General features: G+C 67.7%; 55 protein-coding genes and 1 other RNA gene (2 of these 56 only partly in view). 24 read left to right on the plus strand and 32 right to left on the minus strand.

The window, feature by feature from the left end; all coding sequences use genetic code 11:
- Together hmgA and G7B69_RS10625 are read right to left on the minus strand one after the other, a co-directional pair.
- A protein-coding gene (gene hmgA, locus G7B69_RS10620; protein WP_166179026.1) for a homogentisate 1,2-dioxygenase crosses the window boundary here: on the minus strand, positions 1 to 181 show its start. It extends 1,100 nt beyond the left edge of the window; 181 of the gene's 1,281 nt are visible here — the first part of the coding sequence; its start codon is at positions 179 to 181; its stop codon lies beyond the left edge, outside the window.
- A gap of 44 nt (positions 182 to 225) precedes the next feature.
- Positions 226 to 1,560, minus strand: coding sequence for an MFS transporter (locus tag G7B69_RS10625; protein WP_166179028.1), 1,335 nt, complete (start codon positions 1,558 to 1,560; stop codon positions 226 to 228).
- Between the two features lie 100 nt (positions 1,561 to 1,660).
- Between G7B69_RS10625 and G7B69_RS10630 the strand changes: the two genes are divergently transcribed.
- Positions 1,661 to 2,506, plus strand: coding sequence for an XdhC family protein (locus G7B69_RS10630; RefSeq protein WP_166179030.1), 846 nt, complete (start codon positions 1,661 to 1,663; stop codon positions 2,504 to 2,506).
- Positions 2,503 to 3,063 (plus strand): NTP transferase domain-containing protein, encoded by a 561-nt coding sequence (locus tag G7B69_RS10635; RefSeq protein ID WP_166179032.1) that lies wholly within the window; start codon positions 2,503 to 2,505, stop codon positions 3,061 to 3,063. The genes G7B69_RS10630 and G7B69_RS10635 overlap by 4 nt, the downstream gene beginning before the upstream one ends.
- On the opposite strand, the gene G7B69_RS10640 is transcribed toward G7B69_RS10635, so the two are convergent.
- From G7B69_RS10640 to G7B69_RS10660, 5 genes are read right to left on the minus strand one after another with little or no spacing between them, the layout of a single operon-like run.
- Positions 3,060 to 5,291, minus strand: a complete 2,232-nt coding sequence (locus G7B69_RS10640) for a xanthine dehydrogenase family protein molybdopterin-binding subunit (RefSeq protein WP_166179034.1) — start codon at positions 5,289 to 5,291, stop codon at positions 3,060 to 3,062. The two genes, G7B69_RS10635 and G7B69_RS10640, sit on opposite strands and share 4 nt — an antisense overlap.
- Positions 5,284 to 5,754, minus strand: coding sequence for a (2Fe-2S)-binding protein (locus G7B69_RS10645; RefSeq protein ID WP_166179036.1), 471 nt, complete (start codon positions 5,752 to 5,754; stop codon positions 5,284 to 5,286). Before G7B69_RS10645 ends, G7B69_RS10640 begins: the two co-directional genes overlap by 8 nt.
- Entirely contained in the window at positions 5,742 to 6,653 is a 912-nt protein-coding gene (locus G7B69_RS10650) for a kinase (protein ID WP_243415120.1), read from the minus strand. Before G7B69_RS10650 ends, G7B69_RS10645 begins: the two co-directional genes overlap by 13 nt.
- Entirely contained in the window at positions 6,650 to 7,618 is a 969-nt protein-coding gene (locus G7B69_RS10655) for a 2-hydroxyacid dehydrogenase (RefSeq protein ID WP_166179038.1), read from the minus strand. The genes G7B69_RS10650 and G7B69_RS10655 overlap by 4 nt, the downstream gene beginning before the upstream one ends.
- A gap of 3 nt (positions 7,619 to 7,621) precedes the next feature.
- On the minus strand, positions 7,622 to 8,461 hold the full coding sequence (locus tag G7B69_RS10660) for a beta-etherase (RefSeq protein WP_166179040.1): 840 nt from the start codon (positions 8,459 to 8,461) through the stop codon (positions 7,622 to 7,624).
- A gap of 113 nt (positions 8,462 to 8,574) precedes the next feature.
- Between G7B69_RS10660 and G7B69_RS10665 the strand changes: the two genes are divergently transcribed.
- Positions 8,575 to 9,492 (plus strand): isopenicillin N synthase family dioxygenase, encoded by a 918-nt coding sequence (locus G7B69_RS10665; RefSeq protein ID WP_166179042.1) that lies wholly within the window; start codon positions 8,575 to 8,577, stop codon positions 9,490 to 9,492.
- Here the strand turns inward: G7B69_RS10665 and G7B69_RS10670 are convergent.
- From G7B69_RS10670 to G7B69_RS10690, 5 genes are read right to left on the minus strand one after another with little or no spacing between them, the layout of a single operon-like run.
- A complete protein-coding gene (locus G7B69_RS10670) occupies positions 9,489 to 10,406 on the minus strand; it encodes a ketopantoate reductase family protein (RefSeq protein WP_166179044.1) in 918 nt (305 codons plus the stop codon). The genes G7B69_RS10665 and G7B69_RS10670 overlap by 4 nt on opposite strands.
- On the minus strand, positions 10,403 to 10,963 hold the full coding sequence (locus G7B69_RS10675) for an NUDIX hydrolase (RefSeq protein ID WP_243415121.1): 561 nt from the start codon (positions 10,961 to 10,963) through the stop codon (positions 10,403 to 10,405). The genes G7B69_RS10670 and G7B69_RS10675 overlap by 4 nt, the downstream gene beginning before the upstream one ends.
- A gap of 9 nt (positions 10,964 to 10,972) precedes the next feature.
- The gene (locus G7B69_RS10680; RefSeq protein ID WP_166179046.1) at positions 10,973 to 11,647 is read right to left on the minus strand and encodes a TPM domain-containing protein; all 675 of its coding nucleotides are present in this window, start codon (positions 11,645 to 11,647) and stop codon (positions 10,973 to 10,975) included.
- 2 nt (positions 11,648 to 11,649) lie between these two features.
- On the minus strand, positions 11,650 to 12,477 hold the full coding sequence (locus tag G7B69_RS10685) for a TPM domain-containing protein (RefSeq protein ID WP_243415122.1): 828 nt from the start codon (positions 12,475 to 12,477) through the stop codon (positions 11,650 to 11,652).
- 23 nt (positions 12,478 to 12,500) lie between these two features.
- A complete protein-coding gene (locus tag G7B69_RS10690; RefSeq protein ID WP_166179200.1) occupies positions 12,501 to 13,178 on the minus strand; it encodes a LemA family protein in 678 nt (225 codons plus the stop codon).
- A gap of 156 nt (positions 13,179 to 13,334) precedes the next feature.
- Here G7B69_RS10690 and mscL point away from each other — a divergent pair, with 156 nt between their 5' ends.
- Positions 13,335 to 13,769 carry a large conductance mechanosensitive channel protein MscL gene (gene mscL / locus G7B69_RS10695; protein ID WP_166179048.1) on the plus strand — a complete coding sequence of 145 codons (435 nt, stop codon included), beginning with the start codon at positions 13,335 to 13,337 and terminating at the stop codon, positions 13,767 to 13,769.
- A gap of 9 nt (positions 13,770 to 13,778) precedes the next feature.
- Positions 13,779 to 14,124, plus strand: a transfer-messenger RNA (tmRNA) gene (gene ssrA, locus G7B69_RS10700).
- 181 nt (positions 14,125 to 14,305) lie between these two features.
- Here ssrA and G7B69_RS10705 read toward each other — a convergent pair.
- From G7B69_RS10705 to G7B69_RS10740, 8 genes are all read right to left on the minus strand, one after another.
- On the minus strand, positions 14,306 to 14,545 hold the full coding sequence (locus G7B69_RS10705) for a hypothetical protein (protein WP_166179050.1): 240 nt from the start codon (positions 14,543 to 14,545) through the stop codon (positions 14,306 to 14,308).
- Positions 14,546 to 14,652: 107 nt separating this feature from the next.
- The gene (locus tag G7B69_RS10710) at positions 14,653 to 15,903 is read right to left on the minus strand and encodes an N-succinylarginine dihydrolase (RefSeq protein WP_166179202.1); all 1,251 of its coding nucleotides are present in this window, start codon (positions 15,901 to 15,903) and stop codon (positions 14,653 to 14,655) included.
- Entirely contained in the window at positions 15,900 to 16,916 is a 1,017-nt protein-coding gene (locus G7B69_RS10715) for an arginine N-succinyltransferase (RefSeq protein ID WP_166179052.1), read from the minus strand. The genes G7B69_RS10710 and G7B69_RS10715 overlap by 4 nt, the downstream gene beginning before the upstream one ends.
- Positions 16,913 to 18,124, minus strand: coding sequence for a hydrolase (locus G7B69_RS10720; RefSeq protein ID WP_166179055.1), 1,212 nt, complete (start codon positions 18,122 to 18,124; stop codon positions 16,913 to 16,915). Before G7B69_RS10720 ends, G7B69_RS10715 begins: the two co-directional genes overlap by 4 nt.
- 45 nt (positions 18,125 to 18,169) lie before the next feature.
- Positions 18,170 to 18,985, minus strand: coding sequence for a 16S rRNA (adenine(1518)-N(6)/adenine(1519)-N(6))-dimethyltransferase RsmA (rsmA, locus tag G7B69_RS10725; protein WP_243415123.1), 816 nt, complete (start codon positions 18,983 to 18,985; stop codon positions 18,170 to 18,172).
- Complete coding sequence (gene pdxA, locus G7B69_RS10730) at positions 18,982 to 19,986, minus strand: 4-hydroxythreonine-4-phosphate dehydrogenase PdxA (protein WP_166179057.1); 1,005 nt, start codon at positions 19,984 to 19,986, stop codon at positions 18,982 to 18,984. Before pdxA ends, rsmA begins: the two co-directional genes overlap by 4 nt.
- 1 nt (position 19,987) lies before the next feature.
- Complete coding sequence (locus tag G7B69_RS10735) at positions 19,988 to 21,334, minus strand: peptidylprolyl isomerase (RefSeq protein ID WP_341479181.1); 1,347 nt, start codon at positions 21,332 to 21,334, stop codon at positions 19,988 to 19,990.
- Between the two features lie 177 nt (positions 21,335 to 21,511).
- Complete coding sequence (locus tag G7B69_RS10740; RefSeq protein ID WP_166179059.1) at positions 21,512 to 23,854, minus strand: LPS-assembly protein LptD; 2,343 nt, start codon at positions 23,852 to 23,854, stop codon at positions 21,512 to 21,514.
- A gap of 97 nt (positions 23,855 to 23,951) precedes the next feature.
- Between G7B69_RS10740 and G7B69_RS10745 the strand changes: the two genes are divergently transcribed.
- From G7B69_RS10745 to ndk, 3 genes are all read left to right on the plus strand, one after another.
- Complete coding sequence (locus tag G7B69_RS10745) at positions 23,952 to 25,415, plus strand: leucyl aminopeptidase (protein ID WP_166179061.1); 1,464 nt, start codon at positions 23,952 to 23,954, stop codon at positions 25,413 to 25,415.
- A gap of 36 nt (positions 25,416 to 25,451) precedes the next feature.
- Positions 25,452 to 25,889, plus strand: coding sequence for a DNA polymerase III subunit chi (locus G7B69_RS10750; protein ID WP_166179063.1), 438 nt, complete (start codon positions 25,452 to 25,454; stop codon positions 25,887 to 25,889).
- A 73-nt stretch (positions 25,890 to 25,962) separates the two neighbouring features.
- On the plus strand, positions 25,963 to 26,385 hold the full coding sequence (gene ndk, locus G7B69_RS10755; protein ID WP_166179065.1) for a nucleoside-diphosphate kinase: 423 nt from the start codon (positions 25,963 to 25,965) through the stop codon (positions 26,383 to 26,385).
- 24 nt (positions 26,386 to 26,409) lie between these two features.
- On the opposite strand, the gene G7B69_RS10760 is transcribed toward ndk, so the two are convergent.
- The gene (locus G7B69_RS10760; RefSeq protein WP_166179067.1) at positions 26,410 to 27,948 is read right to left on the minus strand and encodes an MBL fold metallo-hydrolase; all 1,539 of its coding nucleotides are present in this window, start codon (positions 27,946 to 27,948) and stop codon (positions 26,410 to 26,412) included.
- 54 nt (positions 27,949 to 28,002) lie between these two features.
- The gene (purN, locus tag G7B69_RS10765) at positions 28,003 to 28,956 is read right to left on the minus strand and encodes a phosphoribosylglycinamide formyltransferase (protein WP_166179069.1); all 954 of its coding nucleotides are present in this window, start codon (positions 28,954 to 28,956) and stop codon (positions 28,003 to 28,005) included.
- A 70-nt stretch (positions 28,957 to 29,026) separates the two neighbouring features.
- On the opposite strand from purN, the gene G7B69_RS10770 reads away from it, so the two are divergent.
- Positions 29,027 to 30,070 (plus strand): AI-2E family transporter, encoded by a 1,044-nt coding sequence (locus tag G7B69_RS10770; RefSeq protein ID WP_166179071.1) that lies wholly within the window; start codon positions 29,027 to 29,029, stop codon positions 30,068 to 30,070.
- 1 nt (position 30,071) lies between these two features.
- Here G7B69_RS10770 and purM read toward each other — a convergent pair whose 3' ends face one another.
- Positions 30,072 to 31,166, minus strand: a complete 1,095-nt coding sequence (gene purM / locus G7B69_RS10775) for a phosphoribosylformylglycinamidine cyclo-ligase (RefSeq protein ID WP_166179073.1) — start codon at positions 31,164 to 31,166, stop codon at positions 30,072 to 30,074.
- A 72-nt stretch (positions 31,167 to 31,238) separates the two neighbouring features.
- Here purM and G7B69_RS10780 point away from each other — a divergent pair, with 72 nt between their 5' ends.
- The 4 genes from G7B69_RS10780 to G7B69_RS10795 are packed head-to-tail and all read left to right on the plus strand — an operon-like array spanning position 31,239 to position 34,232.
- Entirely contained in the window at positions 31,239 to 32,480 is a 1,242-nt protein-coding gene (locus G7B69_RS10780; protein WP_166179075.1) for a heavy-metal-associated domain-containing protein, read from the plus strand.
- Between the two features lie 10 nt (positions 32,481 to 32,490).
- Positions 32,491 to 33,099: a P-loop NTPase family protein gene (locus G7B69_RS10785; protein WP_166179077.1), complete on the plus strand. Its 609-nt coding sequence runs from the start codon at positions 32,491 to 32,493 to the stop codon at positions 33,097 to 33,099.
- A 57-nt stretch (positions 33,100 to 33,156) separates the two neighbouring features.
- Positions 33,157 to 33,876 (plus strand): serine O-acetyltransferase EpsC, encoded by a 720-nt coding sequence (epsC, locus tag G7B69_RS10790; protein ID WP_166179079.1) that lies wholly within the window; start codon positions 33,157 to 33,159, stop codon positions 33,874 to 33,876.
- Entirely contained in the window at positions 33,876 to 34,232 is a 357-nt protein-coding gene (locus G7B69_RS10795) for a DUF2794 domain-containing protein (RefSeq protein ID WP_166179081.1), read from the plus strand. Before epsC ends, G7B69_RS10795 begins: the two co-directional genes overlap by 1 nt.
- A 95-nt stretch (positions 34,233 to 34,327) precedes the next feature.
- Here G7B69_RS10795 and G7B69_RS10800 read toward each other — a convergent pair whose 3' ends face one another.
- The gene (locus tag G7B69_RS10800; RefSeq protein WP_166179083.1) at positions 34,328 to 35,383 is read right to left on the minus strand and encodes a hypothetical protein; all 1,056 of its coding nucleotides are present in this window, start codon (positions 35,381 to 35,383) and stop codon (positions 34,328 to 34,330) included.
- Positions 35,384 to 35,549: 166 nt separating this feature from the next.
- Here G7B69_RS10800 and G7B69_RS10805 point away from each other — a divergent pair, with 166 nt between their 5' ends.
- The 3 genes from G7B69_RS10805 to G7B69_RS10815 are packed head-to-tail and all read left to right on the plus strand — an operon-like array spanning position 35,550 to position 36,333.
- Positions 35,550 to 35,723, plus strand: coding sequence for a hypothetical protein (locus tag G7B69_RS10805; RefSeq protein ID WP_166179085.1), 174 nt, complete (start codon positions 35,550 to 35,552; stop codon positions 35,721 to 35,723).
- Between the two features lie 2 nt (positions 35,724 to 35,725).
- Positions 35,726 to 36,142, plus strand: a complete 417-nt coding sequence (locus tag G7B69_RS10810) for a hypothetical protein (RefSeq protein WP_243415124.1) — start codon at positions 35,726 to 35,728, stop codon at positions 36,140 to 36,142.
- Positions 36,142 to 36,333: a helix-turn-helix transcriptional regulator gene (locus G7B69_RS10815; RefSeq protein WP_166179087.1), complete on the plus strand. Its 192-nt coding sequence runs from the start codon at positions 36,142 to 36,144 to the stop codon at positions 36,331 to 36,333. The genes G7B69_RS10810 and G7B69_RS10815 overlap by 1 nt, the downstream gene beginning before the upstream one ends.
- A 298-nt stretch (positions 36,334 to 36,631) precedes the next feature.
- Here G7B69_RS10815 and G7B69_RS10820 read toward each other — a convergent pair whose 3' ends face one another.
- Positions 36,632 to 37,303 carry an HAD-IA family hydrolase gene (locus tag G7B69_RS10820; protein ID WP_166179089.1) on the minus strand — a complete coding sequence of 224 codons (672 nt, stop codon included), beginning with the start codon at positions 37,301 to 37,303 and terminating at the stop codon, positions 36,632 to 36,634.
- Between the two features lie 62 nt (positions 37,304 to 37,365).
- Between G7B69_RS10820 and glmU the strand changes: the two genes are divergently transcribed.
- From glmU to G7B69_RS10850, 6 genes are all read left to right on the plus strand, one after another.
- On the plus strand, positions 37,366 to 38,745 hold the full coding sequence (gene glmU / locus G7B69_RS10825) for a bifunctional UDP-N-acetylglucosamine diphosphorylase/glucosamine-1-phosphate N-acetyltransferase GlmU (protein ID WP_243415125.1): 1,380 nt from the start codon (positions 37,366 to 37,368) through the stop codon (positions 38,743 to 38,745).
- Positions 38,742 to 39,161, plus strand: coding sequence for a hypothetical protein (locus tag G7B69_RS10830; RefSeq protein ID WP_166179093.1), 420 nt, complete (start codon positions 38,742 to 38,744; stop codon positions 39,159 to 39,161). Before glmU ends, G7B69_RS10830 begins: the two co-directional genes overlap by 4 nt.
- A 66-nt stretch (positions 39,162 to 39,227) precedes the next feature.
- The gene (locus G7B69_RS10835; protein ID WP_166179095.1) at positions 39,228 to 39,416 is read left to right on the plus strand and encodes a ribbon-helix-helix protein, CopG family; all 189 of its coding nucleotides are present in this window, start codon (positions 39,228 to 39,230) and stop codon (positions 39,414 to 39,416) included.
- 8 nt (positions 39,417 to 39,424) lie between these two features.
- On the plus strand, positions 39,425 to 39,793 hold the full coding sequence (locus G7B69_RS10840) for a PIN domain-containing protein (protein ID WP_243415126.1): 369 nt from the start codon (positions 39,425 to 39,427) through the stop codon (positions 39,791 to 39,793).
- A gap of 15 nt (positions 39,794 to 39,808) precedes the next feature.
- Positions 39,809 to 41,632 carry a glutamine--fructose-6-phosphate transaminase (isomerizing) gene (gene glmS, locus G7B69_RS10845; protein ID WP_166179099.1) on the plus strand — a complete coding sequence of 608 codons (1,824 nt, stop codon included), beginning with the start codon at positions 39,809 to 39,811 and terminating at the stop codon, positions 41,630 to 41,632.
- Between the two features lie 71 nt (positions 41,633 to 41,703).
- The gene (locus G7B69_RS10850) at positions 41,704 to 44,061 is read left to right on the plus strand and encodes a putative bifunctional diguanylate cyclase/phosphodiesterase (protein WP_243415127.1); all 2,358 of its coding nucleotides are present in this window, start codon (positions 41,704 to 41,706) and stop codon (positions 44,059 to 44,061) included.
- Here G7B69_RS10850 and purQ read toward each other — a convergent pair.
- From purQ to G7B69_RS10865, 3 genes are all read right to left on the minus strand, one after another.
- Entirely contained in the window at positions 44,058 to 44,735 is a 678-nt protein-coding gene (purQ, locus tag G7B69_RS10855) for a phosphoribosylformylglycinamidine synthase subunit PurQ (RefSeq protein WP_166179101.1), read from the minus strand. The genes G7B69_RS10850 and purQ overlap by 4 nt on opposite strands.
- A complete protein-coding gene (purS, locus tag G7B69_RS10860) occupies positions 44,735 to 44,974 on the minus strand; it encodes a phosphoribosylformylglycinamidine synthase subunit PurS (protein ID WP_166179103.1) in 240 nt (79 codons plus the stop codon). Before purS ends, purQ begins: the two co-directional genes overlap by 1 nt.
- A 281-nt stretch (positions 44,975 to 45,255) precedes the next feature.
- On the minus strand, positions 45,256 to 46,740 hold the full coding sequence (locus tag G7B69_RS10865) for a DUF4118 domain-containing protein (RefSeq protein ID WP_341479184.1): 1,485 nt from the start codon (positions 46,738 to 46,740) through the stop codon (positions 45,256 to 45,258).
- Between G7B69_RS10865 and G7B69_RS10870 the strand changes: the two genes are divergently transcribed.
- On the plus strand, positions 46,695 to 48,614 hold the full coding sequence (locus G7B69_RS10870) for a potassium transporter Kup (RefSeq protein ID WP_166179107.1): 1,920 nt from the start codon (positions 46,695 to 46,697) through the stop codon (positions 48,612 to 48,614). The two genes, G7B69_RS10865 and G7B69_RS10870, sit on opposite strands and share 46 nt — an antisense overlap.
- Before the next feature lie 16 nt (positions 48,615 to 48,630).
- Here G7B69_RS10870 and G7B69_RS10875 read toward each other — a convergent pair whose 3' ends face one another.
- The 3 genes from G7B69_RS10875 to purC form a co-directional block, all read right to left on the minus strand.
- The gene (locus G7B69_RS10875) at positions 48,631 to 50,532 is read right to left on the minus strand and encodes a PDZ domain-containing protein (protein ID WP_166179109.1); all 1,902 of its coding nucleotides are present in this window, start codon (positions 50,530 to 50,532) and stop codon (positions 48,631 to 48,633) included.
- 71 nt (positions 50,533 to 50,603) lie between these two features.
- Positions 50,604 to 53,444 (minus strand): M16 family metallopeptidase, encoded by a 2,841-nt coding sequence (locus tag G7B69_RS10880; protein ID WP_166179111.1) that lies wholly within the window; start codon positions 53,442 to 53,444, stop codon positions 50,604 to 50,606.
- A gap of 56 nt (positions 53,445 to 53,500) precedes the next feature.
- A complete protein-coding gene (gene purC / locus G7B69_RS10885; protein ID WP_166179113.1) occupies positions 53,501 to 54,301 on the minus strand; it encodes a phosphoribosylaminoimidazolesuccinocarboxamide synthase in 801 nt (266 codons plus the stop codon).
- Between the two features lie 162 nt (positions 54,302 to 54,463).
- On the opposite strand from purC, the gene G7B69_RS10890 reads away from it, so the two are divergent.
- On the plus strand, positions 54,464 to 54,958 hold the full coding sequence (locus G7B69_RS10890) for a cupin domain-containing protein (protein WP_166179115.1): 495 nt from the start codon (positions 54,464 to 54,466) through the stop codon (positions 54,956 to 54,958).
- 26 nt (positions 54,959 to 54,984) lie between these two features.
- On the opposite strand, the gene G7B69_RS10895 is transcribed toward G7B69_RS10890, so the two are convergent.
- Positions 54,985 to 55,106 carry the end of a cation:proton antiporter gene (locus tag G7B69_RS10895; RefSeq protein ID WP_166179117.1) on the minus strand. Its footprint extends 1,177 nt past the window's final position, so only the last 122 of its 1,299 coding nucleotides appear in the window; the start codon falls outside the window, past its right edge — the gene reads right to left on this strand; it ends in the stop codon at positions 54,985 to 54,987.

A 55,106-nucleotide genomic window follows, 5' to 3' on the forward strand; every position in this document is an offset into this window, starting at 1 on the left:
GCAGGCGGTAGAGCCAGCTGCGCCGGTTGTGCGCGCGCGGCGCGGTAAAGGCGGTGCTTGAGAACTGCTCGGCATAGAGCCCGAACGTCGGCACCTGCGGGCTGTTGCGCCCGACCGGCAACGCGCCCGCGACAGCCTCGCTGGCGAAGTGATTGCCGAACCCGGTATGATAGTTAGACATGAAACTATCTCCTGGGTCCCCGATATGGGGCTTGAGACCTCAAATCAATGCAGGACTGCGGGCTCCGTCTGGCGCAGCGCGGCAACTTTCCCTGCCGAAAGCGCGAACACCCACAGCACCAGGTAGCACGCTGCCGGCACCAGGAACGCGGCGATGTAGCCCGCCCGGTCGGCCACCGCGCCGATCACCAGCGGCAGGAACGCCCCGCCGACGATCGCGGTGCACAACAGGCCTGAGGTTGCCTCCGCGCTGGCCGAGGAGCGGTCGAGAGTGAGGGTGAAGATCACCGGGAACATGATCGAGTTGAACAGCCCGATGGCGAGGGCGACGAAGCCAGCGCTGACCCCGCCGAAAGCGAACACGTAGAGGCACATCGCGCAGGCGACGGCGGTGAAGAAGGCGAGCAGCCGCGGCGCCTCGTAGCGCGCGAGCAGCGCGGAACCGACCGCGCGGCCGACCATCGCCCCGCCCCAGTAGAACGCCACCGCCTTGCCGGCTTCCTGCAAGCTGACGCCGGAGATCCCGTCGCTGCCCATCGCGTGGCTCAGCAGCGGCACTGTGAACGGCAGGTCCGACTGGCCCCAAATGCCGTTGGAATTGAGGAACAGCGCCATCTGGCTGCCGATCGAGACCTCGGCACCGACGTAAAGGAAGATCGCCACCCCGCCGAACAGCGCCCACCTCGAGGAGAAGGCCTCCGCGATGAGGGCGACGAACCCCTTGCCCGACGCCGGCTGCGGCGCGGCGTCCGCGACCGTTTTGCGGCTGAGCCAGAAGAACACCAGCAGCAGGATCAGCAGGCCGCAGATCCAGAAATAGGCACGGTCGATCCCGGCGAGCGCGGCGGCGCGCACCGCGGGGTTAAGCGCCGCGCCTTCCTTGACCTCAACGCCCTTGAGGAACAGCACCGCGCCGAGGAACGGGCCGATGAAGGTGCCGAAGCTGTTGAAAGTCTGCGACAGGGTCAGGCGGAAGTGGCTGCCCCTGGGATCACCGAGCGCCGCGGCGAGGGGGTTGGCGGCGACTTGCAGCACGGTGATTCCGCTCGCCAGCACGAACAATCCGACGAGGACCAGCGTGTAGCTGGCGATGTTGGCCGCGCCGAGCATGATCAGGCAGGCGACCACCATCATCATCAGCGCGACGAGGATCGAAGGTACCGGCTTGAGCCTGGCGATCAGCGCGGCTGCCGGGAAAGAGATCACTCCGTAGGCGATGAAGAACGCGAACGTGGAGAGCTGGGCCTGGACGTTGGTGAGGACGAACACGCCTTTCACCGAGGCCACCAGCGGGTCGATCAGCGAGGTGATAAACCCCCAGGCGAAGAACAGCGTCGTCACCGCAATGAACGCCGCGCGCACCGTTGCCTTGTTTTGCATCGATCCTCCCAGTCCCCGTTTTCACGGGCTTAGCCGTGGCGGCGAGCGAACGCACGGCGGAAATTGCCTTTTCCCCACGGATGCGCAAAGCCCTTCGCGGATGAGCGGACTTCTCCCCACTGGCGACCACGCGGCGCTGATGCGCGCGGCGCGAGGCGAGGCCGCGCTGTGTACGATCGTCGGCATCGACGGCAGCTTTTCGCGCCGGATCGGCACCCAGCTCGCTGTGGCGGCAGACGGGAGCCGCGTGGGCGACATGGCCGACAAGTGCCTTGACGACGAGCTGGCCAGCCAGGCGCTGGCGGCCATGGCCGAGGGCGGGGCGCGGATGCTGCGCTATGGCCAGGGCTCGCCGTTCGTCGACTTTCGCCTGCCGTGCGGCTCGGGGCTCGACATCTGGATCGATCCGGCGCCCGATCTCGCCGAGCTGCGGCGCTGCGTGGCGGAGCTGCAGGCGCGCCGCGAGGCGGTCCTGCCGCTCGGCGGCGGGATGCTGCGCGAGCGGCGTTACATCCCGCGCTTGCGGATCGTGCTGCTCGGAGCGGGTGCCGAAAGCTCTGCGCTCGTGCGACTGGCGACGACGCAGGGTGTCGAGGTCGAGTGGCGCGAGGCGGGGGAGGGGCTCTCGCTCGGACGGCCGCCGCAGAACCTCGCCGCCGACGCGTGGACCGCGGTGTTGCTGTTGTTTCACGACCATGAGTGGGAGCACGCGCTGCTCGACTGGGCGCTCGGTACGCCGGCGTTCTACATCGGCGCACAAGGCGGCGCACCGGCGCGCGAGGAGCGGCGCGCGCGGCTGCGCGCGGCTGGCCATGGCGAGGACGATCTGGCGCGGATCAACAGCCCTGTCGGCCTGATTCCCGCGGCACGCGACCCGGCGGTGCTCGCGCTGTCGGTGCTCGCCGAGGTGGTCGGCGCCTACGAAGCGCTGCACCCGCACCGGTGAGCCTGGCGATCGCCCTGCTCGCCGCGGGCGGCGCGACGCGCTTCGGTGGCGGCAAGCTCGATGCACAGTGCGCGGGCAAGCCGCTCGGGCAATGGGCGCTCGATACCGCGCTGGCGCTGCCGCACGAGCGACTGACGGTGGTGGTCGGCGATCCGGTGCCGGCGTTTGCGCGCGGCTGCGAATTGCTGGTCAATGAGCGCGCAGGCGAGGGGCTCGGCACTTCGGCAGCGCTGGCCGCACGATGGGCGGCGGGTAGCGATGCGCTGCTGATCATGCTCGCCGACATGCCGCTGGTCTCGGCAGAGACGCTGCGACAGCTTGCCGCCGCTGACGAACCGGCGGCCGTGGCCTACCCGGGCAACAAACCCGGCGTGCCCGCATGCTTCCCGGCGGCGTTGTTCCCGGCGCTCGCAGCCCTCAGGGGCGACAGCGGCGCGGCGCAAGTGCTGCGCAGCCTCGCCGGCGTCACCCTGACCGAAACGTCCCCGCAGGAATTGCGCGACGTCGACCGGTCCGAGGACCTGGCCGACGTCGAGGCGCTCCTGCGCGCGCGCTAGGCGGTCGCCAGCAGCTTCTTGTCGATCGGCAGGCTGCGGATGCGCTTTCCGGTGGCGGCGAACACCGCATTGGTCACCGCCGGGATCACCGGGGGCAAGGCCGGTTCGCCGAGCCCGGTCGGGGCGTTGTCGCTCGGCACGAACTCCACGTAGATCTGCGGCGCGACCGGCATCCGCGGGATCGCGTAGTTGTGGAAGTTCGAGTTGGTTACCGCGCCCTTGTCGAGCTCAACCGCCAGCGACAAGGCCTGACCGATGCCGTCGATCGCCGCGCCCTGAACCTGGTTGAGCGCGCCGAAGGGGTTGATGATCGTGCTGCCGACGTCGCCGGCGATCCACACGTTGTGGACGGTAACCAGGCCAGCCTTGCTGACGCTGACCTCGGCGACCTCGGCGAAGTGGCCGAGGTGGCTGTAGTAGTAACCGAAGCCCAGCGCATGGCCTTGCGGCAGGCTGGCATGGCCCCAGTCGGACATTGCCACGGCCTTTTTGATCACGCTCCGCATGCGGCCAGGGTCGAAGCCCGGCTGCTTGCCGAAGAAGCCCTGTTGCGCCGGCTCCGCCTCGGCTCCGTCGACCAGCGCCAGCAGCAGCGTCGGCAAGTCGGTGCCGGCCTCGTGCGCCACTTCGTCGAGGAACGACTGGAACACGAAGCTGAGGGCGTTCGAGGTCGGCGCGCGCAAGGCACCCATCGGCACCGCGGTCTTCATCTTGCTCTGGCCGTAGGAGGCATTGGGGACGAACGCGTAGGGGAAATGGTCCTTCGGCATCGTCGCCGGGTTGAACCCGCCGGCCCCCGGCAAGTCGAAGGTCACGAAATGATCCTCGATCGCCGTCAGCTTTCCCTTGTCGTCGAGCGCCGCGCGCAGGCGGTGCCAGCCAGCCGGGCGATAGTGATCGCCGCGGACGTCGTCCTCGCGGGTCCAGATCAGCTGGACCGGAGTGTCGGGCTTGGCCTTCGCGATCGCCGCCGCCTGGTGCATGAAATCGTTGATCAGCCGCCGGCCGAAGCCGCCGCCCGAACGGGTAATGTGGACGACCACCTTGTCCTCGGGGAGCCCAAGCATCTTGGCGACGGACTGCTGGCCGCCGTTCGGCGTCTGGGTCGGCGCCCACATCTCCATCGTGCCGGTCTTCGAATGCCACTGCGCAGTGCAGTTCATCGGCTCCATCGGCACGTGGGCGAGGAACGGATAGTGATATTCTGCGTCCACCACCTTGGCCGCCGAAGCGAAGGCGGCAGCGGTGTCGCCCTTTTTGTTGAGGCTTTCCGCCGGCTTGCCGCTGGCCATGAAGGCGCGCGCCTGCTCGTCATAGCCCCTGGTCGAATGGCTCGCCCACTCGCCGTTGTCCCACTGGACGCCAAGCTTGCTGCGGGCCTTGTTGGCGAGCCACCAGTTCTTGGCGATCACCGCCACGCCGTCGACGAGCTGCTCGGGGCCTCCGCTGCCCGGGATGGCGATCACGTCGATCACCCCCGGTTCGGCCTTGGCGGCCGCGAGGTTGGCCGAGAGGTACTTCGCGCCGAATACCGGGGCGCGCTCGTAAGCGGCATAGACCATGCCCGGAAGCTGGGTGTCGACGCCGTAGATCGGCTCGCCATGGATGATTTTCGGGCTATCGATGCCGCCGATCTTGCGACCGATGATGTGGAAGTCCTTCGGATCCTTGAGCGCGACCTTGCCCGGGTCCGGCACGGCCGAAGCCGCTGCGTCGGTAGCGAGCTCGCCGTAGGTCAGAGTCTTGCCGTTGGCGGGATTGGTAACCACGCCCTTCGACGTGGTCAGCGAGGAGGCGGTCACGCCCCAACGCTTCGCGGCGGCCTCGAGCAGCATGGCCCGGCCGGCCGCGCCGACCTGGCGCATCGGAATCCAGTTCATCGGCGTGGCGAAGCTGCCGCCGGCGAGCTGGGGCCCGTATTTCCTGGAGTCGGAATCGCCCTGCACGATCGCGACCTTATCCCAGTCGGCGTCGAGTTCCTCGGCGATCAGCATCGGCAGCATCGTCTTGATGCCCTGACCGATTTCCGGGTTCTTGCCGACGATGGTGATCGCGCCGTCGGGCGCGATGGTCACGAAGGCGTTGAGCGGCGCGGCCTGGGCCGAGCCGGTGGCGGCGCGGGCGATGCCGGGGATCGTCGCGGAGAGCATGAGCCCGCCGCCGGCGAGCACGCTCGCCTTGAGCAGCGTGCGGCGCGATACCTGCATGGTTTCAGCGAGCTCAGACATCGGCGGTGGCTCCTTCCTTGGCGGCGATCTGGATCGCCTCGCGGATGCGGCCGTAGCAGGCGCAACGGCAGATGTTGCCCTGCATGGCGCTGTCCACCTCGGCTTGGCTGGGGTTCGGATTCTTTGCCAGCAAGGCGCTCGCGGTCATCAGCTGCCCGGCCTGGCAATAGCCGCACTGCATGACGTCGACGTCGAGCCAGGCTTTCTGCAACGCCCTGCCGAGCGGCGTTTCGCCCAGATGCTCGATGGTCGAGATCTTCTTGCCGGCGAGCGAACCAACCGGCGCCGAGCAGCTGCGCGTCGCCACCCCGTCGACATGCACCGTGCAGGCGCCGCACAGGCCCATGCCGCAACCGAACTTGGTGCCTACCATGCCGAGCTCGTTCCTGAGCGCCCACAGCAGGGGCATGTCGTCGGGCACGTCGAGCGTTCGCGTCTCGCCGTTGATGGTCAGCGTGGCCATGAGAATCCTCCGGAAGTCCGGACAAAGTCTACACGGATCAGGGCTTGGTGGAAACCCCGCGTTGGCCGCTGGTCGCGGTCGATTTCGACGAGGATGTCCGCGCGCCCCGGCATTTCGGCGAACATCCATTCGGTCAGCCGCTGGTAATGGGCCAGAAAGCGCTCGAGCGCGGCGTCATCCATCACCGCCGGCCCTGCACCGAGCTTGTGTTCCTGCAGTCGCCGATGGGCGCGCACGGCCGCGAAATCGGGTACCTTGAGCATGATCAGCAGGTCGATCCGTGCGAACAGCTCGGCGTAGTCGGTGGCGAGGCGGCGATTGACCTCGAGGCGCCAGGTTCCATCGGCATCTTCGGTTCGCTCGAGCTCGTTAACCGGCTCTCGCAAGTCGGCCGCGGGCTGCGGCGCGGCACCGACGCACCAGCCTTCGAACAGGACGACCTGAATCGGCCCTTTGACAGGCCGCCTTTCAGGCGCGCGGTCGTCCGCCGCCTTGTCGAAAATCGGCAGGTCGGCGTCCTTTCCGGCGACCAGCCGGTCGAGGATCGCCATGCCGAGCTCGACGTCGTGCGTGCCGGGCACGCCGCGCGTGGCGAAGAGCGGATGACGATCTGCGGCGGCTTTGTGCCGCTCCGCGCGCGTCAGGTAGAGATCGTCGAGCGAAAGCCTGACGCCGACCTGGTTGTGCTCGACCAGCAGCACTTCGAGGAACTTGCACAGAGTGGACTTGCCCGAGCCCTGGGCGCCGTTGATGCCGACGATCAGCGGCTTGCCCCCGGGACTTTCGGCGTAGCGCTCGGCGATGTCCTCGCTGAGCGGGCGCCAGTACTTGTCGGCGATCTCGCGGTAGTCGGCCGGCAGTCCTTCCGCCTCAATCAAGCGTTCGATCGCGCTGCTCATGCGACGCGATCGGGGAGGGGGCGGCCCTCGGCCCAGGCGACGACGTTGGCCAGCGCGCGTTCGCCCATAGCGATGCGGGTCTCGCGGGTGGCGCTGCCGAGGTGCGGCAGGAGCACGACGTTTTCGAGGTCGAGCAACTCCTCGGGCACCTGCGGCTCGGCGGGGTAAACGTCGAGCCCGGCGCCGGCGAGGTGGCCGCTGCGCAGCGTCTCGGCAAGCGCCGCATGGTCGATCACGCCGCCGCGAGCGGTGTTGATGAGGTAGCTGCCCGGCTTCATCGTCGCGAGCGCCTCGGCGCCGATCAGGCCCTGGGTCTCGGCACCGCCGGGCACGTGCAGGGAGACGAAGTCCGACTCCGCGAGCAGGTCGTTCAGCTCGGGATAGAACTGCGCATCGAGCTCGCGCGTCACGTCCGGCAGCGCCTCGCGCCGGCCGTAGTAGGCGATCTTCATCCCGAAACCGTGATGGGCCCGCCGGGCGGTGGCGATGCCGATGCGGCCGAAGCCGACGAGGCCGAGGACCTTGTCCTTGAGCGAGGAGCCGATGAGATGCGTCGGCCGCCAGCCTCGCCAGCGGCCCGCGCGCAGCTCGCGCTCGCCTTGTCCGGCGCGGCGGGCGGCCATCAGCAGTAGCGTCATCGCCAGGTCCGCGGTCGCGTCGGTCAGCACGCCGGGAGTATTGGTGACCGCAATCCTCTTCGCCTTCGCCGCGGCGATGTCGATGTGATCGAAACCGACGCCGTAGTTCGCGATGAGTTTCACGCGGTCACCGGCGGCAATCACGTCGGCGTCGATCCGGTCGGACACCGTCGGACACAACACGTCGTACTCGCCCATCGCCGCCGAGAGGCCGGCCTGCCCGAGCGGGGCATCACCTTCCCTGAAGGTGACCTCGAACCGCTCGGCCAGCTGCCGCTCGACTTCCTCCGGCCAGCGCCGAGTGACGAGAACGCGCGCTTTCGCCAAGCCTCAGGCCTTCATGCCTTCGGTGATCCGCTGGGTCTCGGCGCGGGTCGATTCCGGCCCGGTGTTGCGCTTGTGGATGCCGCCCTGGCCTTGCGGCATGAACAGCGGTGGGTCGCCTTCGCGCTGCTTGAGGCCGAACAGGTTGAACAGCCCCGGATGCCGGCCCAGCCCGCCGAACATGTCGAGCAGGCTGTCGATCCACGGACGCAGCGGGTCGTCGTCGGCCAGCACGGGACTGTTCTTGCACACCGATGCGGTGAACAAGATCGAGCCGAGGATGCGGTAGTCGGCGTAGTTAGGCGTGTCGCCGCCGAGGTACTTGCCCTCGCGCAGCGCGATCCGCAGCGGCTCGAGCGCGGCGGAGATCTGCGGCAGGCGGTCCTCGTAGCCTTCCTGCATTTCCTCGAGCGTCTTGCCGAGCATCTTCTCGCGCGAATAGGTGATGTACTCGTGGTCCTCGGGAACGGCGAGGTCGCGGTAGCTGACGCAGTTGCAGCGCATCCACGGGCCGGTCGCGACTTGCCAGAACCAGGCGTCGAGCGCGCGGGTGACGATGGCGACGCTCGGGTGCGGAATCAGCATCGGCCGGTCGGGGTACTTCTCGTCGAGGTATTCGACGATGCCCCACGAATCGAGCACCCATTGGCCGTCGTCGACAATCGCTGGAAGGCGTTCGGTCTTGCCGCCTGTGCGTTCGGGAATTCCCGTGAAACCTCCGGGGACGACGTCGAGATCGAAGCCCTTGTGCTTGAGCGCGTATTTGGTCGCCCACACGAAGGGGCTGATCGTCGCGCCGGTCGACAGCGCGAGATCGTAAAAAGTGATGGTGTTGTCCGTGGCCATGGCGCGGCTCCTCTCGACAAGATTGACTTTGTCCGTTCTGCTACGAGGTGGCGGGACAAAAGGGAAGCGCGGATACTCTGGCGCGGCGCGCGGCTCATGTCTATTGCGAAGGCATGACTGAAATCGCATCCGTTTCCCTGTCCCGTCCGCTCGCCGAATTCTCTCGCGAACTCGGCCAGTCGTTCGAAGAGTTCGGCTTTGCCATCGTCCGCGACCACGGCATCCCCGCCGAGCTGATCGCGCGGGCCGAAGAAGACTCGAAGGCGTTTTTCGCCCTGCCCGAGGCGGTGAAGCTCCAGTACAAGATTCCCGGCCAGGCCGGCGCGCGCGGTTACACGCCGTTCGGCACCGAGCGGGCCAAGGACGCCGCGGTCCACGACCTCAAGGAGTTCTGGCACGTCGGCCGCACGCTCGAGCCGGGCGACCCGCTCGCGGCGTTCATGCCCGCCAACGTCTGGCCGGAAGAGCTGCCCGACTTCCGCCCGACCTTCGAGGCGCTGTTCGCCGCGTTCGAGGCGACCGGGCTGCGCATCCTTCAGGCGATCGCGCTGCACCTCGGGCTCGAGCGCGACTTCTTTGCGGCGACGGTCGAAAAGGGCAACTCGGTGCTGCGGCTGCTGCATTATCCGCCGGTGCCGCCCGAGGCCGAAGGGGCGGTGCGGGCGGCTGCGCATGAGGACATCAACACCATCACACTCTTGCTCGGCGCCGAAGAGGCCGGCCTCGAGCTGCTCGACAAGGGTGGCCGTTGGCGGCCGGTCTCGCCGCCGCCGGGCGCGCTCGCCGTCAACATCGGCGACATGCTCCAGCGCCTCACCGCGCATCGGCTGCGCTCGACCACGCACCGGGTGGTGAACCCCACCGGCGAGGCGGCGCGGCGCGCGCGCTACTCGATGCCCTTCTTTCTCCACTTCCGCTCGGACTTCCTGATCGAGCCGCTCCAGAGCTGCCGCGAGGGCGGGGTGGTCGAGCCGACGGTGACGGCGGACGAGTACCTCCAGCAGCGCCTGCGCGAGATCAACCTGGCCTAGGCGAGCTTCGCGTCCTCGAGCTTGACCAACCGCCAGAGCGTCTCGGTCACCGGCACCGCCACGCCCGCTTTCCGCGCCGCACGCACGATCGCGCCGTTGATCGCGTCGACTTCGGTCGGACGGCCCGCCTTCACGTCCTGCAGCATCGAGGCTTCGTGGTCGGCGTGGTCGGTCACCGAGACGACCGTGAGGTCGAGGATCGGCTGCGCCTGGATGGCGATGCCGCTGGCGTTGGCGGCCGCGACGCCTTCGAGCACCACCGCGCTGATCATCGCCTTGGCCTCGTCATGCGCGCCGAGAAAGCCCGGCGTGCGACGGGTTAGCGCGCAAAGCGTGTTCATCGCCGCGTTGAAGATCGCCTTCGACCAGATCGCGGCCTGGATCTGAGGCTCGAGATGGGTCGGCAGGCCGCCCGCGGCGAGCAGGTCCGCAACCCGTTGCGCGAAGCCGGTATCGCCGCCGAACGCCGGGTAGATTTTCGAGCCGCCTTCTCCGTGGCTGCGCACCCGGCCCGAGCCGACGAGGTCCGAGGGCATGGTGCTGACGCCGGCGATGACCCGTTCGCGGGCGACGTGCCGCGCCACCGCCTCGTCGTTGCCGAGCCCGTTCTGCAGCGTGAGCACATGGGTGTCGGGCCCGATGATCGCCTTCACCCCTTCGAGGGCGACGTCGGTGTGGAAGGTCTTGGTGAACAGCACTAGGAGATCGGCGGCTTCGGTCGCTTGCTCTGGGCGCAGCGCGGGGAGCGGCAAGGTTTCGATTCCGGCACGAGTCTCCAGCTCGAGCCCCCGCGCGTTGATCGCGGCGATGTGCTCGGGGTTGACGTCGACCAGCGTCACTGCCGCGCCCGCGCGGTGGAACGCTGCGGCGTAAAGGCAGCCCATTGCACCCGCGCCGACCACCGCGACCCTCATTGTGCCGCGTCCTCGAGCAAGGCGGGGGCGAGCAGCATGAGCAGCTTCGAATCGATCGCCACATCGCGCTGGCGGAATGCAGCGACCGTTTCCACGATGCGGTCCAGCGGCACGCGATGGACGACGATGTCTTCGTGCTCGGTCCCCCCGCCTTCGCCGACTCGCGTTAACCCGGTCGCCTTGACCAGCGTGAACGTCTCGCCGAGCATTCCGGACGAGGAGGCGAACTCGCCGATCTCTTCCCACTGTGCCGCGCGATAGCCGGTTTCTTCCTCGAGCTCGCGCACGGCGCTTTCCAGCACGGCCTCGCCTTCGGTTTCATCCCCGATCAGCCCGGCGGGAAACTCGAGGCAGTACTTGCCCAGCGGCACACGGTACTGCTCGACCAGGATCACTTCGCCCGCGTCGAGCGCCAGGATGGCCGCCGCGCGAATGCCGCGGGCGCGCCCAGCGTATTCCCAGCGCCCGCGGCGTTTGGCTTCGACAAACTTGCCGGCCCACTCGATGATTTCGGGGGCGTCGGCGTCGGCGTCGGGGGGCAGGGGGCGCTCGCTCACGCCCGCCGCTTAGAGTTCGATAAGCCGGTCTGGCAACTCGTTTACGTCACCGTCGGCGCGTGGGAGATGCTCGGCGAGCACCGTGCCGACCCGCTCGACCGCGGCGACAACGCCCGCGCCGCATTGGCCGCGCTTGAGCTCGATCAGCATCGCCGCCATGGCGTCGCCCCAGACTTCCGGCGCGACCTTGCTGGTGATCGCCTCGTCGGCCACGATCTCGGCGCGGCGCTCGCGCATCGACAGGTAGATGAGGATGCCGGTGCGCCCGGTGGTCCGGCGGTCGGTGCCGACCTTGAACAGCTCGAGCGCGCGGGCGTTCGCCCGGCGGCTCTTGATCGGGCCCGGAATGAGGAAGAACTTGAGCGGCTGCCACAGCTGGATCAGCCACATGCCGGCGAACTTGAGGATGCCGACGAACAGCGCCAGCCCGAAAATCCCGCGCGGAGTCCATTCGGCGTTCCATTTGCCGAGCAGGTGGTCGACCTGGCCGAGGTAGAAGTCGGGGAACCAGGTCAGAGTGGCGATTGCCGTAAAGGCTGCGATGGCTGCCCAGATCAGCGCGACGTCGCTGTACCCGTCGGAGCGGTCGGTGACCACGGTCACGATTTCACCGGCGGTATTCGCCTCGGCCGCGGAGACCGCCGCGCTCACCGCCAGGTGCTCGGCCTCGCTCAGGTGTGCCATGCCTACCAGCCCCCCGACGCGCCGCCGCCGCCCGACATGCCGCCGCCGAAGCCGCCGAAGCCGCCTCCACCGCCGCCGCCGAAGCTGCCGCTTCCAGCGCCACCACCCCAACCGCCGCCGCGATTGCTGTGGCTCGCCGCATTGAGGGCGCTCCACAGCAGGATATTGCCGACAGCGCTGCCCACGCCTCCACCGCCATAGCGCTGGCCGCGCCGGCGACGAAGCATCGGCAGGACCAGGAAGAACACGATGAACAGCGACCAGGCGATGGCGCCGATGGGGATACCGTTGCCCTGCGAACGGTTTTTCTCCGCTGCCGCGGCCGCCTCGGCGATCGCTTTAGCGTCCTCGGGGCTCTTTGAAAGCTGGGTCAACATCGCGCCGACACCGGCTTCGATGCCTGCCGGAAAGTCGCCCTGCTTGAAGCGCGGGGTGATCTCGTCGCGGATGATCCGTCCGGACAGGATGTCGGTAATATATGGGGTGAGACCGTAGCCTACCTCGATCCGCACCTTGTGCTCATTGGGCGCCACGAGCAGCAGCACGCCCGTGTCGCGCTCCGCGCCGCCGATACCCCATGCGGCGTAGAGCTTCTGGGCATAGTCCTCGATCGTATCGCCCTGCAAACTGTCGACGGTGGCGACGATCACCGCGTCTCCGGTGCGCGCGTCGAATTCACGCAGCCGCTGATCGAGCTGTGCTTCCTCCGCCGCCGGCAGCAGGTCCGCCTGGTCGTATATCGGCCCCTGCGGACGCGGCGGAAGGTCTTGCGCCACTGCCGGCGCCGTCAGGAACGCGATCAGCGCGAACCAAAGGCCGAGCCTGGTCACCGTGCGTACTCCAGCGGACTGCCTCACTGTCCGGCGGCGGCAGGTGCTGCGGTACTGGCCTGGCTGTTGTCGTTCGCCGGGGCGGCCGTGGGCGCGCCGGCCATGCCGGTGAAATTCACCGAGGGCGCATTCTGGGCGCCCTCCTCGGCCTTGAAATAAGCCAGCGGCTTGGCGCCATAGATGATCTTTGCGGCCATGATCGAGGGGAAGGTGCGAATGGTGGTGTTATAGTCCTGCGCCTTCTCGTTGTAGCGGTCGCGCTCGACGTTGATGCGGTTCTCCGAGCCTTCGAGCGCGGTCATCAGGTCGGCGAAGCGCGCCTGGCTCTGCAATTGCGGATAGGCTTCGACCACCGTGCGCAGTTGGCCGAGCGCCTGCGTCAGCTGGTTCTGGGCCGCCTGGAACTTGGCGAATTCCTCGGGATTCGAAAGGTCGTCGGTGGTGATGTTGATCCCGGTCGCGCGGGCGCGGGCGTTGGTGACATTGGACAGGATCTGGTTTTCCGATCCGGCTGCCGCCTTGACCGATTCGACGAGGTTGGGGATCAGGTCGGCGCGGCGCTGATACGCGCTCTGTACGGCGCCCCACTGAGACTTGGCCGCCTCTTCCTTGGTCGGAACCGTGTTGATCCCGCAACTGGCGAGACCGAACGCGGCGAGCGCGACGATGGCGAAACGTCCGAGACGCGAAACGAGCGGCATAGTCATTCAACCCTCCCGATGGGACCGTGGTGTATTGCATAGATAGCACGGCTGGACGGGCATTCAAGAATATCCGGAGAGCATCTGCCCTTGTGACCGCACGCGCCCGGTGGCAGGTTGTCGCCGTCGCGCGCTCGCAGGGGAGGAATTGCCGTCATGTGGAAGGACTTCAAGGCGTTCATCGCCAAGGGCAACGTGATGGACCTCGCTGTCGGCGTGATCATCGGCGCTGCTTTCGGAGCGATCGTCACCTCACTCACCGGCGACCTGATCATGCCGCTGATCGGGTGGATCTTCGGCGGGTTCGACTTCACCAGCCATTTCGTCGTGCTGCGCCTGCCGGCCGACTACCACGGCTCGATGGCCGATTACGCCGCGCTCAAGAAAGCCGGCGCGGCGGTGATCGGCTACGGCGCGTTCCTGACCGCCGTGGTCAACTTCGTCATCCTGGCCTTCGTCATCTTCATGATGGTCCGTTTCGTGCGCAAGGTGACCGAAGAATCCGAAGGCAAGGCCGAGGCAGCGCCGCAAGGCCCGTCCGAGGTCGACCTGCTGACCGAAATCCGCGACGAGCTGAAGAAGCGACCCTGAGCCGCCGGTACACTTCACATTAAGCCGCAAAGGCCTATATCGCTTCTCGCCGGCTTCGGCCGGATATGGCGATAAATGGCAGTGTGTAATAGACGCAGCGGACCCGGGGGCAGTACCCGGCGGCTCCACCAAAAGCCCGGCAGTTCCGGGGTTCTGACGGGGCCGAACCAGGATCGACGTGTGTTGAAAGGCGCTGTTTTTGCCCGGGCTGAGTAACCCGTTAAAGGCTCAAAACCCACAAGTGCCAATGATAATGAAGCACTTGCTCTCGCCGCGTAACCTGACGGCCTAACGGCCTGACATTACAAAGCTAAGAGCACGGTTCGGACCGAACCGGGTAACAGAATCGGAAACCGGGGGCCCGGGGGAGCCTAGCAACAGAATCCCCCACCCTTAACATCACGTGTTTGGCTGATTCCGGGCTGCGGACAGCAGCCTTCTGCGCTTCCGGTGCTCACGACCTGATGGTCGCTGCGCGCCGGTTCTCGAATGCCGCTACTCTCGCTCCGGCCTGAGCCAAATCTCGCCCCGTTCGACTATGGAGTCGTGTTGGCTTCCTTCGCCGCCTGCTCGTGCTTGAGGCAGTCGAGGATCTTCGCGCCGGCCATGAACACGGCGCCGGTGCAGGCGAGGAACAGCAGGTAGCCGCCATAACCGGGGAATTGCCGCAGGTAATGGGTGCCGCGCTCGGTCGCGCCCAGGGCAAGCGCGTAAATGATCAGGAACGCTTCCCAGCGCGTCTTTATGACGAACAGCCGCGAGACCTTCTTGAGCATCGGAACTCCTTAACGCACTTGGCAGCAATGTCTGTGCCAAGGGCGGGTTTATGCACGTTTCGGCGGTTAACGCATCAGCGTTTGTAAGGTGCCCCGACAGGGGACAGTCAGGCCAGTTCGCCTAAATCGAGCGCCTCGAGAAGCGCCAGCCGCGCGGCGCGCACCCGGTCGGCGAGCTGCCGGCTGCCAAGTTCTTGAGGATCAATAGTTTCGGGCCATGTGGCCGCGATCGCGCGCTCGATCCGCAGCGCCTTGTCATCGGTCAGCAGGAAGCGCGGATCGATCGTCGCGGGGTCGGCGACCACCCGCAATCTCAGGCACGCGGGTCCCCCGCCATTGGCCATCGACTGGCGCACGTCGACCGGAATCACCCGCCGAATCGGCCCATTGCCGGCGAGCATCGAATCGAGCCAGCGGCGCACCGGCGCGCTCTCCCACGCCTCGGTGGGTACGACGAGCGCTACCTCCCCCGCCGGGAGCGTGACCAGCTGCGCGTTGAACAGGTACGAGCGAATGGCTTCGGCGAGGCTCACGGCGGAGGCGGGCACGGTAACAATCTCGACTTCGGGAAATCGCGCGCCGATGCCCGCGTAAGCCGCCGCGGGATCGGCGAACGCCTGCTCGTGGGCCAACAGCAAGTGTTCGTTGGCGACCGCGACGACGTCGTTGTGGAACGCCCCGGCGGCGATCGCCTCCGGGCTTTGTTCGATAAACAGCGCCCGTTCGGGATCGAGGCCGTGGCGGCGGGCGACGATACGGCTCGCCTGCTCGTGCTGGCGAGCGGGAAAGGGGCCCCCGGCCTTGCCGTACACGAATATCTCGAGCCCCGGTTCGCCGTGCGCCGAAGTCAGCCGCATGTGGTTCGCCGCGCCCTCGTCACCGAAGCAGGGCGGGACCGGCTCGTGGACCGCAAAGTACCTCGCGTGGGCGAAGACGAGGCGAAGCTGGGTGAGCGTGTCGGGCCATTCGTGCGCGCGGTGCGGCATCGTCACCAGGTTGGCGACCGTCAGGTGGCAGCGTCCGTCGGCCGTATCGGGCGCTGGGCTGACCGTGGCCGCGTTGGCGGCCCACATTGCGCTGGCCGACCACGCGCCGGCGAGCAGGACCGGGTCGGTGCCATCGTCCGCGGCGAGCGCTTCGAGCCAGGTGCCGTTCGGACGCGGCAACGGCGCGAAGAATCCTTGCGGGAGGCCGAGCGCCAGGTTGGCGCGCATCTTCTCCAGGCCCTGCAGCGCGGCGGCGCGAGGATAGGACACCTGACCCGCATGGGCGGTCGCCGCGAGATTGCCGAGGCTCAGGCCGGCGAAATTATGCGTCGGGCCGACGATCCCGTCGAAATTGATCTCGACGAGATTCAACGCGCGACGCTCCACACCTCGTCGCCTTCGCCGACACCGAGCGCGCGGGCGGTGTGCTCGTCGATCGCGATAGCCCCGCCATCGCCCAGCTCGCGCATTCCGTAGCAGGCCCGGAAGCTGGCCAGGTGACCGGTGGCGAGGATCGCGCGCTCGCCGATGTCGAGATTGGTCGCGGCTACCCGCCCGGGCCGGGCCTCGGCGATGCTGCGGACTTCGCTGGTGCGCGCGGTCATCGTCGGCCCGCCGTCGAAGATGTCGACATAGCCCTCATGCCGGAAGCCTTCGGCCTCGAGCATCTTCATCGCTGCCCGCCCGCTCGGATGCGGCAAGCCGATCACCTCGCGCGCGTCGTCGTCGAGCATCGCGACGTAGACCGGGTGCTTGGGCATCAGGTCGGCGATGAACTGGTTGCCGTTGATGGCGTTGAAATAGTCGGCGTCCTGGAAGGTCATGCCGAAGAAGCGCCCGGCGACGCCGTCCCAGAACGGCGAGCCGCCGCGCTCGTCGATGATGCCGCGGAGTTCGGCGAGGATGCGCTCGGCGAAGCGCATGCGGTGCATCGCGATGAACAGGTAGCGGCTGCGGGCGAGCAGCATCCCGCGCCCGCCCGACCGTTCGCCGGGATGGAGGAACAGTCCGCCGACTTCGCTCGACCCCTCGAGATCGGTGCACAGGCTGAGCAGCTCGGCCCGCACGGTGCGCTCGAGCTCTTTCGAATGCTGGGTCTGCGCGTTGAGCCGATACGAATAGAACGGCAGTTGCTGGCCGACTTGCGAGAAGATCTGGCACGTGCCGCGGACCTCGCCGGTCGTGTCGTTCTCGAGCACGAAGACGAACAGGTCGTCGCCCAGCTCGTCGTCGGCGCGCGCGAAAGCGGCGGCCGATCGCTCGAGCTTGGCCGCGAGGGCCTGGCGATCCGGTGGAAGGTTGGTGAACCCGCCGCCGGTGCTCTTGGCCATTTCATACAGCGCCTGGAGGTCGCCGCCGGACGCGGCGCGGATGACATAAGTCATGCGAGTGCTCCCGTCGCAAGGCGGTGAAGCACGAGCGCCGACAGCGCCGCGCGCTCCGCCAGGGAGGAGACGATGAGGTATTCGTCGGGCGAATGGATCGCCCCGCCGCGCACGCCCATGGTATCGACCACGGGCACCCCGCAAGCGGCGATGTTGTTGCCGTCGCACACCCCGCCGCTCGATTGCCAGCCGAGCGGCCGGCCGAGCGCGGCGGAAGTCTCGGCGACGAGGTCGAACAGGTTCTGCGTTCGGTTATCGACCGGCTTGGGCGGGCGCGAAATGCCGCCATGGAGTTGAATGGTGACGTCCTGGTCGTCGCTGACGGAACGGAGCAAGGCGCCGAGCGCATGCTCGAAAGCCTGCGCCGCCTCGCTCGTCTTGGGGCGAATATTGAAGCGCAGCACCGCGTGATCGGGCACGACGTTGTTGGCCGAGCCGCCCTCGATCATCGCCGGGTTCACGGTCAGTCCTTTGTGCTCGAGCGCCTTGAGTTCGAGCGCCAGCACCGCCGCGGCGACGATGGCGTTGCGCCCGTCCTGCGGGTTGCGACCGGCGTGGGCCGAGCGGCCGGTGACGACCGCGCTGTAGTTGCCGCTGCCGCCGCGTGCGTGAGCGAGGGTGCCGTCGGGCAGCGCGGAGGGCTCATAGGTCAATGCCGCCGCCTTCCCCCGCGCCAGCTCGGCGATCAGCCCGGCGGAAGACAAGGAGCCGGTCTCTTCGTCGGAATTGATCAGCACGTCGTAGCCGACGCTGCGCGCCGCGTCCGTCGTTTCGAACGCCAGCAGCGCGTGGAGCAACACCGTGAGGCCGCCCTTCATGTCGGCCGCGCCGGGTGCGTTAAGCGTATCCGCGTCGCGCCACGTGGACGACTGGAACGGATGGTCGGCCGGATAGACGGTGTCCATGTGTCCCGTCAGCAGGAACCGTCGGCCTGCCGCAGGGCGGACGCTGAGCACGAGGTGCTGCCCGTGCGCCCTTTCGACCTCGCGCCCGCCGGCATCGACGGCGGTGACCGGCGTCGGTTGGCGCAGCTCAAGCTCACCGGGAAGGGCGGAGAACGCCTCGGCGAGAGCCTCCGCCTGGCGCCCAAGACCAGACAGGTTGCCGGTGCCGCTATTGATGGCGCTCCAGCGCTCGGTCTGAGCCAGCATCGTCGTCTGGTCGCTGCCCTCGGCGAGTGCGCGCTCTTCAGGTGCAAGCTGTTTCATCTGCAACCGGCTTAGCCGGGGTTGCGCTGCGCACCAACCCCGCTGTCAGGACAACGCGCGAGCGACGGCGACGAACTCCTCCACCGACAGCGTTTCGGCGCGGCGGGTCGGATCGATGCCGAGCGCGTCGAGGGCATCGAGCGCGCCGGGCAGCCCCTTCACGCTCTGGCGCAGCATCTTGCGGCGCTGGCCGAAGGCGGCCTCGGTGACGCGCTCGAGCGTTCGGGCCGAAACGCCCTCAGGCATCGCTGCGGGGGTGATGTGGATCACGGCGCTCATCACCTTTGGTGGCGGAGTGAAGGCGCTACGGTGGACCTTCAATGCCATCTTTGCGTGCGAACGCCACTGGGCGAGCACCGCGAGCCGGCCGTAAGCATCTGCCCCAGCGGGCGCGACGATCCGTTGCGCCACTTCCAGCTGGAACATCAACGTCAGCGATGTCCACTTTGGCGGCCACCTTTCGCCCGACAGCCAGCGAACGAGCAGCGCGGTGCCCACATTGTACGGCAGGTTGGCGACCACCGCATAGGGCTCGCCCATCACCTCGTCGTGGTCGAGCGCCAAGGCGTCACCCTCGATCACGCGCAGCCTGCCGGGAAACGCCTGGCCGAGCTCGGCCAAGGCGGGCAGGCAGCGCCGGTCCATCTCGATCGCGGTGACGCGCGCGCCGGCGCGCAGCAGGGCGCGCGTGAGGCCGCCCGGGCCGGGTCCGATTTCGAGCACCGCCTGGCCGGTGAGATCGCCGGGAATGGCGGCAATGCGATCGAGCAATTGCTCGTCCAGGAGGAAGTTCTGCCCGAGCGCCTTCGATGCCTTGAGTCCGTGGCGCGCGATGACCTCGCGCAGCGGCGGGAGACTCACGCGCCCGCTCGCTGCGCCGCGATTTCGCCCGCCATGCGGATCGCCGCGATCATCGCGCCCGGGTCGGCGATGCCCTTGCCGGCAATGTCGAACGCGGTGCCGTGGTCGGGCGAAGTCCGCACGATCGGCAGGCCGAGGGTGACGTTGACGCCGTGATCGAAGTCGAGCGCCTTGAGCGGCACCAGCGCTTGATCGTGGTACATCGCGATGGCGACGTCGTACGTCGCGCGCTTGCGCGGGGCGAACAGCGTATCGGCCGGATGAGGACCCGTCGCATCGATGCCCTCCGTCCGGAGGGCCACGATCGCGGGAGCGATGATATCGATCTCCTCGCGGCCCATCCGACCGCTTTCGCCGGCGTGGGGATTGAGCGCGCAGACGGCCAGCCGGGGCGCGGCCATGCCGAAGTCGTTGCGCAGCGCCTGGGCGACAATTCGCCCCCGGCGGACGATTACCTCGGTCGTGAGCAAACGCGGCACCTCGGCCAGCGCGACATGCACTGTCAGCGGTACCGTCTTCAGGCTCGGACCAGCGAGCATCATCACCGCGTCGCCCGCCTCAATGCCGCAGGCATCGGCGACGAACTCGGTTTGACCTGGAAAGGCGAATCCTACCTCGGCGAGCAAGGCCTTTGAGATCGGCCCGGTGACGATCCCGCCGGCGTCGCCGCCGAGGGTCAGTGCGGCAGCGGACTGAAGGGAGCCGTACGCCAGCCGCGCGCCTTCTGCGTCGGGTTGCCCGGGTCGATACATTCCGTCGGGCTCGCCGAGCACCGGCAGCGCCCGTGCGAAGGCGGTGCGCGCCTCCACGGCGCTAGCGACCGGCTCGACCGGAACACTTATTTGTCGGGATGCGGCAGCCTGCCGCAGCAGCCCCGCGCCGCCGCAGACGAAGAACGGCGGCAGCCGCTCTTCCTCGCGCCGTACCCAGGCTTCGCAGATCAGCTCCGGGCCGACGCCCGCCGGATCGCCGAGCGATACCGCGAGCGGAGCCTGCGCCACCTTACTCTTCGTATTCGATCACCGCGTCTCGGCGCAGGTCGCGCAAGTAGCGCTGCGCGCGCTTGCCGACGCGATCATCCTCGAGTTGCGACTGAAGTTCCGCACGGCTTGGGCCGGCGTCGCTCTTGGGATCGTCACGGCCGCACATGAACAGCATCCGGACCCCTTCGTTCAGCGAGCCGAACGGGGGAGTGGCCTGGCCGACGTTGAGCTGCAGCATCGTCTGCTGCAGCTGGTCCGGCAGGCCTTTGACCGGGACCTGGTCGTTGCTGACGACTTGCGCGCCCAGCTTTGCCGCCGCGGCATCGACTTCGCCGCATCCATGGACATCTTGCAAGGCCGAGGCGAACGCTGCCGCCTTCGCGCGGGCGTCGGCTTCGGCGATCCCCTTGGGGAAGTCGAGCGACACCTGCTTTAGGCTGAGCAGCGCGTCGCGCGGGTCGGGCATGCCGATCTGGCGCTTGTCGATCAGCACCAGGATATCGAAACCCCCCGGAATCTCGATCGGTCCGGCGAGCTGGCCGGGCTGCAGCTGCTGCACCGCTGCTTCGAGGGTCGGATTCTGCAGTTGCTCGAGGCGAATCCAGCCGAGCTCGCCGCCGACTGCCGCAGTGGAAGCTTCGGAGAACTGCCGCGCGTAAGCCAGGAAGCTGCCCCCCTGGCGGATCTGGTCGACAATCTTTGCGGCGTTCTGGGCGACCGCCTGCCGGGTCTCCGGCGTCGACGAAAGATATATCTCGCCGATCCGGTACTCGGCGGTCCCGCGCGATGCCTGCAGCCGCTGGAACAGTTCGTTCGCTTCTTCGTCGGAGACGTTGATGAAGGGAGAGACGTTGCGTTGGATCAGGTTGTTCCACGCGAGTTCGCCCTCGATCTGGCGCTTGTACGAGGCGGGCGACGAGCCGATCGCACGCAATTGCTTGTCGAACTCCGCCGTCGTTTGCTTGAACTTCTCGGTGGCGATGCGTTGATAGGCCTGCTCGACCTCGTCCTTCGTCACCTCGATCTTCTGCGCCTTGGCTTCCTGGATCTCCAGCGTCTCGTCGATCAGGTTGCGCAGCACTCGCAGCCGCAGGTCCTGCAATTCCTCATCGGTGATCTTGGCGCCGTTGTTGGCGAACAGCACCAGCGCCACGCGCTGGTCGACGTCGGTGCCGGTGATGATCTGCCCGTTCACCTTCGCGGTCGCGTGGCGGCTGTTCGGGTCCATCTTGCCGAGGAGCTTGACGTTGGCCGGGATATTGAAGCCGCTGTCTGCCGCATTGTCCGGCGGCGCGTTGTTCTCCTGGGCGACCGCCAGGCCGGCCGAGAGCACGCACACGCCAGCCAGCGCCGTCGCCCGTCCCAATGTCCAAAGTCGCCTCACGGATGCGGTCACGTGGTAATCCCTCCAGCGGCGCAGCACGCGCCGGTCATCTTCAGGCTGCCGGTCGCCCAAAACGGCTGAACCCAAGCTGAGCGCCCGTCGAATCCCCGCGGGGCCGATAGCCTGTTTGCGCGCGACTGCCAAATGCTCGCATGAGCCTCACCGGAACCCGAGGTTCTTGAGCGAGAAGAACAGCTGGAAGTTGTTGCCCAGGCGGGCGTCGGCGATGCGGACATAGTCGCGCCGCCAGGTGACGCCGAACTCGAGACAGTCATCCGAATAGGCGATGCCGAAGCGGGTGCGCAACGGATCGAATCCGTCGGAGGTATTGGTCGGGTCTTCCTTCTTGTCGGTCAGGTTGACCACCGCGGAGCCGAACACCGACCAGTATTTGGCGAACGCCAGCCGCCCCGCCGCACGCAGCTCCTCGCGATCCTGAAGATCCTCGAAGGAGAGGTCGATGTTGCGGTTGAGGCGCAAGTAGCCGACCTCGATGTAACTGCGGTCGCTGCCGACAGTGGCGTCGATTTCGTTGCGGCGGACGGCGAAATTGTCCTTGTCGAGCCGGAAACGGTGGGTGAACTTGATAAAGTCCCTGAACCGCACTTCAGTCCGTCCGACCCAGTCGGAAAAGCGACCCTGTAAACCGGTGCCGTCGGGAAACAGCGCCGGCTTATCGCTGAGGCGATAGGACTGGCCGATCGTCGTGCGTACGCGCCAGCCGGGGCGGTCGAGTTCCCAGTCGGCGCCGTAAGTCACTCGCACACCGTCCTCGATCCGGTCGTAGCCGGGGAAGCGATTGAGCGCGAACAGGTTGCTGTCCTCGAGATCGATCGAGCGCGCATCTTCGTTAGGAACCTCAAGATTGCGGATCGGCGGACTGGCGACGACCTGCACCCGCGGTGTCAGCACCTGCGTGCCGCCGAGCAACCCACCGACCAGCGGCCATTTGGCGTCGATCGCGGCGATCGCGATCCCGCGGGCCTGCCAGCCGGGATCGCCGCGATAGAGCGGAGTCACCGTCGCGGCATTCTCGTCCGAATGGTAGACGTCGCCGCGGACCAGCGCGGTGAGTGTTATTTCCTGGCCCCACGCGGTGACACGGCGAAGGTCCCACTGCGCGCGGGCGAACGCGCGCTGGGTGTCTTGCCCCGCCGTTCGCGTCAAAGCCAGCGAGTTGACCTGCAGTTCGAGCTTGCCGCCGAGCAGCGGATCGTCGAACCGGCGGCGGTAATCGATCTCGGGCAGCGCTATCGGCACCAGCCCTTGCTTCTGGTCGGTCAGCAGGACCTGCGTCGCCCACCCCGCAATCGAGAAGTAGCTGTCGGCGTCGATCCGCTCGACGTCGACCATTGAGCGCAGGCGGTCGTCGCGGCTGACGTCGTATCGGCGCAGGAACGTGCGGTCGCTGGCTATGCGCGCCGAGGCGGTGATGCTCCAATGCGGGTCGAGCTGGAAGCGGCCGTTGGCATCGAAGTAACCGCGCCAGTCCTTCTCGCTGACAGGCAAGGTCGAGCCGAGCGGAATGCGCTTGCCGTACGTGAAGTAACCGGTGATCTGGTAGGCCCCGTTATCGGTCAGCGCGCGGTACTGCGCCGAGGCCATCGGCGCGGTCTTGGAGTAGAGATAGCCCGACAGCACCAGGTCGCGATTGTCGGCGATGCGCCAGTAATAGCTGTCCGACAGCTCGAAACCGTTCGACCTGCTGTAGCCGAGGTCTGGGATTCCGACCCCCGAGTTGGCCTGTCCGCCGACGGCCAGCGAGAGCGCCGGCAACGGCAGCACGCGCGTTCCGAAGAGCTCGAACCAGGCGCTGCGGAAGCGGATCTTCTTGATCGCCTGGTCATATTCGACGCGCTCGGCGGTGATCCGCCAGCTGGGCGTCTTCGGGCAACCCGAAGCGGTTTCGACCTCGCAGCCGGAATAGGCGGCCCGCGTGAGCACGACGTTGCCGGCCTCGTCGCGGGTGCCGATCACGGCGGCGAGACGGCCGCCCTCGCGCAGGACCAGCAGGAGGTTGGTCATCGCCCCAGCCTTGAGCTCGTCGGTCAGTTCGAGCCGGTCGGTGAAGAGCTGGTTGCCGTCCTCGTCGACCAGCCGCACGTTGCCGGTGGCGACGATCTGGCCGCTCACCCGGCTCCAGCTGACGCTGTCGGCGCGGACCGACTGGTCTTCAGAGCGCAGAACCACGTCGCCGCTGGCAGTGACGGTGTCGGCGTCGCTGTCGTAGTCGACCTGGCTTGCCTCGAACGCCACCCGGCGCTCGCCCTGCGCGTTGGTGCCGGGTCCCGGCGGGGGAGCGGGCGCGCCCTCCTGGGGCCGCTTGGCCAGCGGCTCGCCGGCCCGCGTCTCGCGGGTGTCGACGCCCGGGGCCGTGCCATCCTGCGCGGCCGCCATGGCGGACCAGGCCAGCGCCAGGACGGCGGCGATAGCGGCGCCTCGGCGCAGGGCGAACAAGCGACGAGCGGGGGCTTGCAGCTCGGGCTGCCGGGCGGGGGGCATGGCTTGCCTATCGCACCGGTCGCAACTAAGCGCAACGCCAGCCAGAAGCCCGAGCCGCCGACCGGCCGCGCCGGGCCACCGACCTACCGGAGAGACCATGCAGATCACCTTCCGCGACGCCGCCGATTCCTCCACCCCACGCCTCCTTGCGCGCATCGTCGACCAGGACGGCCTGCCCGCGGATTTGTCGCGGAGCGACGCCGAAGGCGCCGCCGCGGCGCGGTTCACCGGCAAAACCGGGCAAGTCTTCGAAAGTTTCGCGGAAGCGGATGGAAGGATCGTCCGCCGAGTGCTGGTCGGGGCCGGCAAGGCCGACGCCGACGATCGCCCGGCCGCGCTCGAGAAGGCCGGCGCGGCGCTTTCGGCCCGTTACCTGACTTCAGGCGAAAAGGCCCTCGCAATCGACGCGTCGGACGGCAAGCTGGACGCCCGCTCGGTCGCTTCGGTTCTGCTCGGCGCCCGCCTGCGCGCCTGGCGGCACGACGCCTATCGCACCAAGCTGAAGGACGAGCAGAAGCGCACGCTGGGCGAGATCGTCGTGCTCGGCGCACCTCACGGCGCCGAAGCCGCTTGGCGCGTCGAGGAAGCGCTCGCCGAAGGGGTCGAGCTGACCCGCGAGCTGGTCGCCGAGCCGGCCAACGTGATCTACCCCGAAAGCTTCGTCGAACGGGTCAAGGCGCGCTTCGAAGGGACCGGAGTCGAGATCACCATTCTGGACGAAGACGAGATGCGCGCGCTCGGCATGGGCGCGCTGCTCGGGGTCTCGCAAGGGTCGGCGCGGCCTGCGCGACTGCTTGCGCTCAAGTGGCTTGGCGGGGCCAAGGCCGGAAAGCCGACGGTGTTCGTCGGCAAAGGCGTCACTTTCGACACGGGCGGCATCTCGCTGAAACAGCCGGCCGGCATGGAAGACATGAAGTGGGACATGGGGGGCGCCGGCGCGGTCGCGGGTGCCATGTTGTCGATCGCCCGGCGCAAGGCCAAGGCCAATGTCATCGGCGTGTGCGGCCTGGTCGAGAACATGCCCGACGGCAACGCCCAGCGACCGGGCGATATCGTCACCACCATGAGCGGCCAGACGGTCGAGGTCATCAACACCGACGCGGAAGGGCGGCTGGTGTTGTGCGACGCGATCACCTGGGTGCAGAAGGAATTCGATCCGGCGGCGATCGTCGACCTCGCCACGCTCACCGGCGCGATGATCATCTCGCTCGGCCACGAGCACGGCGGCGTGTTCTCGAACAACGACCGCCTGGCGGAAAACCTGCTCGCCGCTGGCAAGGCGAGCGGCGACAAGCTGTGGCGCTTCCCGCTCTCGCCCGAATACGACAAGCTGCTGGACTCGCCCATCGCCGACATCAAGAACGTCGGCCCGCGCTACGCCGGCTCGATCACCGCGGCGCAATTCATCCAGCGCTTCGTCGAGAACGGCACCCCGTGGGCACACTGCGACATCGCCGGGATGGTCTGGGCCGACAAGGCCGGCGCCACCTGGGACAAGGGAGCGACCGGCTTCGGCGTGCGGCTGATCGACCGGTTCGTGCGCGACACCGTCGAAGAGTAAGTGCCCTCAAGCAGCCAAGCGATGGGGCGATAAGGAATGCAGCTCGACTTCTGGCAGTTGTCGCGCGATCCGGTGGAACGCGTCGTGGCGCTCATCGGCGAACGGACGCGCGGGGCGGGCGAGAGGCTGCTGGTTGTCGCCGAGGGCGAAGAGCAACGGGCGGCAATGAGCCGGGCCTTGTGGGAAGCGAAGGCAGAAGCCTTCCTCGCCAACGGAGAAGTCGCCGCACCCCATGCCGAGCGCCAGCCGATTCTTCTCTCCGCCGAATGCCAGCCGGTGAACGGCGCGCGCTATGCGGTTCTGGCCGACGGCGTCTGGCGCGATGAAGCCGAACAGTTCGAGCGGGTATTCCTGCTGTTCGGAGAAGCTGGAACCGAGGCCGCGCGTGGCGTGTGGCGCCAGTTCGACGGCCGCGAAGACGTCCAGCGCAGCTATTTCGCGCAGGAAGACGGCAAGTGGGTCAAGAAGGCTTGAGCCTTGCCTCGCAAACCGCCGCCCGCTAGGGGCGCGCGCAAATCCCAAATCCCCCGTTTGCAAGGAAATACCGATGGCGGTCACCCGCACCTTCTCGATCATCAAGCCCGACGCCACTCGCCGCAACCTGACCGGCGCAGTCACCAAGATGCTCGAAGACGCCGGCCTGCGCGTCGTCGCCAGCAAGCGCATCTGGATGAGCCGCGAGCAGGCCGAGGGCTTCTACGGCGTGCACCGCGAGCGGCCCTTCTTCGGCGAGCTGGTCGATTTCATGACCAGCGGCCCGGTCGTGGTCCAGGTGCTCGAGGGCGAGGATGCCGTGAAGCGCAATCGCGACGTGATGGGCGCGACCAACCCGCAAAATGCCGAACCCGGCACTATCCGCAAGGAACTGGCCGAGAGCATCGAGGCGAACACCGTCCACGGTTCCGACAGCGACGAGAACGCCGCGATCGAGATCGACTTCTTCTTCAAGCCCGAAGAAATCGTCGGCTGACGGAGCCGGGCTCGCTGCCGGGCCTCAGCGGGGTGTCAGTGGAAGCGGGCCTTGTGTGCCGTACTGAACGGGGCAACCGAACGCGAACCGGCCGCCCTGTTCGGTCTTGCGGCAGAACTCCACGGCAGCGTCGATCTGGCGCTGGTTGTTGGCCAGCGTCTGGGCGATCGACAGCGGGCCGGAGCCGTGCACCGCGATGTTGGTCAGCGGAGCGAGCTTGTAGTGCGCGATGTTCGCGGCCAGCGCGCTGCCCCAGAAGTGCAGCTGCCAGGACTCGTCTCCGAAGTCCCCTTCCAGCGTGATCCGCTCCTTGGGTAGGTAGGCGAAGACGGCGTTCGGCATGTGGCTGTGCTCGACGACGCGGTAGATTTCCAGGCGCCGGGTCCGGTCTTCGAGCACCAGCTTGTCGTCGACCGGCGTGAACACCAGTTCGTGGGGATTCCTCGCCAGGGCGTCGGGATAATGGACCGCGGGGCGCGTGACCATCTCGCGGATGATCCCCTCGTTGCCGCGCTGCGAAATGACTTCCAGGCCGCGTGAAACCGCCGCCCGCAGACCGCCGGTGTGGTCGAAGTGATGATGAGTGACGATCACCGCCGTGACCTGCTTGCCGGGAACCAGCTTGTTGGCCGCATCGATGCGCGCCAGTGCCTGTGTCTCGTCGCCATAAGCTTCGAACATCACCAGCCGGTCGGCAAACTCGACGATCGGGCTGCCCGCGCTTCCGACGCGCACATCCCACACGCCGTTGGCGACCTTCTTCACCTGTACGGCAGGCGGGGTGCTGGGCGCTGCGGCGGGAGGCGCCTTGGGAAATTGCGGCAGCTGGCTTTCGGGGACGTCGATCCGGTAGGAATCGACTTGGAACATCAGGCTGACCTGGTGGCGCCAGTCCATCTCATCCATCAGCCCCATCGGCAGCTGCACGCCGTTGAACGGCATGTAGCCGGTAAAGTGCGCGGTGTAGGTGACGTCGCCCAAGTTGTTGCTGCCGGTGGTCCAGCGCGTGAACGAGGGCAGATGCGTTCGCGGATCGATACCGATCCAGGCGGGGCTCTTCGACCCTTCGGGCGTGAATTCAACGACGATCGTTCCGTCCTCCGTCGACACCCCGCCAAGCTCGGTTTGCTTGTCGAGCGCTTCGAGGAGCGCGGGCAAGGGATGGTCGAGCAGCAGGTCGCCGGTCTGCACCGCGGTGTTGCGGGCGAAATCCAGCCCGAACAGGCCCGCGAAGGGAAATTCGTATGACCGGCGCTCTTGGTTCAACGCTCGCTTGTGCTGCAGGTCGAAGGTGCGCTGCGCGTCGGTTACCGCTTGCCACTTGGGCGGCGCGTACGCCTCGCCGGTGATGAAGCCGCCGCCCTGGAAATAGACCCGCTGGCCGAACCCGGTGAGCACGACGTTGTGCAGGCCTTGCAGCTTCTCCAGCCCGCCCATGGCGTCCGCCGCCTGCTCCAGCACCGCGCGCGCCGGACCTTCGCCTTTGGCCCAAGCCGCGCTTTCGACGCTCGTGAGGGCCAAGACCAGCAGCACCACGCGCACCAGCGCACCCGCAATCTTCATGGAAATCCTCCCCCGGTCGGCAAAAATGGCCTCAATGCGCCGCCTGGCGCGGTGCTAAAACTCCTCCGCCGCGTCGAGCAGCGCCGTAAGCCGCTTCGGCGCCACGCTGCGCCAGCTGCGCCGGAGCCAGTCGGCAATCGCGTCCCAGTCGGTGTCGCCGAGGTCGAGGCGGATGCTGACCCAGCCGTCGCCGAAGTAGGCCGGGCGATAGTAACGCTCGGGGTCCATGTCCATGAGCTGCGCCTGCTCGTCGGGGCCGCTGATCTTGACCAGCAACGCGATCATGCCGTCGCCATGGTGATCGAGGCTGACGTAGGCGAACTTCTTGCCCTTCACGATGCCGAACGAAGGCATCCCGTGCGACAGGACCTCGTCGGTCTCTTCCAGCGCCAGTGCGCGCTCGCGCACTTGCGCCACGAGGAATTCGGGCGAGCGCTCGCGGCTGACATAGTCGGCGAGCATGCGCGGGTAGAGCTGGTATTCGGCCATCAGCACGCGGCGTTCGAGCGTTTCGGGCGTGTCGTCGGGCAGGATGTGGACCGCGATCTGGCCGAGCAGCGGCCCGGCATCGAGCTCGGGCACGACCACGTGGACCGAGCAGCCGCCGTGCGTCTCGCCCGCCTCGATCGCGCGCTCATGCGTGTGCAGCCCCTTGAACTTGGGCAGCAGCGACGGGTGGGTGTTGAGCATCCGCCCGGTCCACTTGTCGACGAAGCTCTCGGTGAGCACCCGCATGTAGCCGGCCAGCGCGATATATTCGGCGCCGGCCTCGCGCAGGGCCGCGTCCATGATAGCCTCGTGCGCTTCGCGCTCGAGCCCCTTGTGGCGTTGGGCAAACGTCGGAATGCCTTCCGCCTCGGCGATCTTCAGGCCGCGTGCGTCGGGATCGTTGCTGGCGACCAGCACGATCTCGTACGGGCAGTCGGGCAGCCGCGAATGGAACAGCAGCGAGGACATCGTCGTCCCGTTGCCGGAGAGCATTACCGCCACTCGCGCCTTTGCGGCCATTCGCGTCCGACTCCCCCGCAGCGCCGCCCGGGGAACGGGCGCGCGGCTCAACCGTCCTTCTCCTGCCCGCATGCGTCCGGTTTTCCAACCCTCTCCCGAAGATTGGCCCTATCTGCGGCGGCTGGGGTGGACGATTCTCGCCGCGGCGGCCGTCGTGGTGATCTGGCGCGCGTCCAACATGCTCTTGCTGGCGTTCGGCTCGGTGCTCGGCGCGGTCATGTTCCGCAGCGCCGCGCGGATGATCCAGCGACTGGGGTTGCGCAATCACAAGGCGGCACTGGTGCTCGGCACCCTGCTGGTGCTCACCTTCTTCGGTCTGATCGCCTACCTGCTGGTGGTCCAGTTCGGCAGCGAGATAAGCGGAATGCTTGGCAACCTGCCGGCGACCATCGCGTCGGTCGAACGCGGACTCGCCACCACCAAGGTCGGCGCGGCCATCGTGCAGGCGACTCACGCCGCGGCGGGCGGGGCGACGATTGCCAAGCGTCTGGGCGACGTTCTCGTCGGCGGGGGCGAGATTCTGGTCAATTTCGTCATCGTGATGGTCGGGGCGATGTTCATTGCCGCCGACCCTCGGCCCTATCGCGCGGCCGTCATACTTCTGACGCCGCCGCCGGGGCGCCCTGCGATGGAGCATGCGCTGGGCGAGGTTTCGGCCGCACTGCGCCTGTGGCTCAAGGCCAAGCTGCTGGCGATGGTGGCGATGACGATCCTCATTTCCGGTGCGCTGTGGATTGCCGGGCTCGAAAGCTGGGCGGCGCTCGGGCTGCTCGGCGGGCTTTCGGAATTCGTGCCTTACGTCGGCCCGACCGTCGCCATGGTGCCGGCGATCGGGCTCGCCGCGGCGGGCGGGGGCGACCTGCTGTGGCGAACCGTGGTCGCTTACCTGTTCGTGCGGGTGGTGGAGGCTTACGCGCTGACGCCCGGCCTCACCCGCAGCGTGGTGAAGATACCGCCGGCGCTGACGCTGTTCACGATCCTGGGCGTGGGCGCGGTGTTCGGCATCTACGGCGTGTTCTTCGCCGGAGCGCTACTGGTGGTGGCTTACGTCGGGGTGCGCGAGCTCTACCTGCGCGACACTCTGGGCGAGGATATCGACGGGCTGCCGGATTAGCTCAGGCGGTGTGGGTCGCTTCCCAAGCCGCGGCCGATCCCCAGCTGCCCGCCGGTCCGCGCACCGTGCAGCCGCGCAGGTCCGCGGCGACTTCGCCGATATGCGCCACTTCCTCGCCCGCTTCCTCGAGCTCGGCGACGACTTCGCTGGCGAGTTCGGGCTGAACCGCCAGCACCATGCCGATCCCGCAATTGAAGGTGCGGGCCATTTCGCCCGGTTCGATGTTCCCCTGGCGCTGGAGGAACGCCATCAGCCCCGGCTGCTCCCATGCGCCCGCATCGATCACCGCGTGCGCGCCCGGGGGCAGCACGCGCGGCACGTTCTCGAGCAATCCGCCGCCGGTGATGTGGGCGAGGGCGTCGATCTTGCCGCCCCGGACCACCGGAAGCAGGGAACGGACGTAGATCCGCGTCGGCTCCATCAGCGCGTCGAGCAGACTGCAGGCTTCGTCGAAGGGAGCGGGGGCGTCGAGTTGCCATTCCATGTCTTCGGCGAGGCGGCGGACCAGCGAGAAGCCGTTCGAGTGCACGCCCGAGCTCATGAGGCCGAGCAGGACGTGGCCCGGCGCGACCCGCTCACCGGTCACTTGCTCGCCGCGCTCGACTGCGCCGACGCAGAAGCCGGCGAGGTCGTAGTCGCCCTCGGCGTACATTCCCGGCATCTCGGCGGTCTCGCCTCCGATCAGCGCGCAGCCGGCCATCTTGCAACCCCCGGCGATGCCGGCGATCACCCGTTCGGCGACGCCGGTCTCGAGCCGCCCGCAAGCGAAGTAGTCGAGGAAGAACAGCGGCTCGGCGCCCTGGACGATCAGGTCGTTGACGCACATTGCCACCAGGTCGATGCCGACTGTGTCGTGGCGGTCGTGGTCGATGGCCAGCTTGAGCTTGGTGCCCACGCCATCGTTGCCGGCGACCAGCAGCGGGTCGTTGTAGCCGGCCGCCCTGGGGTCGAAGAACCCCCCGAACCCGCCGATCTCGCCGTCGGCGCCGGGGCGACGCGTGGCCTTCACCAGCGGCCCGATCGCGCGCACCAGCGCGTTGCCGGCGTCGATCGAAACGCCGGCGCGTTCGTAAGTATAGCGGTCGTCCGAGGCCATCGTGCGCCCGCCTTAGTCTTTCGCGCTTGGATTTCCACTCGCCTTTCGGCAAAAGGCCCGCGGTTTCCCCCGATGACAGCCCTGACGCTTCCCTTCCCCGCCCATGTCCGCCGTCCGCTCGCCGTGATCGCGGGCGTGGTCGCGCTCGTCGCCGGCGTGGCGTTGATCGCGCAAGTCTCGGGCGACCGCGGCATCCCGCCGGTCGCCGCGACTACCGACATCTCGGTCGGCGGGGTCGAGGTCAACGTCGTCGGCAAGAGCCCCGAGGACGCGCGCGAGCAGGGCTGGAAGCAGGCCGAGGTGCTGGCGTGGAAGAAGATCGGCGGGCCCGACCTGCCGCAAGGGCAAATCGAATCGATGGTCTCGGCGATCCTCATCCAGAACGAACGCGTCGGCCCGCGCCGCTACGTCGCCACGCTGGGCGTGGTGTTCGACCGCAAGCGCGCCGGGGCGCTGCTCGGGGCGACGGGCGAACAGGCGCATTCCGCGCCGATGCTGACGCTGCCGGTGCTGATTTCCGGCGGCACGCAGACGATGTACGAGGTGCGCAGCCCCTGGCAGCGTGCCTGGGCCGAGTTCCAGGCCGGAGCGAGCCCGATCGACTACGTCCGCCCGGTCGGCGCGGGCGGCGATTCGCTGCTCCTGACTTACGGCCAGGTCGGCCGCCGCAGCCGCGCGTGGTGGAACAACATCCTCGACAGCTACGGCGCGGCCGACATCATCGTGCCGATCGCCCGGCTCGAGCGGCAATGGCCGGGCGGGCCGATCAAGGCGACCTTCACCGCCCGCTACGGTCCCGACAACACCTACCTCGGCGAATTCGGCATGACCGCGCCGAGCGAGGCCGCGGTGCCGAAGATGTTCGAGATGGCGGTCGCCCGCTTCGACCAGATGTTCGCGCAGGCCCTCGCCGACGGCAAGCTGCGCCCCGACCCGACCCTCGGGCGGCAGAACATCCAGGTCAGCCCCGCGGTGCAGGCGCTGCTCGAGGCCTCGCGCGCGGCCGAAGCGGCGGCTGTCGCCGGAGCGGAGCCGATGCCCGGCGCCGCGGCGACGACCGCGCCCGAAGCGCAAGCGGTCAACAGCTTCAGCGTGCAGTTCGCCACGCCCAACGCCGCGTCGGTCGACTCAGGGCTCGCCTATGTCCGCAGCGCGCCCGGCGTGCGCGGGGCGGCGACCAGCAGCATCGCCATCGGCGGCACCTCGGTGATGCGGGTGAGCTTTGCGGGGGACGTCAACGCGCTCGCCGCGGCGCTGCGCAGCCGCGGCTTCCAGGTCAATAACGTCGCCGGCATCCTCGTTATTCGGCGCTGAGGCGCCGGCCATGTCGCAGATCGTCCTTCCCCTCTCGCGCGCCGCCGCCGGTCCGGCGCGGATCGTGCTCGGGGCGGCCAACGCACCGGTCGCCGAAGCGCTGGCGAACCCCGAGAACTGGCCGTTCCGCACCGCCGTGCTCAGCGGCCCGCCGCGCTCGGGCAAGTCGCTGTTCGCCCGCTGGTTCGCCGAAAGCGGAAAAGGCGACGCGATCGACGACGCGCGGGTCCTCGACGAAGCCGAGCTGTTCCACCGCTGGAACCGCGCGCAGGAAGAAGGCCGGCCCCTGCTGATCGTCGGGGGCGAGCTGCCGTGGGAGATCGCCCTGCCCGACCTCAGGAGCCGCCTCGGCGCCGCGCTCCAGCTCGAGATCGGCGCGCCCGACGACGCGCTCGCGGAGGAATTGATACTCGCCCTGGCGGAGGAGCGCGGCTTGCCGCTCGGCCATGAGGCGGCGGCCTATCTTGTCCCGCGCGCGATGCGTTCCTACCTGCAGCTCGAGAAGCTGGTCGAGGCGATCGACCGGCTGAGCCTCGAGCGCAAGGTCCCGCCGACACTGGCGATCTGGCGCGCGGCGCTCGAAGCGGTCCAGGGGCCCGAAGAGCCCCGCCTGCTTTAGCAGGCAAGTTGTCGAGAGCTTGCTTTAAGGCAAGTTTTGCGGGAGAATCTGCGGCCTATGTTCGACCGGTTGATCGCTTACCTGGATTCGATCCACGCCCGCGACCCCGCCCCGCGCAGCCGCTGGGAAATCCTCATCTATCCCGGCGTCTGGGCACTCGGCCTCCATCGCGTGGCCCACTGGCTGTTCGAGGCCGAGCTCTATTTCCTCGCCCGCCTGGTCAACCATATCGGCCGCTTCCTGACCGCGATCGACATCCATCCGGGCGCCAAGATCGGCCGCCACCTGTTCATCGACCACGGCTTCACCGTGATCGGCGAGACCGCCGAGATCGGCGATAACGTGACGATCTACCAGTGCGTCACCCTCGGCGGCACCAACCCCACCAACGGCGTGGCCGGCAAGCGCCACCCGACGCTCGAGGACAACGTCATCGTCGGTTCGGGGGCGCAGATCCTCGGGCCGATCACCGTCGGCGAACGCGCGCGCATCGGCGCCGGCGCGGTGGTCACCGACGACGTGCCGGAAGGGGCGACGATGGTCGGCCTCAAGGCCCGCTCGACGCTCGTCCCGGCGGAGACTTACGTCCGCGAGTTCATCCCCTACGGCACTCCGTGCGAGGAACCGTGCGAGCCGACCACCCAGCGGATCGACGAGCTCGAGGCGCGGCTGGCGCAGATGCACGCCGAGCTCGAGAAGATGCGCCCGGCCGGCGAGGAACGCGAACCGGAGGTGGCGAAATCCCGCCCGCGCAAGCGCACCGGGAGCCATAGCTGATGAGCGCGGGGCCGGGCGGCGGCACGATCGTCGCGTTCCCGGCCCGCCAGCCCAACCAGGTCGGCTTCGAGCGCTTCGAGCTGACCCGCATCCTCGACCTCTACGGCCGCATGGTCGCCGCCGGCGAATGGCGCGACTATGCGATGGACTTCTCGAAGGACTGCGCCGCCTTCGCCGCCTTCCGCCGCACCGCCGAAGTCCCTCAGATGCGCGTCGAGAAGCGCCCGGCGCTGCGCGGCAAGCAAGGCATGTGGACCCTGTTCGGAGAGCACGGGCAAGTGCTCAAGCGGGGGCACGAGCTGGCCGGCGTGCTGGCACCGGTGGAGCGCAGGTTGGTGAAGGTGGTGGAGGGGTAGGGCGCTCGCCACGAGCGTCGCACACCCCCTCAACCCTCCCCCTCAAGGAGGAGGGCCTTTCTTTCACGCTCGAAGAGTTCTGCGATAACAGCAGCTCACGCCGCCGCCATCACTCCCGCCACCGGCAGCCGCGCCTGCCACTCGCTTGGCAGTTGCCGCACCAACCCGCTCCTGATCCGGGTCCAGAAGGCCGACAGGGTCAGCAGCGCCGAGCCGATCACCAGCGCGGTGAGGGCGACGTTGAGTTCGACCATGCCGAATTCCTGGAACAGCCGGGTCAGCGCGTAGAGCACGTAGGCGAGCGCCGAGACGAGCAGCGCGCGGCGGTCGACCGCCAGGGCGACGATCCCGAACAGCACGTAGATCGCCAGCACCAGCAGCGCGCCCGAGGCGCCGATGGTGTCGCCGCTGGAGATGCCGAGCCACTGGAACAGCGGGTGGGCGATCATCGGCGCGGCGAGCAGGTGGAGCCAGAAGGCGACGTCGCTGCGGCGCGTCTCGCGGCCGCGGTCGCTCATGTCCCAGCGCATCGCGTAGGCGAACACGCCGAGACCGGCGGCGAAGACCAGCGGCAGGATCAGCGCCTTGGCGCTCTCGCCCTTGTCCGGGCCGATCGCCGCGAGAATCAGCGCAATCGCGGTTGCCGAAACGGCGGCGGCGCCGGCGGCGACGGTGATCGGCACCTTGAAGCGGCGCCAGTGGAACCATGCGGCTACCGCGCCGAGGATGAACACGCTCGAGAAGATCAGCACCGCCAAGCGGCCGCCGAGCTGCTCTAGATGCATCGAACGGAGGAGGTCGGCCGGCCCGGCGACCACGCCGCCGACGAACGCCAGCAGCAGCACGATCGAAGGCAGCGCCATGCGCCGTGCCCGCGTGAAGTACTCGGCCATGCCCCACGCCGCCGCGGCGACCAGCACGCCGCCCACGCCCGGCGCGATCGCCCGGCCGATGCCGCCCATCGCCACCAGCAGCAGCACCGCGGCGATGGTCACGAAGATGTCGTTGAAGCTGTTGAGGAGTCGGAAGGTCTCCTCGTCGGTCGCCGGCGCGACCCGCGCGCCTTCGATGTAAGTGCGCAAGCCCTCGGCCGCCTCGGCGCTGATCGCCCCGGCGGCGACCGCGTCGCGGACATCCTGTTCGCTGTACATAGGTGGATCCTCCCCAAGATCGTTGCCGGGCAGGATAGGCTAGTGTGTTAGCATGTCAATACAGCGGCGGCAATGTCAAGCGTGCACGCTATATTGTAAATGAAACTTGACTTATCGTCGCGAATCGGTAAAGTGACCTTTACATAACAACAAGGAGACTTGTCCGATGAACCAGATTACCAAGGCGCTCTGCTGGGCCGCTGCCATGCTGCTTCTCGCGCTCGGCGATCGCGCGGGCGTGCTTGAACACGGCACCGTCGTCACGCTGACCACGATCCTGCCGCTGCTGGCGTGGATGTCGATCAGCGGGCGTACTTGCTGCCTACCGCGGGAGGCCTGACGATGGTTCAACGCCCTCCGGCTTATCGCCGTTACAAGCAGCGCTCGATGCTGGGGGCGGCGACCTATATCGCCACCACCGGCGTCGCGACCTGGTTGATCCCCGACAACGCCCCTCCCAGTGCGGGGCCGATCGCGCTGTCGATCGTCGCCGGCGCCGGGGTGCTCGTCTGGATCTGGGCGACGGCCCGCTATCTCATCGAGATCGACGACGAGTATGTGCGCATGCTGCAAGTACGCGGAATGCTCGTCGCGACCGGTATTACCTTTGCCGTCACCAGCATGTGGGGCATGGTCGAACTGTTCACCACCGCGCCGCGCCTGCCGGTGTTCTTCGTCTTCCCGATCTGGTGCGTGGGCCTGATGATCGGCGGCCTGGTCAACAAGCTGACGACCGGCGACGCGAGCGAGTCCTGCTGATGAAGAACCGCCTCAAGGTGCTCCGCGCCGAGCGCGACTGGAGCCAGCAGGACCTCGCCGATCGGCTCGCCGTCTCGCGCCAGAGCGTCAACGCGATCGAGACCGGCAAGTACGATCCCTCCCTGCCGCTGGCCTTCCGCATCGCCGACCTGTTCGACCTGGCGATCGAGGCCATCTTCCTGCGCGATTGATGGATTTCGGGGCCGGAAATCGCTTTCCTACATGGGCCAGGCCTGAAATAGTTGCGAGCGCTCTTTCGAATTGTTGATCGCCAGCTCGTGCGACTGCGCCCGTCGCGGTCGTGGCAACCTGGGCCGGCGTGGTTTGTTCCGGTTGGATATGTGTCACCCGTCGCCTTGTCGCTTTTTCGTCTTTAAGTGCCTGAAAAATAACAAAATCGAAGGCGACACTTCGGGTGACAGGGTCCGTAAGGTGTCACCCTGCCCGGGAATGCGTCCCTTCAGGAAAATCGCCGGTCGCCTGAACGAATCAAAGCGCGGCCAGCGCCGCTTCCAGCTCGTCGAAATGCCCGATCAGCGCGTCGGCCCCAAGCTCTTCGGGCGGCATGTCGTGATAGCCTTCGCGCAACACCACCACCGGCACTTCGGCGGCGCGCGCGGCCTTCACGTCGAAGCTCGAATCGCCGACCATGGCGAAACGGCTCCCGCCGCACAGCCGCAGCGCTTCGTCGAGCATGTCGCGCTCGGGCTTGGAACGTCCCGGGCCGAGCGTGTCGCCGCCGAGCACGCAATCGAAGCGGTGGTTCATGCCGAGCTCGTCGAGCAGTTTGCGGGCGAGGTATTCGGGCTTGTTGGTCACCACCGCCAGCCGGCAGCCGCGCGCCTCGAGCGCGTCGAGCGCGGCGAGACAGCCGGGGTAAGGCGCGCTGTGCTCGGAAGTGTGCCGCTCGTAATGCGCGATGAGGTCGGCGTAGAGATTGCCGAAGGTCGCCTCGTCGACCGGGCCGCCGGTGCGTTCGAGCGCGCGGGTGAGCATCGCCCGGGTGCCGCCGCCGATCACCTCGCGGGTCGCCTCCTCGCTCAGCGCGGGGCGAGCGATGGTCGCAAGCGCGTGGTTGACCGCGCGGCACAAGTCCGGAGCGGTGTCGACCAGGGTGCCGTCGAGGTCGAAGCCGACGGTGTCGAAAGGGAAATTCGCCATCGCCGCGGCGCCTGCCAGAGCGATGTGGAAACCGCAATCAAATGGTGGCATGCCCCGGCGCGATGAGTGAGACCCCCAAGAGCCCCCGCCGTCCCCTTGCCGCCGTCGTGCTTGCCGCGGGCAAAGGCACCCGGATGAAGAGCAGCCGGCACAAAGTGCTCCATCCGATTGCCGGGCGCCCGATGATCGAGCACCTGCTCGCCTCGCTTCGCGAGCTTTCGCCCGAGCGGACGGTGGTGGTCGTCGGCGACGGGCGCGATCAGCTCGAGGCGCAGCTCGGCGCCCGCGCGACGCTGGTGGTGCAGGAACCGCAGCTCGGCACCGGGCACGCGGTTCTGCAGACGCAAGCGGCGCTCGAGGGATTCGAAGGCGACGTGCTGGTGCTCTACGCCGACGTCCCGTTTGTCCGTCCCCAGACGATGCGCGCGATGATCGAGCGGATGCACATCGCGGGTGACACCGCCGACATCGTCGTGCTCGCCTTCGAACCGGAAGACACGCTCGAATACGGCCGGGTGATCTCCGACGGCGGGCGGATCAACTGGATGGTCGAGTACAAGGACGCGAGCGAGAAGGAGCGCGCCTGCCGGCTGTGCAACTCCGGCCTGATGGCGGTGCGCGGCGAGGGCCTGTTCGAGCTGCTCGCCCAGGTCGTCAACGACAACGCGCAGGGCGAATACTACCTGCCCGACATCGTCAACGTGGCGATCAAGCGTGGCGGCGCCTGCGCCGTGGTGACCACCCCCGACCCCGACGAAGTCGCCGGGATCAACTCGCGCGGCGAGCTCGCCGCGGCAGAGGGGCGCTGGCAGCACGCGCGCCGGGCGCAGGCGATGGCCGAGGGAGCGACGCTGGTCGCGCCCGAGACCGTCCACTTCGCCTGGGACACCGCGCTCGGCCGCGACGTGACCATCGAGCCGAACGTCGTCTTCGGTCCGGGCGTCAACGTCGCCGACGGGGCGACGATCCATGCCTTCTGCCACATCGAGGGGGCGGAGATCGGCGAGGGCGTCTCGGTCGGCCCGTTCGCGCGGCTGCGGAAGGGCACCATGCTGGCGAAGGGCGCCAAGGTCGGCAACTTCGTCGAGGTCAAGAACGCGGTCATGGGCGAAGGCGCGAAGGCCAACCACCTGACCTACCTTGGCGATGCCACCGTCGGCGCCGGGGCCAACATCGGCGCCGGGACGATCACCTGCAACTACGACGGCTACTTCAAGCACCGGACGGTAATCGGCGAGCGCGCCTTTATCGGTTCGAACAGCGCGCTGATCGCTCCGGTCAGCATCGGCGCCGATGCGATCGTCGCCGCCGGCAGCGCGGTCAGCCGCGACGTCGCCGCCGGCGAACTGCGCGTGGTCCGCGCCGAGCAGCTGGTGAAGTCCGGCTGGGCCGACCGCTTCCACGACGCGATGAAGAAGAAGAAGGCCGAGAAGCAAGGATGATCCTCAACGAAGAGCAGCTGGGGGTGATCCTCCAGGCCAGCATCGATCGCGCCAGCGAGCGGCTCGCGCAGTCGGGCGGCTTTCTTCCGTTCGGCGCGCGCGCCCTGCCCAACGGCGACGTCGAGTTCCTCGAAGCCGACGAGGCGGGCGGCGATGAGCCGCTCGACGCGCTTTACCGGCGGATCGGCGCGCTGCTCGCCGAGGACGCCAGGCGGCACGAGATCCTGGCTTCCACGCTCGTCGCCAACGCCCGCCTTCCGGCGGGCTTCGACAAGGAGTTCGAGACGGCAATCTCGGTGCTCGTCGAAGCGCAGGATTTCTGCCGCTCTGTAGTCGTCCCCTACCGCACGGCGCCCGACGGCGTGGTCCTCGGCAAGATGATCCCCGAAGAAGCGGAGCCGGCGGTTTTCGCCTGAGCCTGCTCCTTCACGAAACCGACGAAAAGCGGTTGCATTGATATCGTGATATGATATCGAGATATCATGCCGAGAATCCTCGCCGACCTGCCCGAAGAAGACATCCGCTGGCTCGATCGCCTTGCCGCGGAACAGGGTAAGTCGCGCGCTTCGGTGCTGCGCGAGGCGGTGAGCGCATTCCGGGGCGAGGGCCGATCGAGCTGGATCGATCGCGGCTTCGGCCTGTGGAAGGATCGTTCGGATCTGCCACTGTGAGCGGATTCGTGTTCGATACCGGCGTGGTGGTCGATTTTCTTGCCGGTCACGCTCCCGCGCGCAGCGAGTTCAACCGAGTTCTCTCTCAAGGTGGCCGGCCATGGGTCAGCCGACTGACCTGGATCGAGATTCTGTCCCGGGCAACGCTCGACAGCTTGCGCGAGGTCGAAGACTTCATGGCTGGTTTTTCGATCGACGAGATCGATGAGGAAATTGCCTCGCGCGCCGCGTCGCTGAGGCGCGAACGGACCGGCCTCGGGTTGCTCAACGCTACCGTCCTTGCCACGGCGCTATCGCGTGGTCGCGTGCTCGTTACCCGCAACACCACGGATTTCCCGTCCCAGATGCCGGGCATCCGCGTTCCTTACACTCGCTAACGGAAGACCAGTCTCATGTGCGGAATCATCGGCATCGTCGGCAAGCAACCGGTCGCGCAGCGCCTCATCGACGGGCTCAGACGGATGGAATATCGCGGTTACGACAGCGCCGGAATCTGCACCCTCGACGAAGGCCAGCTGATCCGCCGCCGCGCCGAGGGCAAGCTGATCAACCTGGTATTCGAGGTCGAGCGGCACCCCGCGCCGGGCAGCGTCGGCATCGCCCACACCCGCTGGGCCACGCACGGAGCGCCGACGACCAGCAACGCCCACCCGCACGCGACCGAGGAAATCGCGCTCGTGCACAACGGGATCATCGAGAACTTCCGCCCGCTGCGTCAGGGACTCGAGGCTCGCGGCCGCAAGTTCGAAAGCGAGACCGATACCGAGGTGGTGGCACACCTCGTGTCCGAGCAGGTCGAAGCCGGCAAATCGCCGCAGGAGGCGGTAAGCGCCGTGCTGCCGCAGCTGCGCGGAGCTTTCGCGTTGGCGATTGCCTTTCGCGCTCATGCCGAACTGCTGATCGGCGCCCGCCTCGGCTCACCGCTCGTCGTCGGGTACGGCGATGGGGAGACTTATCTCGGTTCCGACGCGCTCGCGCTGGCGCCGCTGACGCAGAAGATCGCCTATCTCGAGGAAGGCGACTGGGTCGTCATCACGCGCGACGGCGCTACGATTTACGACAAGGATAACAAAGAGGTAACGCGCGAAATTACCACTTCCGGCGCCTCGGCCGCGGAGATCGAGAAGGGCAATTACCGCCACTTCATGCAGAAGGAGATCTTCGAGCAGCCGACGGTGGTCGCGCAGACCCTGCGCAGCTACCTGCGCCCGCTCGAGCAGGAGGTCGCACTCCCGCAGATGGACTTCGACATCAGCGGGATCGACCGCGTCACCATCGTCGCCTGCGGGACTTCGTATTATGCCGGCATGGTCGCGAAATACTGGTTCGAACAATTCGCCCGCATCCCGGTCGACATCGATTTCGCCAGCGAATTTCGCTACCGCGAACCAGTGCTGCCGCCTGGCGGGCTGGCGTTGTTCATCTCGCAAAGCGGCGAGACCGCCGACACGCTCGCCGCGTTGCGCCACTGCAAGGCCGAGGGGCAAACGATCGCGGTCGTCGTCAACGTGCCGACAAGCTCGATGGCGCGCGAGGCGGACTTGCTGCTGCCGACGCATGCCGGTCCTGAAATAGGCGTTGCCAGCACAAAGGCTTTCACTTGCCAGCTCGCTGTCCTTGCCGCGCTCGCTGCCCATTTCGCGGTGCGGCGGGGCCGTATGTCGCGTGAGGAGGAAGCTGGCATTGTCCGTCACCTGCTCGAGGCGCCCGCGTGCCTTAACGCCGCGCTGGACCATGACGATGAGATCGCCGCGATGGCGCACCTTATCGCCCCGGCGCGCGACGTGCTCTATCTCGGGCGCGGACCGGATTTCCCGCTGGCGCTCGAAGGCGCATTGAAGCTCAAGGAAATCAGCTACATCCATGCCGAAGGCTACGCCGCCGGCGAAATGAAGCACGGGCCGATCGCGTTGATCGACGAGGCGGTGCCGGTGATCGTTCTTGCCCCGTCAGGCCCGCTGTTCGAGAAGACGGTCTCGAACATGCAGGAAGTGCGCGCGCGGGGCGGCAAGATCGTGCTTATCTCCGATGCCGAAGGTTTGCGCGAGGCAGGCGAGGGTTGTCTGGCGACGATCGAGATGCCTCGCGTGCATCCGCTGATCACGCCGTTGGTCTATGCTGTGCCGGTCCAGTTGCTCGCATACCACGTGGCGGTCGCCAAGGGCACGGACGTCGACCAGCCGCGCAATCTCGCGAAATCGGTGACCGTCGAATAGGCTCCGGATTCGTCCGGCGTTCGTCCGAGGCTTTACGCTGTCTCAACCATTGGCGCGCTAGCGCTGTTGGTGTGACAGACGGTCCTCCCGACCTGCCGCAGCTGCCGCTCAAGCTGTCGCTGTTGGCACTGATAGGCCTCAGCGAACCCGAGAAGGGTGACTGGGCGACTTTGCGCGCCCTGCAATATGGCCAGATTCACCGGTTGCAGCGCAGCCGGGCCATCGCCCACGCGATCGCCGTGGTCATCACCCTCAGTCTCTTTTACGGCAAGGTTCCGCTGGCTTATCTTGCGACCTGGCCGGTGGGTGTGATCGCCGCGCTGTGGACCTCGACGAAGATCGATAAGGGCCTGGCGGATGTCGACCGCCGCTCGATGACCCGGCGCGACTTTTGGCGCCAGGCTCTGGGGGTAGCGGCATCGGCGGCCATGTGGGCAATCCCATTGCTGGCATTCACACCATTTGGAACCAAGGCCGACCATCTCGCTCTCTGGACGATCGTGGCCATGCTCATCGCCGGCTGCGCTTTCGTGATGGCAGCGGCGCCGATGGCGGCGATCGTCTTCTCAGCGATCACCGGGTTGGCTGCGCTGGTTTCATTCCTCCAGCACGGCGACTGGATCTTTGCGGCAGTCGTGGCGGCGTTCGGCACGATCACTCTCGGCGGCACGCTCAATGTGGCGCGCACGTATCTTGCGGCGCAGATCGCCGAGGCAGGCGTGGTCGAGAAGAGCGAAGTCGTCTCGCTCCTCTTGCGCGAATACGAGGACAACGAGGCCGATTGGTTGTGGCAGGTCGATACCAATCGCCGGGTTCGCGGGGCCAGCCCGCGCTTTGCCTATGCCCTCGGCTGCGACATCGCCGACGTCGAAGGCGAATCGTTCATCAAGCTGATCGCCGGCGTATCGTGGGAGAGCGGACAATTCCCACCGAGCCTTCACGACCTCGCGGAGCGCCTCAAGCGCCGTGAAAGCTTTTCCAACCTGCTCGTCCAGGTCGAGGTCGCCAGCGGCCGCCGCTGGTGGGAGATATCGGGCACGCCGATGCGCGACGAGAAGGGCAACTTCATCGGCTTCCGCGGGGTCGGCTCCGACGTCACGCAGCAGCGGGAATCGTCCGAGAAGATCGCCTACCTTGCGCGCTATGACACGCTGACCGGGCTGCCCAACAGGCTGATGGTCACGGAATCGCTCAAGGAAGGGCTCAAGTACGCCGAGCAGTGGCGCACCCGCTGCGCCTTTCTGATGATCGACCTCGACCGGTTCAAGGCAGTCAACGATTCGCTCGGCCATCAGATCGGCGACCAGATGCTGGCGCAAGTCTCGCAGCGCCTCGAGGAGCTCGCCAGCGACAACGAGATGTGCGGCCGGCTCGGCGGTGACGAGTTCGCGGTGGTGATCCGCGATGCGTCCGATCGCAAGACGGTGGCCAGCTTTGCCAATCGGGTGATTCAGGCGCTCTCGCAACCTTACGACGTCGAGAACCACAAGCTCTACATCGGCGCCAGCGTCGGCTCGGCGATAGGCCCGCGCGACGGCACTACGGTCGAGACGCTCATGCGCAACGCCGACCTGGCGCTGTACCGCGCGAAGGACGCCGGCGGCGGCGAGCATTGCGTTTACGAGCCGACGTTGCACGCCGAGGCGGAGGAGCGCCGCCAGCTCGAATCGTCACTGCGCTTCGCTACCGACAGGGGCGAGCTGCTGCTCAATTACCAGCCGGTGGTCGACTCCAGGCGCGAGCATGTCGTCGCCTTCGAAGCGCTGGTCCGCTGGCAGAGCCCCGAGCACGGCTTCATCAGTCCGGCCAAGTTCATCCCGCTCGCCGAGGACACCCGGCTGATCGTGCCGATCGGCGAATGGGTCATGCGCGAAGCCTGCCGCGAGGCCGTCAAATGGCCCGACCCGATCAAGGTCTCGGTCAACGTCTCCGGCGAGCAGCTGCTCGAGCCGGGCTTCTCGCAGACCGTCGTCCGCGCCCTCTCCGACAGCGGCCTGCCCGCGGGCCGCCTCGAGGTCGAGGTGACCGAGAGCATCTTCGTGCGCGACGCGCAGATCGCGCGGCAGGCACTCGAGGAGATCATGGCGCTCGGCTGCACGATCGCCCTTGACGACTTCGGCACCGGGTACTCCTCGCTCGGCTACCTCAGGGCGATCCGCTTCTCGACCATCAAGATCGACCGCAGCTTCGTCCAGGGGGCCGCGCAGAACAGCCCCGAGAGCCTGGCGATCATCCGCGCCGTCGTGGCGATGTGCGACAGCCTCGAAATGACCACCACCGCGGAAGGCGTCGAGACCCCCGCCGAAGCGGCGATGATCCGCGACATGGGCTGCACCAAGATCCAGGGCTACTACTTCGGCCGTCCGATGCCGGCGGCCGAAGCTTTAGGCGTGGCGGAGCGCAGTAAGCGCGGCCTCGCCGCTGCCTAAGCCGCCACCAGCGCCTTCACCGCACTTTCGAACAACGCCCGCCCGTCGACACCGCCGAGCTCGGGCTCGATCGCGCGCTCGGGGTGCGGCATCATGCCGAGCACGTTGCCCGCCGCGTTGAGCACCCCGGCGATGCGCCGCTGCGAGCCGTTGACTTCCTCGCCGTAGCGGAACGCCACCCGCCCTTCGCCTTCGAGCCGGTCGAGCGTGGCCTCGTCGGCGAAATAGTTGCCGTCATGGTGCGCGACCGGGAGGCGGATCGTCTCGCCCTGCTCGTAGCCGGCGGTGAACAGCGACTGGCTGTTCTCGACCGTGAGCGGCACGGTGCGGCAGACGAATGTCAGCTGGGCGTTGCGCATCAGCGCGCCCGGCAGCAAACCGCTCTCGGTCAGCACCTGGAAGCCGTTGCACACGCCGAGCACCGGCACGCCCTTGTTGGCCGCCTCGACCACCGCGCGGACGATCGGGCTGCGCGCCGCCATCGCCCCGCAGCGCAAGTAGTCGCCGTAGGAGAATCCGCCGGGCAGGCCGATGAAGTCGAGCTTCTCGGGCAATTCGGCATCGCCGTGCCACACCCGGATCGCCGCGGTGCCGGAAACCTTCTCGAGCGCCACCGCGAGGTCGCGGTCGCAGTTCGAACCGGGGAACGTCACCACCGCCGCACGGAACGCCATCACGCCGTCTCCAGCTTCTCGATCCGGTAATTCTCGATCACCATGTTGGCGAGCAGCTTCTCGCACATCTGCCGGAGCGCGTCGTCGCTGGTGCCGTCGGCGACATCCATCTCGATCATTCGCCCGACGCGGACGTCCTCGACGCCCTTGAAGCCGAGGCCCTCGAGCGCATGGTGCACCGCGCGGCCCTGCGGGTCGAGCACCCCGGGCTTGAGGCTGACGAACACGCGGACCTTCATGGGCGGACCTTTCGGCAAGAGCGGAGGACTCGCGCGGAGCCTATGGCGATTGTCGGGCGGGGCGACAAGGGGGCGGCGAGTCGGGCCTGAAACAGGGTGACACTTTACGGACCCTGTCACCCGAATGACGCCAACATTAGCGTGTAAATACAATGTTATAAGTCAAAGGCGACGGGTGACACTTCTCCTACGGAAAATGTCGCTCGGGCGACGCGAGTGAGGCAAACCCGAAAAGAACATAACACGAACATAGGTTGTAGGAAAGGAAATTTCCCGGCCCGTCATTGAGCCACGAGCCGGTATCCCACCGCGGGTTCGTTGAGGATCAGTTCGGGCGCGGCAGGATCGCGCTCCAGCTTCTGGCGCAGCGCCCGTATCGCGACCCGCAGGTAGTCGATCTGATCTGCCTGCGCCGGGCCCCATACCGCGCGCAGCAGTTGCGCGTGCGTCAGCACCCGCCCGGCCTGCTTGGCGAGCTCCGCCAGCACGGCGAATTCCTTGGGGGTCAGGTGGACCTCGGCGCCCTCGCGCGCGACCGATCGGCGGTACAGGTCGATGGTGACGGGTCCGGTCTGGATCGGCTCCTGCTCGGCGCCGGGGCTGAGGTCGAGCAGGTTGTCGATGTAGCGATCGAGCTTCGCCCCCTCGGAAGCGATCGTCGACACCTGGTCCTTGTCGGTCGAGGCCGTGCGCTTCAGCGCGCGGGCGGCGGCGATGATCGCGGTAATCCGCGGCTTGATGTCCTGGCCGATCGACGCCAGCAGTGCCGAGCGCAGGCGGTCGTGCTCGCGGACGGCGACGAACTCGCGCGCATCGCGCTCGAGCCGGGCGCGTTCGAGCGCGAGCGCGACCTGGTCGAGCAGGTTGCCGAGCAGCGGCAACTGGTCGCGCTCGACCGGCAGCGTGCCGTCGACGCGGGCGAGGCCGATCGCCGCCATCACCATCTGGTCCGAGGCAACCGGGTGGAACTGCCATTCGGCCAGCGGAACGCGGCGGACGCCGCGCCCAGCCGCCTCTCCGGTGTTCAGCGTCAAGGCCGCGGCGGCAAAGTCGCTCGGCGCGAGGTCGACATTGGCCGGGGCGCTGGCGACGATCGTCGGCGCGTCGCCGCCGGTCAGGAGCACGGCGTTGCAGGCAAACAGGGCGGACAGCTCATTTACGGTCAGTGCAACGATATCCTGCTCGCTGGCGCACGACAGCAGGCGCCGAGCAAGCCCCGCGATCGTGGCGTTGCGCGCCGCATGCGCCGCGGCCAGGCGCGCCTGCTCGCGCAGCGAACCGGCCAGGCGGCTGGTGACGACGGCGACGAGGAACAGCATGGCGACGGTCACCACGTCCGCCGGGCTGTGGATGATGAACGTGCGGTACGGGGCGGTGAAGAAGTAGTTGTACGTCAGCGCGGCGAGGACGGCGGCGGCGAGCGACGGCCACAATCCGCAGTAGACCGCCCCGGCGAGCACCGCCGGCAGATACAGCAGCACCACCGGGGTGGTGCCCCAGTGCGGCGCGATCAATAGGCCGACAGCCGTCGATGCGGCGATCATCAGCACGGCCGCGGCATACGCAAGCGCGCCGGCTGATGGCGCTCGGTCCACTGGGGTAACCCTCGCGATCATGCGCTCAATTTGCGCCCGCGCGGGCGCGGCGTCGAGAGGGCATTGCATCGTGTCCGGACGAATCCACATGGAATCTTTATGGCTTGGACGCCCACATGAGGTCCATGTCCAAAGCCCCCAGCATCGCGCCGGCCGCCGAGCCGGAGCCATCGACTCCCCATCGTCCCGGCGAAAAGCTGCCGGTCCTGATGATCGGCGCGATCGGCGTCGTGTATGGGGATATCGGCACCTCCCCGCTGTACACGATGAAGGAAAGCTTCATTGGGCCGCATCCGATGGCGGTCGACGCGCTCCATATCTTCGGCGTGCTGTCGCTGATCTTCTGGTCGCTGATGATGATCGTGACGATCAAATACGTCGTCGTGGCGATGCGCGCCGACAACAAGGGCGAAGGCGGCACATTCGCGCTGCTGTCGCTGATTTCGCGCAGCCTTGACGGCAAGCGCTGGACCCCCCTGCTGGTGATGCTGGGCGTGCTTGCGACGTGCCTGTTCTACGGCGACGCGATGATTACCCCGGCGATCTCGGTGCTGTCCGCGGTCGAGGGGCTCGAGGTCGCGGCCCCATCGGTGGAATCGCTGGTGATCCCGATTTCCATCGTCATCCTCATCGGCCTGTTCCTCGTGCAGGCGCGCGGCACGGCGAAGGTAGGTGCGATCTTCGGGCCGCTGGTGCTGGTTTACATGGCGGTGCTGGCGGTGATGGGAATCAGCAACATCCTCGCCCATCCCGAGGTGATCGGCGCGCTCAACCCGCTGTGGGGCGTGCGCTTTTTCGCCGACAACCCGAAGACCGCCTTCCTGGCGATGGGCTCGGTATTCCTCGCGGTGACCGGCGCCGAGACCCTGTACGCCGACATGGGCCACTTCGGCCGGCGTGCGGTGGCCTATTCGTGGCTCGCGATCGCCTACCCGTGCCTGATGCTCAATTACCTCGGCCAGGGCGCGCTGCTGCTCGGCGATCCGTCGGCGGTGCGCAACCCGTTCTACCTGATGGCGCCCGAATGGGCCCGCGTGCCGCTGGTCATCGTCGCGACGATCGCCACGATCATCGCCAGCCAGGCGGTGATTTCCGGCGCGTTCTCGGTCACGCACCAGGCGGTGCAGCTCGGCTACCTGCCGCGGCTGCGCACGCTGCACACCAGCGAGAAGGCGGCCGGGCAGATCTACATCCCGGCGGTCAACTGGGGGCTGCTGGCGATGGTCATCGCGCTGGTGCTCGGCTTCAAGGCCTCGACCAACCTCGCCTCGGCCTATGGCATCGCGGTGACCGGCACGATGCTGATCACCACCGTCATGCTGGCCGTTCTGATTTTCCAGGTGTGGCGCTGGAACAAGGTGCTGGCGGCGGGCACGATCGGGCTGTTCCTGATCATCGACGGCGCCTACTTCGCCTCGAACATCACCAAGATCCCCGACGGCGGCTGGTTCCCGCTGACCGTCGCCGCCGTCCTGTTCACCGTGCTGACCACCTGGGCGACCGGGCGCCGGCTGATGCGCGAACGGCTCGCCGAAACCGGCCTGCCGCTGCCGATCTTCATCAAGTCCGCGGCGAACTCGGCGCACCGCGTGCGCGGCACGGCGGTGTTCCTCTCGGCTTCGGCCGACACAATCCCGTCGGCGCTGCTGCACAACCTCAAGCACAACCAGGTGCTGCACGACCGGGTGCTGATCCTGACGGTGCGGGTCGAGGAAGTGCCGTACAGCGACGCCGCGACGCGCGTCGAGGTCCATCCCGACAGCGACGGGTTCTACCGGGTAATCCTTCATTACGGCTTCATGGAAGAGGTCGACATCCCGCGCGACCTGGCCGGCATCGGCGATATCGGCGAACCGTTCGACATGATGCGCACCAGCTTTTTCCTCGGCCGCCAGAAGCTGATCCCCTCCAAGGAGGTGCCCGGAATGGCGCTCTGGCGCGAACGGCTGTTCGCGTGGATGAGCAAGAGCTCGGAAAGCGCCATGGAATACTTCCAGCTACCGACCAACCGGGTGATCGAGCTGGGCAGCCAATTGCAGATCTGAAGTTCGGCTGCTGAGATCACTCCGCCGCTGCCGCGGGCGGCAACTGCACCATCAGCCCCAGCTTCTCGTCCAGTGAGCCGAGAACGCGGACGAGCTCGCTGTTGACCGCCTTGATCTGGGCGTTGAGGCCCTCCTGCGCCCGCCAGCGCTCGCGCTCCTCGGTTTCGCGCTTCTCGCGCGCAGCGGCGATTTCGAGCGCGCGGGCGATGGGGTCGGCAATGGCCGCGAGCGTTTCGCGTTCATCCTTGCCGTAGAGGCTGCCGTCGGGGCGCGGGCCGAGAAGCAGCCAACCGAGGCGGCCGTGGCCGTCGGCGGCGAGCGGCACGCGCAGCGGGAAGAGGGGGTCGTCGCGCTCGGTCTCGATCCCCCCGCGGGCGAGCGGCGACCAGCCGGCTCGCCAGGCCTCGACCTCGGCGGTGTCGGTCCCGCGGGCATCGAGCAGCAAGCCATCGAACAGCAACGCCGCGCGGCTCGAACGCACACCATGCGCCACGCGGTCGAGCGCGGCGGCGGCGATGCGCGCGACCGGCGCAGTTTCCCGCATGTCGCCCATCAGCGCCGGCAGGCCGGTCCTGAGCGCAATGAGCTCCTTCTGGAACTTGTGCTCGGCCCAATGGCTCAGCCGGTGGTGCAGCGGCACCACCATCAGTGCGGCGACGGCGGCACCCATCCCGCCGGCGAGAACGCCCAGCCGTTCGCCGAACCAGTGCTCTCCGAGCAGCTCGATGATCCGCTCGGTGCCGGCGAACAACGCCAGCAGCAGGAGCGCCAGCGCGCCGAACGAGACGGAGCGGACGATCACCGCGTCGGCATCGTAGAGCCGGTAGCGAAGCAGCGAGACGATCAGCCCGCCGGCGACCGCCAGCAGGAGGATGATGTTCAGCGCGTCGCGGATGGTCTGGCTCCAGATCCACGCCGGCAGGGGGACGGAGCTGGGCAGGATGACGAACTCGATGAACTGGGTCGGCACCATCAGGAAGGCCGCCACGCCGAAGCCGAACAGCGTCCAGCGGATTTGCTGCCTTTCCGCGCCGGCGGGCAAATGGCGGTAACGCAGGACGAGGGAGATTGCCGATAGAACCAGGAATGCGCTGTGCAGGACCGGCCATCCGGTCGTGATCACCCTGAATACGCCCAGCGGCGTGACCGCGAGCAAGGCCAGCGCGGTCCAGCGCATCCAGCGCGGATAGAACGTACCGTCGGGGAACAGCATCAACGCGAGCATCACCAGCGTAAAGCCCGTCGCCAGCATCGGCTGGCGCATCGCCGGGCCGAGCGTGCCGAAGAAATCGAGGTTTGGAGCCAGGCTCAGGATCGCCAGTCCGAACGACAGCAGGCTCGGCACTCTCCGCCCGCGGCCGCGCACGAACAGCAGGACGGCGGCCAGCGCGAGCGCCAGGCTCGACACCAGCGAGATCAGGTAGAAGAACCAGGCGCGAAGCGGCGGCGCTATGCCCGCGCTGGCCAGCGCGTTCGCCAGGTGAGCGTCGCTCCTCGTCAGGCGGTGCTCGCGAAGCGATCCGTCGGCGGACCGCGTGAGCAGGCGGACGGTGGTGCCGTCGGCCCCGCCGAGGAGCGCGGCCAGCTCGCTCGTCGGGCCGCTGGCCGCGCCCCCGGTGAGCCGCACGCCGTCGACCGCGATCACCTCGTCGCCCCAGCGCACTCCTGCGTCGATCGCCGCCCTGGAAATGGGCCTGAACGGTGCGCTCGAAGAAAGGCCGACCCGGTCATACGCTTCGCCGGCAGCATGCTGCTCGCCCGACAGCAGCGGGCCGGCGATCGGTGCCGCAATGGCAGCCAGGACCAGCGGCAGCCACAAGGCGATGACGATCCACCTGACCCAGGCCAGGCGCGCGCCGGCCGGCGACGCCGCTTCACCCCCGGCGCTTTCCTCTGCTTCGCGGAACACGGCCGGCATTCCTGCCCTCCCTGAGGGCGACCCTGCCTGCCTACCTAACGAATCGGGACGGCGAGCGCCATGCCTCGGGCTCAGTCCTCTTTCGGCAGTACGTCGATCTCCAGCCGCTCGGCCGGTTTGAGGTACTTCGCCGCGATCGCCTGCAGCTCCTCGGGCGTGATCGCCGCCAGCTTGGCCTTGGCCGCCACGAAACGGGCAATCTGGTCGGGCTCGCGCTGGGCGTCGTCGGCCAGGCTGAGCCAGCCGGCGTTGGTCTTGAGCGCGTTGTCGTAGGCTTCGAGCAGCGGCTGGCGGGCGCGCAGCAGGGTGTCGGCGTCGACCGGCTCGGCGGCAAGCCGCGCGATCGTATCGAGCATCGCCTGGCGTGCGGGCTCGACCTGGCTTGCCGCCACCGGGGCGGCCACGTTGAAAGTGCCGTAGCCGCGCCAGGTGCGCGACTGGCTGGCATTGACCCCGGGCGAGTAAGTGGCGCCGAGCTTCTCGCGCAAGTCGTCGGTGAGTTCGACCTGGACGACGCGCTGGAGCAACTCGAGCCGGAGCGAATCGTCGAAGTTGCTGTCATCCTCGGTCGGCCAGCTCATCCGCACGATCGCCTGGTCGGCCGGGCCACTGTGGCGAATCACCCGCAGGCTGCGGTCGGCGGTGAACGGGCGGGTGCGGTTGGCCTCGTAGTCGCGGAATTCGCTTTCCCGCGGCGGCAGCGCGCCGAGGGTGCGCGCCACCAGCGCGATGGTCTTGTCGGAATCGAAATCGCCGACGATCGCCAGCTCGAGAGCGCCGTGCGCCAGCCGGTCGCCGATCGCCCCCTTGAGCTTGGCGAAGCTGAGCGCCAGGTAGGCGTCCTTCGGCTGGAGGGTGAAGCGCGGGTCGCCGTCGGAAACGATCCGGCCGAGGTTGTTGCCGAGCGCGGAATCGGGCGTGGCGTTGAGGCTGGCGAAGTAGTTCTCGATGTTGCGGCGGTATTGCGCTTCGCCTTGCGGGCGGTAACCGGGGTCGCTGATCGCCGCGGCGAGCAGCTCGAGCTGCAGCTCGAGGTCGCGCGGGGTGGTCGAGGCGCCCATGCGGAACGCGCGCTCGCCGTCGCCGATCGCGAAGTTCACGCTGCGCCCGGCGAGGATGGACTGCAACTCGTCGTAGGAATGCTTGCCGAGCCCGCCGACCGGGAGCACGCTGACCATCGCGGTGGCCAGCGGCTGGTCCCTGGTGTCGAGCATTTGGCCGCCGTCGATCGCCAGCGAGAGCGAGACGCGGTCTTTCTGCAACTGCGTCGGCTTGAGGTTGAGCTTGAGCCCGTTGGCGAAGACGATTTCGCGGATGCCGAGCAGCGGCTCGGGCTTGTCCGAGACGACTTTGCCGGGCGGACCGAAATCCGTGTAGGCGAACGCCGCCAGCGCGGCGTCGCCCTGCCTCACCAGCGGTTCGGCCATGCCGGCGTTCCACGCCGCGCGCAGCGCCTCGGCGCCGCCCTTGGGCGCGGTGCGGCCTTCGAAGCGGATCAGCGGGTTGTCTAGCGGGACCAGCTCGTGCTCGAGCGCGGCGAGCACCGCCTCGGGGGTGATCTGCGGGGCGAAAGCGTTGAAGCGCTCGAGCGAGCTCTCCGGCGTTGTCGGGATGCGCTCGTCCTGCAACAGCGAGAGCGCCATGCCGACGAACGTCGCGTTGTTGCGCGTCGCTGCGCCGGCGGCGGCGTTCTCCTGCGCGGTGCGCTGGTTGGCGACCTGCTCGGCGATTTCGGCGGGGGTGAAGCCGAATTCCAGCGCGCGGCGATACTCGCGCTCGGCGGCGGCGAGCGCGCGCTGCCATTCGCCTTCGCCGGCGTCGACCACCAGGCTGGTGGTGCGCCCGGTTTTGAACACGTCGCTGGTGCCCAGACCGGCGCCGCGGAACGGCGGATCGCCGTCGCGGGCGAGACGCTGCAGCCGGCGGTTGACGATGCCGTAGCCGATCTGGCGGAGCAGCTGTTGCTGGCGATTGGCAAGAGTATCGGGCTCGTCCTGGTAGGCGGCGGTGCGCGAGACGGTGATCCGCTCGGGCAGCGCCGGATCGAGGTAGATGTCGGTCTTGCCGGCGATCTCGAAGTCGAGCGGACCGGGATCGGGCTGCGGCTGCGCGGCGGGGGCTTCCCAGTCGGCGAAGTGCGCCTTGATTGCCGCCTCCACCTTGGCGGCGTCGAAATCGCCGACCACGATCACCGCGACGTCTTGCGGCCGGTAAAGCCGCTGCCACAGTGCCTTGAGCCTGGCCGCGTCGGCACCCTGGACGGATTCGGCGGTGCCGATCGGCAGCCGCGCGGCGAACTTCGAGCCGGGGTAGGCGAAGTTCAACTGGTCGACCGTGTCGCGGTAGGCAAATGTGTCGCGCACGCGCTTTTCCGACAGCACAACGCCTTTCTCGCGCTCGACGGCCTCGGGCGCGAACGTCAGCTCGCTCGCCGTTTCGCGCATCAGCATGAGCGCGGTGTCGAGCAACTTGGGATCGTTGCGCGGCAGGTCGAGCTTGTAGACGGTGGCGTCGAAGCCGGTCTGCGCGTTGGTGTCGGCGCCGAATGCGAGCCCCTCGCGCTCGAGCAGCTTGACCATCTCGCCTTCGGGCACGTGGGCCGAGCCGTTGAACGCCATGTGCTCGATGAAGTGCGCCCACCCGGCCTCGTCGTCGCGCTCGGCGAGCGAGCCCTGGTGGACCCACATCTGGACCATGCCTTGCGCCGCCGGTGTGGCGTTCGCCCGGACCACGTATCGCATCCCATTGGGCAGCAGGCCGAAGCGGTAGCTGGGGTCGAGCGGCAGATCGCTCTTGGCGAACGGCCAAACGGATGTGGCGGCGGCGGCGGGCGCGTCGCCTTTCGCCGGGAGCGGCGAGAGCGGAAGGGCGAAGGCGAGGAGAAGGGCGGGGACCCAGCGGCGGAACAGCATTGCCCCCATCCTTGCCCCAGCCAAGCTTAACCGGCCCTGTTTGCCGACGGCTTGCGTTACTTCTTCTTCACCGGAGTGCCGCGCAGCTTGGCGCGGTGAGCGGACATGTCGAACACCTCGCCCGGGCTGGCATCGTCGTTGAGCAGGCCGAGGCGGCGGGCGACTTCCTGGTAGGCCTCCTCCTCGCCGCCGAGGTCGCGGCGGAAGCGGTCCTTGTCGAGCTTCTCGTTGGTGGTCATGTCCCACAGGCGGCAGCCGTCGGGGCTGATCTCGTCGGCGAGGATCACCCGGCTGTAGTCGCCGTCCCAGATGCGCCCGAATTCGAGCTTGAAGTCGATCAGGCGGATGCCGACCGCGGCGAACATGCCGCACATGAAGTCGTTGATGCGGATCGCCATCGCCGAGATGTCCTGCATCTCTTCGTTCGAAGCCCAGCCGAAGCAGGCGATGTGCTCTTCGGCGACCATCGGGTCGTTGAGCGCGTCGTCCTTGAAGTAGTACTCGATCAGGGTGTGCGGCAGCGGCTCGCCTTCCTCGATGCCGAGGCGGGTGCTGATCGACCCGGCGGCGACGTTGCGCACGACCACTTCGAGCGGGATGATCTCGACCTGGCGGACGAGCTGCTCGCGCATGTTGAGGCGGCGGATGAAGTGGGTCGGGATGCCGATGTGCGCCAGCCGCAGGAAGACGTATTCCGAGATGCGGTTGTTGATCACGCCCTTGCCGTTGATCGTGCCCTTCTTCTGGGCGTTGAAAGCGGTCGCGTCGTCCTTGAAGTACTGGATCAGCGTACCCGGTTCGGGTCCTTCATAGAGGATCTTGGCCTTGCCTTCGTAAATCTGGCGGCGGCGGGACATGGCGGTGACTCTCATTGGCGGGAAAAGCGAGCGCCCCGGTGAACGAAGCATGGCTTCGCCAGGCCGGGGCGGGAGGCAACCATATACGCAGAGCGGCCCGAAAAGCAATTGCGGGGGGGCCGCGCTCGGGTAAACCTGTCGCCCAGGCAAAGGGAGAGGCCCATGAACACCGACCGCCGTACCGTGCTCGCCGCCGGAACCGTGCTGACCACGATGCTCGCCACCGGAGCGCGCGGCCAGGAGCAGCCGCACGAGCCGGCCAAGGGCCCTTCGGGCATCATGGAGGTGATCCACATCTACGCCGGGGCCGACGGCGTCAGCCACGTTAACCGGGTCAAGGTGCTCGGCTCGCCCAAGCCGCTGCCGATCGAGGCGGTTATCGCCACCTCGATTGCGCAAGGCACCGAGGACTGGCACCGGGCCCCGGCCAAGACCTTCACCATAAACGTGATCGGCGACATCGAAGGCGAGGTCGGCGACGGCACGCGGGTCAAGATCGGCAAGGGTGACCTGGTCTATCTCGAGGACCTCACCGGCAAGGGCCACGTCACCCGGCTGCTGACTCCGGTCGCCAACCTGTTCATCCGCATGAAGCCCGATTTTGACTTCATAGCCTGGGCGAACGCAGCGCCGACGAGCCAGAACATCTGGGGCTGAGCGCCGGCGGCACGCGCCGACGCCGCTCAATGAACCGTCGGCGGCGGCGTTCCTTCGGTCAGCGTCGCAAGCGGGCCGCGCTCGATGACGCGGCCGAGCGTCGCGCGCTGTACGAGGACGCTGAACAGGACCGCGGCAAAGGTTGCGG

This window comes from Croceibacterium segetis (genome assembly GCF_011320115.1).
In the GTDB taxonomy this organism is placed as follows: domain Bacteria; phylum Pseudomonadota; class Alphaproteobacteria; order Sphingomonadales; family Sphingomonadaceae; genus Croceibacterium_B; species Croceibacterium_B segetis.

Coding starts and splice junctions, on each gene's coding strand:
- G7B69_RS10625 (WP_166179028.1), bottom strand. CDS start 1,560: ATGCAAAACAAGGCAACGGTGCGCGCGGCGTTCATTGCGGTGACGACG.
- G7B69_RS10630 (WP_166179030.1), top strand. CDS start 1,661: ATGAGCGGACTTCTCCCCACTGGCGACCACGCGGCGCTGATGCGCGCG.
- G7B69_RS10640 (WP_166179034.1), bottom strand. CDS start 5,291: ATGTCTGAGCTCGCTGAAACCATGCAGGTATCGCGCCGCACGCTGCTC.
- G7B69_RS10645 (WP_166179036.1), bottom strand. CDS start 5,754: ATGGCCACGCTGACCATCAACGGCGAGACGCGAACGCTCGACGTGCCC.
- G7B69_RS10650 (WP_243415120.1), bottom strand. CDS start 6,653: ATGAGCAGCGCGATCGAACGCTTGATTGAGGCGGAAGGACTGCCGGCC.
- G7B69_RS10660 (WP_166179040.1), bottom strand. CDS start 8,461: ATGGCCACGGACAACACCATCACTTTTTACGATCTCGCGCTGTCGACC.
- G7B69_RS10665 (WP_166179042.1), top strand. CDS start 8,575: ATGACTGAAATCGCATCCGTTTCCCTGTCCCGTCCGCTCGCCGAATTC.
- G7B69_RS10670 (WP_166179044.1), bottom strand. CDS start 10,406: ATGAGGGTCGCGGTGGTCGGCGCGGGTGCAATGGGCTGCCTTTACGCC.
- G7B69_RS10680 (WP_166179046.1), bottom strand. CDS start 11,647: ATGGCACACCTGAGCGAGGCCGAGCACCTGGCGGTGAGCGCGGCGGTC.
- G7B69_RS10690 (WP_166179200.1), bottom strand. CDS start 13,178: ATGCCGCTCGTTTCGCGTCTCGGACGTTTCGCCATCGTCGCGCTCGCC.
- mscL (WP_166179048.1), top strand. CDS start 13,335: ATGTGGAAGGACTTCAAGGCGTTCATCGCCAAGGGCAACGTGATGGAC.
- G7B69_RS10705 (WP_166179050.1), bottom strand. CDS start 14,545: ATGCTCAAGAAGGTCTCGCGGCTGTTCGTCATAAAGACGCGCTGGGAA.
- G7B69_RS10715 (WP_166179052.1), bottom strand. CDS start 16,916: ATGACTTATGTCATCCGCGCCGCGTCCGGCGGCGACCTCCAGGCGCTG.
- G7B69_RS10720 (WP_166179055.1), bottom strand. CDS start 18,124: ATGAAACAGCTTGCACCTGAAGAGCGCGCACTCGCCGAGGGCAGCGAC.
- G7B69_RS10740 (WP_166179059.1), bottom strand. CDS start 23,854: ATGCCCCCCGCCCGGCAGCCCGAGCTGCAAGCCCCCGCTCGTCGCTTG.
- G7B69_RS10745 (WP_166179061.1), top strand. CDS start 23,952: ATGCAGATCACCTTCCGCGACGCCGCCGATTCCTCCACCCCACGCCTC.
- G7B69_RS10750 (WP_166179063.1), top strand. CDS start 25,452: ATGCAGCTCGACTTCTGGCAGTTGTCGCGCGATCCGGTGGAACGCGTC.
- ndk (WP_166179065.1), top strand. CDS start 25,963: ATGGCGGTCACCCGCACCTTCTCGATCATCAAGCCCGACGCCACTCGC.
- G7B69_RS10760 (WP_166179067.1), bottom strand. CDS start 27,948: ATGAAGATTGCGGGTGCGCTGGTGCGCGTGGTGCTGCTGGTCTTGGCC.
- purN (WP_166179069.1), bottom strand. CDS start 28,956: ATGGCCGCAAAGGCGCGAGTGGCGGTAATGCTCTCCGGCAACGGGACG.
- G7B69_RS10770 (WP_166179071.1), top strand. CDS start 29,027: ATGCGTCCGGTTTTCCAACCCTCTCCCGAAGATTGGCCCTATCTGCGG.
- purM (WP_166179073.1), bottom strand. CDS start 31,166: ATGGCCTCGGACGACCGCTATACTTACGAACGCGCCGGCGTTTCGATC.
- G7B69_RS10780 (WP_166179075.1), top strand. CDS start 31,239: ATGACAGCCCTGACGCTTCCCTTCCCCGCCCATGTCCGCCGTCCGCTC.
- G7B69_RS10785 (WP_166179077.1), top strand. CDS start 32,491: ATGTCGCAGATCGTCCTTCCCCTCTCGCGCGCCGCCGCCGGTCCGGCG.
- epsC (WP_166179079.1), top strand. CDS start 33,157: ATGTTCGACCGGTTGATCGCTTACCTGGATTCGATCCACGCCCGCGAC.
- G7B69_RS10795 (WP_166179081.1), top strand. CDS start 33,876: ATGAGCGCGGGGCCGGGCGGCGGCACGATCGTCGCGTTCCCGGCCCGC.
- G7B69_RS10800 (WP_166179083.1), bottom strand. CDS start 35,383: ATGTACAGCGAACAGGATGTCCGCGACGCGGTCGCCGCCGGGGCGATC.
- G7B69_RS10805 (WP_166179085.1), top strand. CDS start 35,550: ATGAACCAGATTACCAAGGCGCTCTGCTGGGCCGCTGCCATGCTGCTT.
- G7B69_RS10810 (WP_243415124.1), top strand. CDS start 35,726: ATGGTTCAACGCCCTCCGGCTTATCGCCGTTACAAGCAGCGCTCGATG.
- G7B69_RS10815 (WP_166179087.1), top strand. CDS start 36,142: ATGAAGAACCGCCTCAAGGTGCTCCGCGCCGAGCGCGACTGGAGCCAG.
- G7B69_RS10820 (WP_166179089.1), bottom strand. CDS start 37,303: ATGGCGAATTTCCCTTTCGACACCGTCGGCTTCGACCTCGACGGCACC.
- glmU (WP_243415125.1), top strand. CDS start 37,366: ATGAGTGAGACCCCCAAGAGCCCCCGCCGTCCCCTTGCCGCCGTCGTG.
- G7B69_RS10830 (WP_166179093.1), top strand. CDS start 38,742: ATGATCCTCAACGAAGAGCAGCTGGGGGTGATCCTCCAGGCCAGCATC.
- G7B69_RS10835 (WP_166179095.1), top strand. CDS start 39,228: ATGCCGAGAATCCTCGCCGACCTGCCCGAAGAAGACATCCGCTGGCTC.
- glmS (WP_166179099.1), top strand. CDS start 39,809: ATGTGCGGAATCATCGGCATCGTCGGCAAGCAACCGGTCGCGCAGCGC.
- purQ (WP_166179101.1), bottom strand. CDS start 44,735: ATGGCGTTCCGTGCGGCGGTGGTGACGTTCCCCGGTTCGAACTGCGAC.
- purS (WP_166179103.1), bottom strand. CDS start 44,974: ATGAAGGTCCGCGTGTTCGTCAGCCTCAAGCCCGGGGTGCTCGACCCG.
- G7B69_RS10870 (WP_166179107.1), top strand. CDS start 46,695: ATGTCCAAAGCCCCCAGCATCGCGCCGGCCGCCGAGCCGGAGCCATCG.
- G7B69_RS10865 (WP_341479184.1), bottom strand. CDS start 46,740: ATGGCTCCGGCTCGGCGGCCGGCGCGATGCTGGGGGCTTTGGACATGG.
- G7B69_RS10875 (WP_166179109.1), bottom strand. CDS start 50,532: ATGCCGGCCGTGTTCCGCGAAGCAGAGGAAAGCGCCGGGGGTGAAGCG.
- G7B69_RS10880 (WP_166179111.1), bottom strand. CDS start 53,444: ATGCTGTTCCGCCGCTGGGTCCCCGCCCTTCTCCTCGCCTTCGCCCTT.
- purC (WP_166179113.1), bottom strand. CDS start 54,301: ATGTCCCGCCGCCGCCAGATTTACGAAGGCAAGGCCAAGATCCTCTAT.
- G7B69_RS10890 (WP_166179115.1), top strand. CDS start 54,464: ATGAACACCGACCGCCGTACCGTGCTCGCCGCCGGAACCGTGCTGACC.